The 44,748-nt window shown below is 61.4% G+C and carries 51 protein-coding genes; 40 read left to right on the forward strand and 11 right to left on the reverse strand.

The window, feature by feature from the left end:
- Both ACNA1V_RS15650 and rpsJ read left to right on the forward strand, forming a co-directional pair.
- Positions 1-220: EF-Tu C-terminal domain-related protein (locus ACNA1V_RS15650; RefSeq protein WP_462937409.1), on the forward strand; the 220-nt coding region annotated here is incomplete at its 5' end.
- Positions 221-285: 65 nt separating this feature from the next.
- Positions 286-594 (forward strand): 30S ribosomal protein S10, encoded by a 309-nt coding sequence (gene rpsJ, locus ACNA1V_RS15655; protein ID WP_068375295.1) that lies wholly within the window; start codon positions 286-288, stop codon positions 592-594.
- Positions 595-712: 118 nt separating this feature from the next.
- Here the strand turns inward: rpsJ and ACNA1V_RS15660 are convergent, their stop codons facing one another.
- On the reverse strand, positions 713-1,621 hold the full coding sequence (locus ACNA1V_RS15660) for a glutamate racemase (protein WP_415834535.1): 909 nt from the start codon (positions 1,619-1,621) through the stop codon (positions 713-715).
- A gap of 92 nt (positions 1,622-1,713) precedes the next feature.
- On the reverse strand, positions 1,714-2,331 hold the full coding sequence (locus ACNA1V_RS15665) for a trimeric intracellular cation channel family protein (RefSeq protein ID WP_415834536.1): 618 nt from the start codon (positions 2,329-2,331) through the stop codon (positions 1,714-1,716).
- A gap of 185 nt (positions 2,332-2,516) precedes the next feature.
- Between ACNA1V_RS15665 and ACNA1V_RS15670 the strand changes: the two genes are divergently transcribed.
- The 29 genes from ACNA1V_RS15670 (at position 2,517) to ACNA1V_RS15810 (ending at position 18,835) form a co-directional block, all read left to right on the forward strand.
- Positions 2,517-3,425: a LysR family transcriptional regulator gene (locus ACNA1V_RS15670; RefSeq protein ID WP_415834537.1), complete on the forward strand. Its 909-nt coding sequence runs from the start codon at positions 2,517-2,519 to the stop codon at positions 3,423-3,425.
- Between the two features lie 264 nt (positions 3,426-3,689).
- Positions 3,690-4,379: a 50S ribosomal protein L3 gene (rplC, locus tag ACNA1V_RS15675; protein ID WP_068375308.1), complete on the forward strand. Its 690-nt coding sequence runs from the start codon at positions 3,690-3,692 to the stop codon at positions 4,377-4,379.
- 3 nt (positions 4,380-4,382) lie between these two features.
- On the forward strand, positions 4,383-5,003 hold the full coding sequence (gene rplD, locus ACNA1V_RS15680) for a 50S ribosomal protein L4 (protein ID WP_415834538.1): 621 nt from the start codon (positions 4,383-4,385) through the stop codon (positions 5,001-5,003).
- Entirely contained in the window at positions 5,000-5,296 is a 297-nt protein-coding gene (gene rplW / locus ACNA1V_RS15685) for a 50S ribosomal protein L23 (protein ID WP_068375313.1), read from the forward strand. The genes rplD and rplW overlap by 4 nt, the downstream gene beginning before the upstream one ends.
- The gene (rplB, locus tag ACNA1V_RS15690; protein ID WP_415834539.1) at positions 5,297-6,124 is read left to right on the forward strand and encodes a 50S ribosomal protein L2; all 828 of its coding nucleotides are present in this window, start codon (positions 5,297-5,299) and stop codon (positions 6,122-6,124) included.
- Between the two features lie 12 nt (positions 6,125-6,136).
- Positions 6,137-6,412, forward strand: coding sequence for a 30S ribosomal protein S19 (gene rpsS / locus ACNA1V_RS15695; protein WP_068375319.1), 276 nt, complete (start codon positions 6,137-6,139; stop codon positions 6,410-6,412).
- A 3-nt stretch (positions 6,413-6,415) separates the two neighbouring features.
- Positions 6,416-6,745, forward strand: coding sequence for a 50S ribosomal protein L22 (gene rplV, locus ACNA1V_RS15700; RefSeq protein ID WP_415834540.1), 330 nt, complete (start codon positions 6,416-6,418; stop codon positions 6,743-6,745).
- Positions 6,746-6,754: 9 nt separating this feature from the next.
- Positions 6,755-7,543: a 30S ribosomal protein S3 gene (rpsC, locus tag ACNA1V_RS15705; protein ID WP_068375323.1), complete on the forward strand. Its 789-nt coding sequence runs from the start codon at positions 6,755-6,757 to the stop codon at positions 7,541-7,543.
- Positions 7,544-7,545: 2 nt separating this feature from the next.
- Positions 7,546-7,962 carry a 50S ribosomal protein L16 gene (rplP, locus tag ACNA1V_RS15710; RefSeq protein ID WP_068375326.1) on the forward strand — a complete coding sequence of 139 codons (417 nt, stop codon included), beginning with the start codon at positions 7,546-7,548 and terminating at the stop codon, positions 7,960-7,962.
- A gap of 10 nt (positions 7,963-7,972) precedes the next feature.
- Positions 7,973-8,164, forward strand: a complete 192-nt coding sequence (rpmC, locus tag ACNA1V_RS15715) for a 50S ribosomal protein L29 (protein WP_068375329.1) — start codon at positions 7,973-7,975, stop codon at positions 8,162-8,164.
- A gap of 1 nt (position 8,165) precedes the next feature.
- The gene (rpsQ, locus tag ACNA1V_RS15720) at positions 8,166-8,447 is read left to right on the forward strand and encodes a 30S ribosomal protein S17 (RefSeq protein WP_068375338.1); all 282 of its coding nucleotides are present in this window, start codon (positions 8,166-8,168) and stop codon (positions 8,445-8,447) included.
- A gap of 368 nt (positions 8,448-8,815) precedes the next feature.
- Positions 8,816-9,184, forward strand: coding sequence for a 50S ribosomal protein L14 (gene rplN / locus ACNA1V_RS15725; RefSeq protein ID WP_068375341.1), 369 nt, complete (start codon positions 8,816-8,818; stop codon positions 9,182-9,184).
- 10 nt (positions 9,185-9,194) lie between these two features.
- Complete coding sequence (rplX, locus tag ACNA1V_RS15730) at positions 9,195-9,515, forward strand: 50S ribosomal protein L24 (protein ID WP_415834541.1); 321 nt, start codon at positions 9,195-9,197, stop codon at positions 9,513-9,515.
- A gap of 9 nt (positions 9,516-9,524) precedes the next feature.
- A complete protein-coding gene (gene rplE / locus ACNA1V_RS15735) occupies positions 9,525-10,064 on the forward strand; it encodes a 50S ribosomal protein L5 (protein WP_068375347.1) in 540 nt (179 codons plus the stop codon).
- 10 nt (positions 10,065-10,074) lie between these two features.
- Positions 10,075-10,380 carry a 30S ribosomal protein S14 gene (rpsN, locus tag ACNA1V_RS15740; RefSeq protein ID WP_068375350.1) on the forward strand — a complete coding sequence of 102 codons (306 nt, stop codon included), beginning with the start codon at positions 10,075-10,077 and terminating at the stop codon, positions 10,378-10,380.
- An 11-nt stretch (positions 10,381-10,391) separates the two neighbouring features.
- Entirely contained in the window at positions 10,392-10,787 is a 396-nt protein-coding gene (gene rpsH / locus ACNA1V_RS15745; RefSeq protein ID WP_068375353.1) for a 30S ribosomal protein S8, read from the forward strand.
- 12 nt (positions 10,788-10,799) lie between these two features.
- Complete coding sequence (rplF, locus tag ACNA1V_RS15750) at positions 10,800-11,333, forward strand: 50S ribosomal protein L6 (protein ID WP_415834542.1); 534 nt, start codon at positions 10,800-10,802, stop codon at positions 11,331-11,333.
- Positions 11,334-11,354: 21 nt separating this feature from the next.
- Positions 11,355-11,711, forward strand: coding sequence for a 50S ribosomal protein L18 (gene rplR, locus ACNA1V_RS15755; RefSeq protein ID WP_068375359.1), 357 nt, complete (start codon positions 11,355-11,357; stop codon positions 11,709-11,711).
- 15 nt (positions 11,712-11,726) lie between these two features.
- Positions 11,727-12,248: a 30S ribosomal protein S5 gene (gene rpsE / locus ACNA1V_RS15760; protein ID WP_068375360.1), complete on the forward strand. Its 522-nt coding sequence runs from the start codon at positions 11,727-11,729 to the stop codon at positions 12,246-12,248.
- A gap of 3 nt (positions 12,249-12,251) precedes the next feature.
- A complete protein-coding gene (rpmD, locus tag ACNA1V_RS15765) occupies positions 12,252-12,437 on the forward strand; it encodes a 50S ribosomal protein L30 (RefSeq protein ID WP_415834543.1) in 186 nt (61 codons plus the stop codon).
- 9 nt (positions 12,438-12,446) lie between these two features.
- Positions 12,447-12,887, forward strand: coding sequence for a 50S ribosomal protein L15 (gene rplO / locus ACNA1V_RS15770; protein ID WP_415834544.1), 441 nt, complete (start codon positions 12,447-12,449; stop codon positions 12,885-12,887).
- A gap of 14 nt (positions 12,888-12,901) precedes the next feature.
- The gene (secY, locus tag ACNA1V_RS15775; protein ID WP_068375370.1) at positions 12,902-14,233 is read left to right on the forward strand and encodes a preprotein translocase subunit SecY; all 1,332 of its coding nucleotides are present in this window, start codon (positions 12,902-12,904) and stop codon (positions 14,231-14,233) included.
- Between the two features lie 17 nt (positions 14,234-14,250).
- A complete protein-coding gene (infA, locus tag ACNA1V_RS15780; protein WP_068375372.1) occupies positions 14,251-14,469 on the forward strand; it encodes a translation initiation factor IF-1 in 219 nt (72 codons plus the stop codon).
- Positions 14,470-14,548: 79 nt separating this feature from the next.
- Positions 14,549-14,914 (forward strand): 30S ribosomal protein S13, encoded by a 366-nt coding sequence (gene rpsM / locus ACNA1V_RS15785; RefSeq protein WP_415834545.1) that lies wholly within the window; start codon positions 14,549-14,551, stop codon positions 14,912-14,914.
- Between the two features lie 15 nt (positions 14,915-14,929).
- Complete coding sequence (rpsK, locus tag ACNA1V_RS15790; protein ID WP_415834546.1) at positions 14,930-15,331, forward strand: 30S ribosomal protein S11; 402 nt, start codon at positions 14,930-14,932, stop codon at positions 15,329-15,331.
- Between the two features lie 11 nt (positions 15,332-15,342).
- Positions 15,343-15,966, forward strand: a complete 624-nt coding sequence (gene rpsD, locus ACNA1V_RS15795; protein WP_415834547.1) for a 30S ribosomal protein S4 — start codon at positions 15,343-15,345, stop codon at positions 15,964-15,966.
- A gap of 314 nt (positions 15,967-16,280) precedes the next feature.
- Positions 16,281-17,273, forward strand: a complete 993-nt coding sequence (locus ACNA1V_RS15800) for a DNA-directed RNA polymerase subunit alpha (RefSeq protein ID WP_415834548.1) — start codon at positions 16,281-16,283, stop codon at positions 17,271-17,273.
- A 274-nt stretch (positions 17,274-17,547) separates the two neighbouring features.
- Positions 17,548-17,943, forward strand: coding sequence for a 50S ribosomal protein L17 (gene rplQ, locus ACNA1V_RS15805; protein ID WP_415834549.1), 396 nt, complete (start codon positions 17,548-17,550; stop codon positions 17,941-17,943).
- 265 nt (positions 17,944-18,208) lie between these two features.
- Entirely contained in the window at positions 18,209-18,835 is a 627-nt protein-coding gene (locus ACNA1V_RS15810; protein ID WP_415834550.1) for a LysE family translocator, read from the forward strand.
- Positions 18,836-18,951: 116 nt separating this feature from the next.
- Here the strand turns inward: ACNA1V_RS15810 and dsbD are convergent, their stop codons facing one another.
- Positions 18,952-20,976 (reverse strand): protein-disulfide reductase DsbD, encoded by a 2,025-nt coding sequence (gene dsbD, locus ACNA1V_RS15815; RefSeq protein ID WP_415834551.1) that lies wholly within the window; start codon positions 20,974-20,976, stop codon positions 18,952-18,954.
- Complete coding sequence (gene cutA / locus ACNA1V_RS15820; protein ID WP_415834552.1) at positions 20,973-21,338, reverse strand: divalent-cation tolerance protein CutA; 366 nt, start codon at positions 21,336-21,338, stop codon at positions 20,973-20,975. The genes dsbD and cutA overlap by 4 nt, the downstream gene beginning before the upstream one ends.
- Positions 21,339-21,470: 132 nt before the next feature.
- Between cutA and ACNA1V_RS15825 the strand changes: the two genes are divergently transcribed.
- Positions 21,471-22,418, forward strand: a complete 948-nt coding sequence (locus ACNA1V_RS15825) for an AraC family transcriptional regulator (protein WP_415834553.1) — start codon at positions 21,471-21,473, stop codon at positions 22,416-22,418.
- 157 nt (positions 22,419-22,575) lie between these two features.
- Positions 22,576-23,457 carry an alpha/beta hydrolase gene (locus ACNA1V_RS15830; protein WP_415834554.1) on the forward strand — a complete coding sequence of 294 codons (882 nt, stop codon included), beginning with the start codon at positions 22,576-22,578 and terminating at the stop codon, positions 23,455-23,457.
- 264 nt (positions 23,458-23,721) lie between these two features.
- On the opposite strand, the gene pdxR is transcribed toward ACNA1V_RS15830, so the two are convergent.
- Positions 23,722-25,287: a MocR-like pyridoxine biosynthesis transcription factor PdxR gene (gene pdxR / locus ACNA1V_RS15835; protein ID WP_415834555.1), complete on the reverse strand. Its 1,566-nt coding sequence runs from the start codon at positions 25,285-25,287 to the stop codon at positions 23,722-23,724.
- A gap of 259 nt (positions 25,288-25,546) precedes the next feature.
- Between pdxR and ACNA1V_RS15840 the strand changes: the two genes are divergently transcribed.
- From ACNA1V_RS15840 to ACNA1V_RS15870, 7 genes are all read left to right on the forward strand, one after another.
- The gene (locus ACNA1V_RS15840; RefSeq protein ID WP_415834556.1) at positions 25,547-27,133 is read left to right on the forward strand and encodes an ABC transporter substrate-binding protein; all 1,587 of its coding nucleotides are present in this window, start codon (positions 25,547-25,549) and stop codon (positions 27,131-27,133) included.
- Positions 27,134-27,230: 97 nt separating this feature from the next.
- Complete coding sequence (locus ACNA1V_RS15845; RefSeq protein WP_415834557.1) at positions 27,231-28,226, forward strand: ABC transporter permease; 996 nt, start codon at positions 27,231-27,233, stop codon at positions 28,224-28,226.
- Positions 28,223-29,062: an ABC transporter permease gene (locus tag ACNA1V_RS15850; RefSeq protein ID WP_415834558.1), complete on the forward strand. Its 840-nt coding sequence runs from the start codon at positions 28,223-28,225 to the stop codon at positions 29,060-29,062. Before ACNA1V_RS15845 ends, ACNA1V_RS15850 begins: the two co-directional genes overlap by 4 nt.
- Positions 29,063-29,089: 27 nt before the next feature.
- The gene (locus tag ACNA1V_RS15855) at positions 29,090-30,892 is read left to right on the forward strand and encodes an ABC transporter ATP-binding protein (protein ID WP_415834559.1); all 1,803 of its coding nucleotides are present in this window, start codon (positions 29,090-29,092) and stop codon (positions 30,890-30,892) included.
- A gap of 74 nt (positions 30,893-30,966) precedes the next feature.
- Entirely contained in the window at positions 30,967-31,941 is a 975-nt protein-coding gene (locus ACNA1V_RS15860; protein ID WP_415834560.1) for a 2-hydroxyacid dehydrogenase, read from the forward strand.
- A 179-nt stretch (positions 31,942-32,120) separates the two neighbouring features.
- Positions 32,121-33,110 (forward strand): alpha/beta hydrolase fold domain-containing protein, encoded by a 990-nt coding sequence (locus tag ACNA1V_RS15865; RefSeq protein ID WP_415834561.1) that lies wholly within the window; start codon positions 32,121-32,123, stop codon positions 33,108-33,110.
- Positions 33,111-33,222: 112 nt separating this feature from the next.
- Complete coding sequence (locus ACNA1V_RS15870) at positions 33,223-33,906, forward strand: FMN-binding negative transcriptional regulator (RefSeq protein ID WP_415834562.1); 684 nt, start codon at positions 33,223-33,225, stop codon at positions 33,904-33,906.
- Positions 33,907-34,149: 243 nt separating this feature from the next.
- On the opposite strand, the gene ACNA1V_RS15875 is transcribed toward ACNA1V_RS15870, so the two are convergent.
- The 6 genes from ACNA1V_RS15875 to ACNA1V_RS15900 all read right to left on the reverse strand — a co-directional run bounded on the left by ACNA1V_RS15875 (position 34,150) and on the right by ACNA1V_RS15900 (position 44,630).
- Positions 34,150-36,015 carry a hypothetical protein gene (locus ACNA1V_RS15875; RefSeq protein ID WP_415834563.1) on the reverse strand — a complete coding sequence of 622 codons (1,866 nt, stop codon included), beginning with the start codon at positions 36,013-36,015 and terminating at the stop codon, positions 34,150-34,152.
- A gap of 285 nt (positions 36,016-36,300) precedes the next feature.
- On the reverse strand, positions 36,301-38,199 hold the full coding sequence (locus ACNA1V_RS15880; protein ID WP_415834564.1) for a hypothetical protein: 1,899 nt from the start codon (positions 38,197-38,199) through the stop codon (positions 36,301-36,303).
- 81 nt (positions 38,200-38,280) lie between these two features.
- On the reverse strand, positions 38,281-40,299 hold the full coding sequence (locus ACNA1V_RS15885) for a hypothetical protein (protein WP_415834565.1): 2,019 nt from the start codon (positions 40,297-40,299) through the stop codon (positions 38,281-38,283).
- A gap of 18 nt (positions 40,300-40,317) precedes the next feature.
- The gene (locus tag ACNA1V_RS15890) at positions 40,318-42,906 is read right to left on the reverse strand and encodes a TonB-dependent siderophore receptor (protein WP_415834566.1); all 2,589 of its coding nucleotides are present in this window, start codon (positions 42,904-42,906) and stop codon (positions 40,318-40,320) included.
- Positions 42,907-43,068: 162 nt separating this feature from the next.
- The gene (locus tag ACNA1V_RS15895; protein ID WP_415834567.1) at positions 43,069-43,992 is read right to left on the reverse strand and encodes a FecR family protein; all 924 of its coding nucleotides are present in this window, start codon (positions 43,990-43,992) and stop codon (positions 43,069-43,071) included.
- Positions 43,992-44,630: an RNA polymerase sigma factor gene (locus ACNA1V_RS15900; RefSeq protein ID WP_415834568.1), complete on the reverse strand. Its 639-nt coding sequence runs from the start codon at positions 44,628-44,630 to the stop codon at positions 43,992-43,994. The genes ACNA1V_RS15895 and ACNA1V_RS15900 overlap by 1 nt, the downstream gene beginning before the upstream one ends.
- Positions 44,631-44,748 lie beyond the last annotated feature (118 nt).

A 44,748-nucleotide genomic window follows, 5' to 3' on the forward strand; every position in this document is an offset into this window, starting at 1 on the left:
GTTCTTCAACGGCTATCGTCCCCAGTTCTACTTCCGTACCACGGACGTGACGGGCACGATCGACCTGCCGGCTGACAAGGAAATGGTTCTGCCGGGCGACAACGTCTCCATCGTTGTGAAGCTGCTGGCCCCCATCGCCATGGAAGAAGGCCTGCGTTTCGCCATCCGTGAAGGCGGTCGTACCGTCGGCGCCGGCGTCGTTGCCAGCATCATCAAGTAAGCATTGCTGCTTGTTGCGGGAACCCTCGGGTTCCCGCGTCCAAATTGCGTTCTTTAGGAATTCCAATGAAAAACCAGAAAATCCGCATCCGTCTGAAAGCGTTCGACTATAAACTCATCGACCAATCGGCCGCTGAAATCGTCGAAACCGCCAAGCGCACTGGTGCTGTGGTCCGTGGTCCGGTTCCCCTGCCCACCCGTATCCGTCGCTATGATGTGCTGCGTTCGCCGCACGTCAACAAGACGTCGCGTGATCAGTTCGAAATCCGTACGCACCAACGCCTGATGGATATCGTGGATCCCACCGACAAGACGGTTGATGCGCTGATGCGCCTGGACTTGCCGGCTGGTGTGGACGTCGATATCGCTGTCTAAGCGTTATCGCACTCTTGCGGGGCGCGGCGGTTCTTCGGAGCGCCTGGCTGCCCTGACGCAAGAACAAAGACACTCTACGGAGTGTCTTTTTTTTCGCCCCTGGATTTTGTGCAGGGGTTTAAGGAAGCTGTATCGGAATGGGGTCGAGATTGACGCCGAGCCGGGTCAGCATTTCCTTCAATCCGGCGATGGGGTAGGTCTCGGATTCGCTCGCCAGGCATAGGGTGCGGCCCTGGCCTGGCGATAGATGGGGCTGTAGTTGGGGCAGCAGGGTTTCTGCCGGATCCACGAAGGCCAGTCGGGGCGCTGCGGCTTCGAAGTAGTGGCGTAGCCAGGGCAGGTGGGTGGAGGACAGTGTGCAGGTATCTACCTGGGGCAGTTCGCGCTGCAATCGGTCCATGAAGGCCTGGACGGCTTGCCGGGTGGCCTCGGGCCGGGAAAGAAAGCTGCCGTCTTCGACATACGCCACCAGTGATGAGGCATTGACCAGGGCCACCGGGCCTATGCTGTTGGCCGCCGATGTGCCTGGGGCCGCGGAGGCGGCAGCCACGGGAGCTGCGATGGCGGACGTCGCGACGGCGGATGCAGTGTTGCGGGCAGACTGAACCTGCGTGGCGATATACGCACGGATTTCGGGGCTGCTGACCAGGGATTGCACACCCAGTACCGCTGCATGACCGGAGCGTGAGCGCGCGAGGGCGGCGGCAACAGGCGGATAGATGCCGAGCACGGGGACGGGCATGGCGGGGCGCAGGGCATCGAGCACCATGACGGAAGGTGCGTTCGAGGCCAGGACGACTGCCTGCGCACCCTGGCCGGCCAGGTATTTGATGGCGGCGCCGACGGAGGCCCGTAGTTCGGCCGGTGTGCGCATGCCATAAGGAAAGCTGGCGCGATCCGCGAAATAGATAATGTCCTGCTCGGGAAAGTGTTGGCGCACCAGTTCAACAATGGCGTAGCTGCCAATGCCGGCATCGAAAATGCCAATGGGACGGTGCAGTGGCGTTGCGTGAGTACCGATAGGCATGCTGGCTCCGGTCAATGGCTGATGGAATCAGCCTGTGCCAGCCGGGCGGGAGTGGAAGGCGTACGCCGGCGTGGCGCACGCCTGGGCGGCGGCTACTGATCGCCCCGGCTGTAGATGAATTTTGGCATGCTCCAGTCGAAACGCAGCGCCAGCAGGCGCAGCGTCAGGCCGGCGACCATGGCTGTGCCCATGACCATGTTGTGGGGCAGGTCCAGCGCCAGGCCGCCGATATAGAGGCAACCGGTAAAAATGGACACGGTGGCATAGAGTTCGCTGCGGAACAACAGCGGAATATCGTTGCAGAGGATATCCCGCAGCACGCCGCCCACGCAGCCGGTGATCATGCCGGAAGCGATGATGATGATGACCGGCAGCTGCATTTCCATGGCGATGTTGCAGCCGATCACGGTAAAGACGACGAGGCCGATGGCATCCAGGAACAGGAACAGCTTGTGCAGGCGGTGCATGAAGCGCGCCACGGCGATGGTCAGCAGCGCGGCGCCGCCGGTAATCAGCAGATAGTGAGGGTGTTGAACCCAGGTCAGCGGGTAGTGTCCCAGTACGATATCGCGCGCAGAGCCGCCGCCCAGTGCGGTGATGCACCCCAATAGAAATACGCCGACCCAGTCCATGTTGCGGCGGCCGGCGGCCAGGGCGGCGGTAATGCCTTCGGCGACGATGGCGATCAGGTACAGGATGTGCAGCAGCATGACGGGAAAGGGAAGAGGATAGGGCGCCGGTATTTTAGAGGGTGCGAGAGTTGTCTTGGCGGCCGGAATGATTCCGCTATCATAGTCGCTGGGGGCGCGCCATGGCAGCGCGCGGTGCGGGAAGATGGGTGTGGAAGGTTGCAGCCGGCCTCGGCGTATGTCCGGGCTGGCCTGGAGCGTACGGGATGCGGCGTGATCTGAACGACCTTTATTACTATGTGCAGGTGGTCGAGCATGGCGGGTTCGCGCCTGCAGGCCGGGTGCTGGGTGTGCCCAAATCAAAGTTGAGCCGGCATGTGGCCATGCTGGAAGAGCGCCTGGGCGTACGCTTGATCCAGCGCTCCACGCGCCGCTTTTCCGTGACGGATGTCGGGCAGGTGTATTACACGCATTGCAAGGCCATGCTGGTCGAGGCCGATGCTGCCGACGAGGCCGTCGCCCTGGCGCATTCCGAACCCCGCGGGATGGTACGCATGACCTGTCCCGTTGCGCTGCTGGATGCCAGTGTGGGAGAGATGGTCGCGAATTTCATGGCGCGCCATGCGCTGGTGGATATTCACCTGGAAGAGACCAATCGCCGTGTCGATGTCGTGGGCGAAGGCGTGGACATTGCCATCCGGGTGCGGCCGCCGCCCCTGGAGGACAGTGAACTGGTGATGCGTGTGCTGGGGCGCCGGCGGCAATGCCTGGTCGCCAGCCCGGCCCTGCTGGCGCGGGAGGGCAAGCCGCGGGAGCTGGAAGATTTGCGTCGCCTGCCCAGCATGGGGCATGGCTTGCAGCGCGGGGATTTCACCTGGCATCTGCTGGGGCCGGACAAAAGCGAAGTCGTACTGCGTCACCAGCCGCGCCTGGTGACGCGCGGCCTGAACGTGCTGCGCGATGCGGCCGTGCGGGGCGTTGGCGTGGTGCAGCTGCCTTATATGACGATCAGCCAGGAGCTGGCCCGGGGGGAACTGGTAATGCTCCTGCCGGGTTGGGAGCCGCCGTGCGGCATCATCCATGCCGTGTTCGCCTCGCGCCGCGGGCAGTTGCCGGCGGTTCGCGCTTTGCTGGACTTCCTGGCCGAGAGTTTTGCGGCACAGGGCGAAGAGTAGGCGCAGGGGCTGGGCGCACTGCACTTGACAAAAGTGTTGTGAGCACGCCATGGATTGCGCATTTTCTGCGCATCATGCTAGAATCGGAGACTTGCCCTAACTGGGGCATTATTCATGTGCGTGCAAACAGTCCGCATGCCGCGTTTTTTTTCGCGTCAGGCGGGGTGCCATGGAAGCCGAGGTTTCCTGGTGCAGCTGTTGTGTGCATTAACGCAGCCCCGACCAATCGTAGTCGGGATTAGGGTTACAACCCCGGAGAAAACAATGTCGAATCCGACACCCACGCCTGCCGCGTTCCGGCTTGGGCTGGTGGGGCGCAAAGTCGGCATGACCCGCATTTTCACGGATGATGGCGTGTCCATCCCCGTGACCGTGCTGGACGTGTCGAACAACCGCGTCGCCCAGGTCAAGTCCGTCGAAACCGACGGCTATGCAGCTGTGCAACTGGCCTATGGCGAACGCCGCGCTTCCCGCGTGACCAAGCCTGAAACCGGCCACTTTGCCAAGGCAGGCATCGAAGCCGGCAGCTCCCTCAAGGAGTTCCGTCTTGACCCCGCCCGCGCCGCCGAGTTCGCTCCTGGCGCCGTCGTTGCCGTTGAAAGCGTGTTTGAAGCCGGCCAGAAGGTCGATGTCACCGGCACGAGCATCGGTAAGGGCTTTGCAGGTACCATCAAGCGCCACAACTTCGGCTCTCAGCGTGCTTCGCACGGTAACTCCCGCTCGCACCGCGTGCCCGGCTCCATCGGCCAGGCGCAGGATCCGGGCCGGATTTTCCCGGGCAAGAAGATGTCTGGCCACATGGGCGACGTGACCCGCACCGTTCAGAACCTGGACATCGTGCGCGTTGACGCCGAACGCGGTCTGTTGCTCGTCAAGGGCGCCGTTCCCGGTCACGCTGGCGCTAACATCATTGTGCGTCCTGCCGTCAAGACGCCGCTGAAGAAGGGTGCCTAAGCCATGGAAATCAAGCTCCTGAACGAACAAGGCCAGTCCGAATCGACCGTCAGCGTCCCGGACGCGGTGTTTGGTCGTGACTTCAACGAAGCCCTGGTGCACCAGATCGTCGTTGCCTTCCAGGCCAATGCCCGCAGCGGCAACCGTGCCCAGAAGGGTCGTGACGAAGTCAAGCACTCCACCAAGAAGCCGTGGCGCCAGAAAGGTACGGGCCGTGCCCGCGCCGGTATGACGTCCTCGCCGCTGTGGCGTGGGGGTGGTCGCGCATTCCCGAACTCGCCCGACGAAAACTTCAGCCAGAAGATCAACAAGAAGATGTATCGCGCAGGTATGCGTTCGATCCTCTCTCAGCTGGCTCGCGAAGGCCGTGTGGCCGTCGTGGAAGACTTCGCGCTGGAAACGCCCAAGACCAAGCAGGCCGTTGAACGCCTGAAGACGCTGGGCCTCGAGTCGGTGCTGATCGTCACGGATTCCGTTGATGAGAACACCTATCTGGCAACGCGCAACCTGCCGCACGTTGCTGTGATCGAGCCGCGCTACATCGACCCGCTGTCGCTGATTCACTACAAGAATCTGCTGATCACCAAGGCTGCGGTCGCGCAATTCGAGGAGATGCTGGGATGAGCACGGAACGTTTGCTGCAAGTCATTCTGGCGCCCATCGTGACCGAAAAGGCCACGTTCATCGCCGAAAAGAACGAACAAATCGCCTTCCGTGTGGTTGCTGACGCGACCAAGCCGGAAATCAAGGCTGCCGTCGAACTGCTCTTCAAGGTGCAGGTCGAGTCCGTGCAGGTCCTCAATCGCAAGGGCAAAGTCAAACGCTTCGGTCGTTTCAATGGCCGTCGCCGCAATGAGCGCAAGGCCTATGTCTCGCTCAAGCCGGGTCAGCAGATCGACTTTGCGGAGGTGAACTAAATGGCCCTCGTTAAAGTCAAGCCGACTTCCGCCGGCCGTCGTGGCCTGATCAAGGTCGTCAACGACAAGCTGCACAAGGGTGCGCCCTACGCACCGCTGCTCGAAAAGAAGAGCCGTGGTTCGGGCCGCAACAACAATGGTCACATCACGGTGCGTCACCGTGGCGGTGGTCACAAGCAGCACTATCGTGTTATCGACTTCCGTCGTAACAAAGATGGTATCCCGGCACGCGTCGAGCGTCTGGAATATGACCCCAACCGTACCGCGCACATCGCTCTGCTGGTGTACGCAGACGGCGAGCGCCGCTACATCATCGCTCCCCGTGGCCTGGAAGTTGGCGCAACGGTGTTCTCCGGTGTGGATGCGCCGATCCGCGTAGGCAATACGCTGCCGATCCGCAACATTCCGGTGGGTTCGACCATTCACGGTATCGAGCTGCTGCCGGGCAAGGGTGCCCAGATGGCACGTTCGGCTGGTGCTTCCGCTGTGCTGCTGGCTCGCGAAGGCGTTTACGCCCAAGTGCGTCTGCGCTCCGGCGAAGTGCGCCGCGTGCACATCGAGTGCCGCGCCACCATCGGTGAAGTCGGTAACGAAGAACACAGCCTGCGCCAGATCGGCAAGGCCGGTGCCGTGCGTTGGCGCGGTATCCGTCCGACGGTCCGCGGTGTTGCCATGAACCCGATCGACCACCCGCACGGTGGTGGTGAAGGTCGTACTGGCGAAGCACGCGAGCCTGTCAGCCCCTGGGGTACTCCGGCGAAGGGTTTCAAGACCCGTCGCAACAAGCGGACGAACAACATGATCGTCCAACGGCGCAAGCGCAAGTAAGAGGCGAACATCATGTCCCGTTCCGTCAAGAAAGGCCCGTTTGTCGATTCGCACCTGGTTTCCAAGGTCGAAAAGGCAATCGCGGGCAACGACAAGAGGCCGATCAAAACCTGGTCGCGCCGTTCCACCGTCCTGCCGGAGTTCATCGGCTTGACGATTGCTGTGCACAACGGTCGTCAGCACGTTCCCGTTTATATCAACGAGAACATGGTTGGCCACAAGTTGGGCGAGTTCGCACTGACCCGTACGTTCAAGGGCCACGCTGCGGACAAGAAGGCCAAGAGGTAAGCGATGGAAACTACCGCCAATGTCCGTGGGGTTCGTATCTCCGCTCAGAAAGTCCGTCTGGTCGCTGACCAGATCCGTGGCAAGTCTGTGGCGCAGGCACTGACCATCCTCACGTTCTCGCCCAAGAAGGCCGCCGTCATCCTGAAGAAGGCTGTCGATTCGGCTATCGCCAACGCTGAACACAACGACGGCGCTGATATCGACGAACTGAAGGTCACCACGATCTACGTCGATAAGGCCCAGTCGCTGAAGCGTTTTTCCGCACGCGCTAAAGGCCGCGGTAACCGTATCGAGAAGCAGACCTGCCACATTGTGGTTAAGGTCGGCGCCTAAGGAGTCAAGATGGGTCAGAAAATTCACCCTACTGGGTTCCGCCTGGCAGTCTCGCGTGACTGGACTTCCCGCTGGTTCGCTGGCGATTCGTCGTATCGCACGATGCTGGCTGAAGATATCCGCGTCCGCGAGTATCTGAAGAAGAAGCTCAAGAGCGCATCCGTTGGCCGCGTGGTCATCGAGCGTCCTGCCAAGAATGCCCGTATCACTGTTTACTCGGCTCGTCCGGGCGTGGTGATCGGCAAGCGCGGCGAGGACATCGAAAGCCTGAAGAGCGATCTGCAGCGTCTGATGGGCGTGCCCGTGCACGTCAACATCGAAGAAATCCGCAAGCCGGAAACCGACGCTCAGCTGATCGCCGATTCGATCGCCCAGCAGCTCGAAAAGCGCATCATGTTCCGTCGCGCCATGAAGCGTGCGATGCAAAATGCCATGCGCCTGGGTGCGCAAGGCATCAAGATCATGAGCTCGGGCCGTCTGAACGGTATCGAAATCGCCCGTACCGAATGGTATCGCGAAGGCCGTGTGCCCCTGCACACGCTGCGCGCCAACATCGACTACGGCACGTCCGAAGCCCAAACCACCTACGGTATCATCGGTATCAAGGTCTGGGTTTACAAGGGCGATCGTCTGCCTAACGGCGAACTGCCGCCCGAAGTGGCTGTTGCGCCGCGTGATGAAGAGCGCCGCCCGCGTCGTCCCCGTGGCGACCGTCCGGACAACCGTCGCCCCGGTGGCGCCGGTCGTGGCCGTGGTCCGCGCAAGTCTGATGCTGCCTCGGCGGCTGAAGGAGAATAAGCATGCTGCAACCGGCACGCAGGAAATACCGCAAAGAGCAGAAGGGCCGTAACACCGGCCTGGCGACGCGCGGCACCGCCGTCTCGTTCGGCGAATTCGGTCTGAAGGCCACGGGCCGCGGTCGTCTGACCGCTCGTCAGATCGAAGCTGCACGTCGTGCTATCAACCGTCACATCAAGCGTGGTGGCCGGATCTGGATCCGTATTTTCCCGGACAAACCGATCTCGCAAAAACCTGCTGAAGTGCGTATGGGTAATGGTAAGGGTAACCCGGAGTACTGGGTTGCTGAAATTCAGCCCGGCAAGGTGCTGTACGAGATGGAAGGGGTCAGCGAAGAGCTGGCGCGCGAGGCGTTCCGCCTGGCTGCTGCCAAGCTGCCGATCTCGACCGTGTTCGTGTCGCGTCATATCGGTGCTTGAGGAGATCGACATGAAAGCTAGCGAACTTCGAGCCAAAGACGCTGCCGAGCTCGGCAAGGAACTCGAAAGCCTGCTGAAGGCACAATTCAATCTGCGTCTGCAGAAGGCCACTCAGCAGCTTGCCAATCACAGCCAGATCCGCAAGGTTCGTCGCGACATCGCTCGCGTGCGTACTCTGCTGACGGAAAAGGCGGGAAACTGATATGAGCGAAACCCAAAACACCACTCCGGCCAAGCGTCAGCGTACGCTGATCGGCAAGGTCGTCAGCAACAAGATGGACAAGACCGTCGTGGTGCTGGTTGAGCGCCGTACCAAGCACCCGCTGTACGGCAAGATCGTTGTGCGTTCCAATAAGTACAAGGCGCATGACGAAGCCAACCAATACAACGAAGGCGACATCGTCGAAATCGCGGAAGGTCGTCCGCTGTCCCGTTCCAAGTCCTGGAGCGTGACGCGCCTGATCGAAGCGGTTCGCGTGATCTAAGCCATCGGTGCTATGTTCACTTCCGCTTCGAAAGGGGCGGAAGTGCATGAAGCAAGCCTTGCCAGCCAGGGCTTGCTTTTTTCATGGACGTCCGCCAGTGTTGCGTTTTCGGAAATATTGTGGACTTTAACTAGCCTCTGTGCTAAATTCGTGAGCTTACCTGGACGTTTTGCTGAAGTATGGCTGTGGCCAGGTAGTTTTATCCGCAGGATTTTCATCCCAGGGTGACGGCGCAAGCGTCTCGGACGCACCTGCCGTGATCTAACGGGGCCAAAACTGGCGGGGGCATGTTGTTTCTGGATTGGGTGCCGTAGCGGCATCCGGGCAGGGACGACATGGATTCCGGTTAAGTTGGAACAAGGACAATCATGATTCAAATGCAGACCACGCTGGACGTGGCCGACAACACCGGTGCACGGTCAGTGATGTGCATCAAGGTGCTCGGCGGTTCCAAGCGCCGTTATGCCGCCATTGGCGACATCATCAAGGTGAGCGTCAAAGATGCGGCTCCCCGCGGCCGCGTCAAGAAGGGCGAGATCTACAACGCCGTCGTCGTGCGCACCGCCAAGGGCGTGCGCCGTAAAGACGGTTCGCTGATCCGTTTTGGCGGCAATGCCGCTGTTTTGCTCAATGCCAAGCTGGAGCCTATCGGCACCCGCATCTTCGGACCGGTGACGCGCGAGCTGCGTTCCGACCGCTTCATGAAGATCGTGTCGCTGGCACCGGAAGTGCTGTAAGGAGCATACGATGAACAAGATTCGCAAAGGCGACGAAGTCGTCGTGCTGGCTGGCCGCAGCCGCAAGCAGCGCGGTGTCGTGCTGGCCCGTCTTGATGCCGACCACGTTCTGGTCGAAGGCGTCAATGTGGTGAAGAAGCACGTGCGCCCCAATCCCATGCAAGGCACCACGGGCGGTATCGTCGAAAAGACCCTGCCCATCCACATCTCGAATATCGCAATCTTCAACCCTGCCACCGGCAAGGCTGATCGCGTCGGGATCAAGGAAGTCGATGGCCGCAAGGTGCGCGTGTACCGCTCCAACGGCGAAATCGTCGGCGCCAAGGCTTAAGGAACTGACATGGCTCGTTTTCAAGAACTGTATCGCGACAAGATCGCACCCGAACTGAAGGAAAAGTTCGGCTACAAGAGCGTCATGGAAGTGCCGCGCATCACCAAGATCACCCTGAACATGGGTGTGTCCGAAGCGGTTGCCGACAAGAAGATCATTGAAAATGCCGCAGGCGATCTGACCAAGATCGCTGGCCAGAAGGTCGTCATCACGAAGACCCGCAAGGCTATCGCCGGCTTCAAGATCCGTGAAGACTACCCGATCGGCTGCATGGTGACCCTGCGTGGTCAACGCATGTACGAATTCCTGGACCGTCTGGTCACCGTGGCCCTGCCGCGCGTGCGTGACTTCCGTGGTATTTCCGGTCGTGCGTTCGATGGTCGTGGCAACTACAACGTCGGGGTCAAGGAACAGATCATTTTCCCCGAAATCGAGTACGACAAGATCGACGCGCTGCGTGGCCTGAACATCAGTATCACGACCACTGCCAAGACCGACGAGGAAGCAAAGGCGCTGTTGACGGCGTTCCGTTTCCCGTTCCGCAACTAAGGGGCGATACGTGGCTAAACTTTCCCTGATCAATCGCGATATCAAGCGTGCCAAGCTGGCCGCCAAGTTCGCCGCCAAGCGCGCTGCGCTGAAGGCGATCATCGACGATACCTCCAAGACCGACGAAGAGCGTTACGAAGCGCGCCTGAAGCTGCAAGAGCTGCCGCGCAACGCGAACCCGACTCGCCAGCGCAACCGTTGCGCCGTGACCGGTCGTCCCCGCGGCGTGTTCCGCAAATTTGGCCTGGCTCGTCACAAAGTGCGTGAATACGCAATGCGTGGTGAGATTCCTGGCGTCACCAAGGCCAGCTGGTAGGAGATTCAATTATGAGCATGAGCGATCCCATCGCCGATATGCTGACTCGCATCCGTAATGCGCAGCAAGTTGACAAGGCTTCGGTGAGCATGCCCTCCTCGAAGCTGAAAGTGGCAATTGCTGCTGTGCTGAAGGACGAAGGCTATATCGAGAGTTTCGAAGTCAAGGGTGGCTCGGCCAAGCCCGAGCTGGAAATTTCCCTGAAGTATTACGCTGGCCGTCCCGTGATCGAGCGCATCGAGCGCGTGTCGCGCCCCGGTCTGCGTATTTACAAGGGTCGCACCAGCATTCCTCAGGTCATGAACGGCCTGGGCGTCGCCATCGTGTCCACCTCGCGTGGCGTGATGACCGACCGCAAGGCTCGCGCCAATGGCGTGGGCGGCGAAGTGCTGTGCTACGTGGCCTAAGGAGAGATTCGAATGTCACGTATTGCAAAATACCCCGTTGAACTGCCGAAGGGTGTGGAAGTTACCCTGAGCCAGGACCAGATCGTCGTCAAGGGCCCCCTGGGCAGCCTGACGCAAGCGCTGGACGGTAACGTCGTGATCAAGCAGGAAGACGGCAATCTGTCGTTCGTCGCTGCTAACGACAGCCGCCACGCCAACGCCATGTCCGGTACCGTGCGCGCGCTGGTCGCCAACATGGTTGCTGGTGTGAGCAAGGGCTTCGAGCGCAAACTGACGCTGATCGGCGTGGGCTTCCGTGCCCAGGCCCAAGCTGACGCGGTCAAGCTTCAACTCGGTTTCTCGCACGACATCGTGCACCCGCTGCCCGCCGGTATCAAGGCGGAAACCCCCACGCCGACCGAAATCGTGCTGAAGGGTTCCGACAAGCAGGTGCTGGGCCAGACCGCCGCGAAGATTCGCGCCTATCGCAAGCCGGAACCCTATAAGGGCAAGGGCGTGCGCTACGCTGACGAATTCGTGGCGATCAAGGAAACCAAGAAGAAGTAATCGCGCAAGCAAGGAAACATTATGAACAAGAATCTTTCCCGTTTGCGTCGTGCGGTGCCTACTCGCCGGAAAATTGCCGAACTGGGCGCTCATCGCCTGACGGTTTTCCGCTCGAACCTGCACATCTACGCAAACATCATTTCGCCGGAAGGCAACCGCGTGCTGGTCAGCGCTTCCACCCAGGAAGCCGAAGTCCGCAAGCTGCTGGAAGGCAATGGCGGCAACGTCGCTGCTGCTACCCTGGTGGGCAAGCGCGTGGCCGAGAAGGCCAAGGCCGCCGGCATCGAAAGCGTGGCTTTCGATCGCTCGGGTTTCCGTTATCACGGTCGTGTGAAGGCTTTGGCCGAAGCCGCGCGTGAAGCCGGTCTCAAGTTCTAAGCGAGGGATTGTCAAATGGCTAAAGTACAAGGCAAGAACGCCGCTGAGAAAGAAATCGACGACGGCTTCCGCGAAAAGATGATCGCGGTCAACCGCGTCAGCAAAGTCGTCAAGGGTGGTCGCACCATGAGCTTTGCTGCGCTGACCGTGGTTGGCGATGGCGACGGCCGTATCGGCATGGGTAAGGGCAAGGCCCGCGAAGTGCCGGTGTCCGTTCAGAAGGCAATGGAACAAGCCCGTCGCGGCCTGTTCAAGGTGCCTCTGAAGAATGGCACGCTGCATCACACGGTGGTTGGCAAGCACGGCGCCTCGACGGTGCTGATCTCGCCGGCAGCCGAAGGTACCGGCGTCATCGCCGGCGGCCCGATGCGCGCCATCTTCGAAGTGATGGGCGTCCGTAACGTGGTTGCCAAGAGCCTGGGCTCGAGCAACCCCTACAACATGGTCCGCGCCACGCTGAATGGTCTGCGTGCGGCCCAGACGCCGGCGGAAGTTGCTGCAAAGCGCGGCAAGTCCGTCGAAGAAATCCTGGGGTAAGTCATGGCTCAGAAGCAAATCAAGGTTACGCTGGTGCGTTCGGTCATCGGCACCCACAAGTCGCACCGTGAAACGGTTCGCGGCCTGGGGCTGCGCGGTATGAACAGCAGCAAGGTGCTGGTCGATACGCCGGAAGTGCGTGGGATGATCCGCAAGGTCGATTATCTCGTTACCGTCTCGGACGTCTAAGGAAATACGATGTCGGAAATTCAACTCAACAGCCTGGCCCCGGCAGAAGGTAGCAAGCGCGCCCGTCGCCGCGTCGGCCGTGGTATCGGTTCCGGTCTGGGCAAAACCGCCGGCCGTGGCCACAAGGGTCAGAAATCCCGTACCGGTGGTTTCCACAAGGTCGGCTTTGAAGGCGGTCAAATGCCGCTGCAACGCCGCCTGCCCAAGCGTGGCTTCAAATCCTTGAATCGTCACCTGTATGCTGAGGTTCGCCTGTCCGAGCTGCAAGGCCTGCCCGTCGATGAAGTCGATGTGCAAGTGCTGAAGCAAGCCGGTGTGGTGGGTCAGGCCGTGCGTTTCGCGAAAGTCGTCAAGTCCGGCGAACTGACGCGCAAGCTGGTCCTGAAGGGCATCACGGCGACGGCCGGCGCCCGCGCCGCCATTGAGGCGGCCGGCGGCTCGCTGGCTTGATCACGAGGTGATGTGTGGCTAAAGCGCAGGCACTGGGCAAGACCGGACCCCGATACGGCGATCTGAAGCGTCGGTTGGTGTTCCTGTTGCTCGCGCTGGTTGTTTACCGGCTCGGCACGCATATTCCCGTTCCTGGTATCAACCCCGATGCGCTGTCGGACTTGTTCCGTCAGCACTCGGGTGGGATCCTGGGCCTGTTCAACATGTTTTCTGGCGGGGCGCTTGAGCGTTTCTCCGTCTTCGCGCTGGGCATCATGCCCTATATCTCCGCGTCCATCATCATGCAGTTGATGTCCGTGGTGGTTCCTTCGCTGGAAGCGCTGAAGAAGGAAGGCGAAGCAGGGCGCCGCAAGATCACCCAGTACACGCGGTATTTCACCGTTGTGCTGGCGCTGGCCCAGGCTATCGGTATTTCGGTGGCTCTGGAATCCCAGCAGGGGCTTATCCTTGCAGGTACCAGTGCGATGCTGTTCCGGTTTACGACCGTCGTGACGCTGGTCACCGGCACCATGTTCATCATGTGGCTGGGCGAACAGATCACCGAGCGTGGCCTGGGTAACGGTATCTCGATCCTGATCTTCGCCGGTATCGTGGCCGGGCTGCCTTCGGCAGTCGGGGGCCTGTTGGACCTGGTGCGTACCAGTGCTATGTCGGTGCCTGCCGCGTTGTTCATCGTCGCACTCTCCATCGCCGTGACGGCGTTGGTAGTGTTCGTCGAGCGTGCGCAGCGCAGGATCACCGTCAACTATGCGAAACGCCAGGTGGGTAACAAGCTTTATGGTGGCCAGAGCTCGCATCTGCCCCTGAAGCTGAATATGGCAGGTGTGATCCCTCCGATCTTCGCCTCGTCCATCATTCTGTTGCCCGCCACGGTGGCCAGCTGGTTTGCCACTGGCGAGAGCATGCGTTGGCTGAGTGACCTGGCTGCGGCTTTGCAACCGCGTCAGCCGCTGTATGTCACCCTGTACGCCACTGCCATCATCTTTTTCTGCTTCTTCTACACGGCCCTGGTGTTCAACAGCCGTGAAACTGCGGACAATCTCAAGAAGAGCGGCGCTTTTGTGCCGGGGATTCGTCCTGGTGAGCAAACCGCGCGATATATCGACAAGATCCTCATGCGCCTGACTCTGGCGGGCGCGTTGTATATCACGCTGGTGTGCTTGATTCCCGAGTTTTTGGTGATGCGTTGGAATGTTCCGTTCCTGTTTGGCGGCACTTCCCTGCTCATCATGGTGGTGGTAACCATGGACTTCATGGCCCAGGTTCAAGCCTACATGATGTCTCATCAATATGACTCTCTGCTCAAGAAGGCAAACTTCAAGGGCGGGAACCGACCCTTGCGCTAGTAGAGTGGTAGCAGAAAATGGCAAAGGACGATGTCATTCAGATGCAGGGCGAGGTTATTGAAAACCTCCCCAACGCAACTTTCCGCGTCAAGCTGGAAAACGGCCATGTTGTACTTGGCCACATTTCCGGCAAGATGCGCATGCATTACATCCGGATCCTGCCGGGTGACAAGGTCACAGTGGAGCTCACGCCCTATGACCTGTCGCGTGCCAGGATCGTATTCCGGTCCAAGTGATCCGGTCGGGGTACAGGGACTAACAGGATTCAGATCGGTTTAGCCGGTCATTAGCAACGGATTTATTCAAGGAACAGTCATGGCCCGTATTGCTGGCATCAATATTCCGCCGCAACAACACGCCGAGATCGGCCTGACCGCCATCTACGGCATTGGTCGTACCCGTGCTCGCAAGATTTGCGAAGCCGCAGGCGTACCTGTGGACAAGAAGGTCAAGGATCTCACCGACGCTGAGCTGGAGCGTATCCGCGAACACGTCGGTGTCTTCACCGTCGAAGGTGATCTGCGTCGTGAAGTGCAGCTTTCCATCAAGCGCCTCATCGACCTGGGTACCTATCGTGGCATGCGTCACAAGCGTGGCCTGCCGGTTCGCGGTCAGCGCACTCGCACGAACGCTCGTACCCGTAAGGGTCCGCGTCGCGCCGCAGCGTCTCTGAAGAAATAATCAAGGATAGACATCATGGCCAAAGCTTCGTCGAGCGGCGCCTCGCGCGTCCGTAAAAAGGTCAAGAAGAACGTATCGGACGGTATCGCCCACGTTCACGCTTCTTTCAACAACACGATCATCACGATCACCGACCGTCAGGGCAATGCCCTGGCCTGGGCTACCTCCGGTGGCGCAGGTTTCAAGGGTTCGCGTAAATCGACCCCGTTCGCAGCGCAGGTTGCTGCCGAGAGCGCCGGTCGCGTGGCGATCGAGTATGGCATCAAGACGCTGGAAGTCCGCATCAAGGGACCTGGTCCCGGCCGCGAATCTTCGGTGCGCGCGCTGAATGCGCTGGGCATCAAGATCTCCAGCATTGCTGACATCACGCCGGTGCCGCACAACGGCTGCCGTCCGCCCAAGCGCCGTCGTATTTAAGGGAAAACCACATGGCACGTTACATTGGCCCCAAGTGCAAGCTCTCGCGTCGCGAGGGTACCGATCTGTTCCTGAAGAGCGCCCGCCGTTCGCTGGATTCCAAGTGCAAGCTGGATTCCAAGCCCGGTCAGCACGGCCGCACCTCCGGTGCCCGTACGTCCGACTACGGTCTGCAGCTGCGTGAGAAGCAAAAGCTCAAGCGCATGTACGGCGTTCTGGAAAAACAGTTCCGCAAGTACTTTGAAGAAGCCGAGCGCCGTCGTGGCAACACCGGCGAAATCCTGATCCAGTTGCTGGAATCGCGTCTGGACAACGTCGTTTACCGCATGGGCTTCGGTTCCACGCGCGCTGAAGCCCGCCAGCTGGTGGCTCACCGCGCTATCGAACTGAACGGCCATACGGCTGACATCCCGTCCATGCTGATCAAGGCAGGTGACGTGATCGGCGTGCGCGAGAAGGCCAAGGGCCAGGCTCGTATCAAGGAAGCCCTGGATCTGGCCGCCAGCCAAGGCATGCCGCAGTGGGTGGAAGTTGACGCCACCAAGCTGGTCGGTACCTTCAAGTCCGCCCCGGATCGTTCCGACGTCGCTCGCGACATCAACGAATCCATGGTCGTGGAACTTTACTCGCGTTAATCGACGCGATTATCGGGTCTGGCGCCGCCATTCCGGTGGCGGTGCGCTATACTCCGATTCTTGTTCGGCAGCCGCGTGCATTTGCACCCGGCTGCCTGTTGCATGTGTGTCGCGGGCGGGTGCCCCGATGTTAACTTCATCGCCGCGCCCAGCCAGACGGCATCCATGCAACAGGCAGTCTGCCCCGCCATCCCGACGGATGGCCGCCTTGTTTGGCGGTATAGGCGGTGGTGCCTGGTTCACCGTTCATTTCTTTCTCTTTTCCGTCAGCCTTATCGGTGTAACGAGCCGAGGGTATTGATCAAGGAACATTCATGTCTGTCCAAGGTTTTCTGAAGCCGCGTGCGATTGAAGTCGAAACGCTGAGCGCTACCCATGCCAAGATCATCATGGAGCCCTTCGAGCGCGGCTACGGCCACACGCTGGGCAATGCGCTGCGCCGCATCCTGCTGTCCTCCATGACTGGCTACGCGCCGACCGAAGTGCAGATCACCGGTGTGGTGCACGAGTACTCCACGTTGCCGGGCGTCCAGGAAGACGTGGTTGACCTGATCCTGAACCTGAAGGGCGTGGTGTTCAAGCTGCACAGCCGCGAAGAAGTCACGCTGATCCTGCGCAAGCAAGGCCCCGGCGATGTGTTCGCGCGTGACATCGAACTGCCGCATGATGTTGAAATCATCAACCCGGATCATGTGCTGGCCCACCTGAGCGAAAACGCCAAGCTGGAAATGCAGATCAAGGTCGAGCAAGGCCGTGGCTATGTGCCCGGCAACGTGCGCGCCCTGGCTGACGACCGTTCGCAATCCATCGGCCGTATTGTGCTGGACGCTTCGTTCAGCCCCGTGCGCCGCGTGAGCTACGCGGTCGAGAATGCCCGCGTCGAGCAACGTACCGACCTGGACAAGCTGGTGCTGGACATCGAAACCAACGGCGTGATCACGCCCGAGGAAGCGGTGCGCCAATCGGCCCGCATCCTGATGGACCAGATCTCCGTGTTCGCCGCGCTGGAAGGCCCGGGCGAATCCGCCTACGAGCAGCCCAGCCGCGCTGGCGCGCCGCAGATCGACCCGGTCCTGCTGCGCCCGGTGGACGACCTGGAACTGACGGTGCGTTCGGCCAACTGCCTGAAGGCCGAAAACATCTACTACATCGGCGACCTGATCCAGCGTACCGAGAACGAGCTGCTCAAGACCCCGAACCTGGGCCGCAAGTCGCTCAACGAGATCAAGGAAGTGCTGGCCGCACGTGGCCTGACCCTGGGCATGAAGCTGGAAAACTGGCCGCCCCTGGGCCTCGAGCGTCCCTAAAGTATCAAACAAGGCCCTGGCGCATGCCTGGGCCTTGTCTGCTTGAGTTGCCATGCATTTGCATGGCAACGCGGCAAGCCGGGCAGCCGTTTCGCCCGGATTGCCGTTCCAGGGCAGCTTTTTCGTCCCTGGCCGGAAGCATGTCTTCCGGATGTTGTGGCAGTACCGGCATTTGATGCCATTTTTCCATCGGACCGCGCCTCGCAAGAGGTGATAGAAGAGCCGATTATCCAGGTGCTCAGGCACTGTTCATTCAAGATTCAAAGGAAATACCATGCGTCACCGTAACGGCCTGCGTAAGCTGAACCGCACCAGCAGCCACCGCCTTGCCATGTTCCGCAACATGTCCGTCTCGTTGATCACGCACGAAGCGATCAAGACCACCTTGCCGAAAGCCAAGGAACTGCGTCGCGTCATCGAGCCGCTGATCACGCTGGGCAAGAACCCCACCCTGGCCAACAAGCGCCTGGCTTTCGCCCGTCTGCGTGATCGCGACGCCGTGGTCAAGCTGTTTGAAGTCATCGGCCCGCGCTACGCTGCTCGTAACGGCGGCTACACCCGTGTGCTGAAGATGGGCTTCCGTCAGGGCGACAACGCCCCGATGGCGTTCATGGAGCTGGTGGATCGTCCGGAAGTGGACGCTGCCGAGCAAGCTGCAGATCAGGAATAAGACGTACATCAGCCTGTGCTGATGCCGGGCGGCGGCCGTTTCTGACGGCCGCCGCCTTTCTTTTTGCCTGAGGCCTGGCCAGCCTGGCGGACTGTGTCGAGAACAACACATGCCGGTCTCGCCAAAAGCCGCAGCAGGGTTCATACTTATGCCGTACTCCCCGTCCGGGAACGCGCCGCTGCCTTGAAAGCCGGCGTCTTATCGGGCGGGGATTTCGCCGTTCTGGCCGCCCGTTGCGGTACCGGCCTGGCCGATAGGATAGGAAATGACACTCACCAGCCTGCTACTTTTTGTGCCCACCTGTTTTGCACTGAATCTGGTGCCTGGGCCGAACAATCTGCTCAGCGTACACAATGGCGCATGCCATGGCTTTCGCAAGGCCGTGGGGGCAGGTTTGGGGCGGGAGGCGGCCTTTGCCATTCTGATCGTCCTGTCGGCGCTGGGGCTGGCCGCCTTGCTGGCTGCGTCAGCCTCGTTCTTCCTGGCGGTCAAATTCGTGGGCGCTGCCTATTTGCTGTATATCGCCATCAAGTTGTGGCGAGCCAAGGTCGGCGGGTTCGACCCGGCTATCGGTGCCCATGTGGCGCATGAATCATTGGTGCAACTGATGCGCACCGAGTTCATGGTCGCCATCAGCAATCCCAAGGCCATTCTGATTTTTGGCGCTTTGCTGCCGCAGTTCGTTGATCACACGCAGCCAGTGGCGGAGCAGTTGCTGATGCTGGGAGGCGTGTTCCTGATCTTGGAATGGGGCTCCATCGCCTTGTATGCGTTCATGGGGGTCTATCTGGGCGGCTGGCTCAAGACACCGCGCAATATGGGGCGTTTCAACAAGTGCTGCGGGCTGTTCCTGGGTACGGCAGGGCTGGGCTTGCTGTTCTCGCGTTCCTGAAGGCATACGCAGGCGGCCCGGTATCAGGCTTTGGCTGGCGCCTGCCTGCAGGTTGGCGAGGGGCCGGCTTGCCGGGCGCAGTAGGGGGGTGTGCGAGATAGGATCCCTCTTGCGGCTCAGCGCAGCTGATCAAGCACTTTCAGGAAGTCCTGCGGGCCCATATAACCGATGACCCGGGCATCCTCCCTGGCTTGCCCGTCGGCGTCATAGAACAGCATGGCAGGCGGGCCGAAAATGCGTAGTTGCTTCATCAGCGCGCGGTCAGCGGCACTGGCGCGGGTGACATCCAGGCGCAATAGCGTGAACTGGTGCAGCCGGGCCTGTACCGCCGCGTCCGAGAGCGTGTTGCGCTCCATTTCGTGACAGATGGCGCACCAGTCGGCATAGACATCCAGCATGACAGGCCGGGTGCTGGCTGCCAGGGCAGCATCCAGCGCCGCAGTGTCTCGGACGGTTTGAAACACCAGCGGTGCATCTTGCCGGGCGGCAGGGCCTTGCCAGGCCGCCAGAGGAGCCAGCGGATCGCGGCCGCCGCTGGCGGCGCCGAATAGCCATACCAGCGCCACGCCCGTTAGCAGCAAGCCTGCACTTTTGAGTGCCGCCGGGCCGGGACGGATCGGGCGCTCCAGGGGTTCGAACGCACCCAGCAGCACGGCCGCAAAGCAGGCCAGGGCAGCCCAGCCTGCGAGTGCCAGTGCGCCCGGCAGCAGATTACCCGCCAGCCACCATGCGGTTCCCAGCAGCAGCAGGCCGGTGAGTTGCCGTATGCCTTCCATCCAAGGGCCGGGCCGTGGCCGCCAGCGGCCGGCCAGCAAGCCGAGCAGCAGCAGAGGCAGGCCCATGCCCCAGGCCATGATGAACAGCGACAGGCCGGCGCCGGCGACATCACCGCTTTGGGAAAGATACAGCAGCGCGCCAGCCAATGGCGCCGCCACGCAAGGCCCGATGACCAGCGCTGAAACGCCACCCAGCAAGCCCGCACGCGGCAGACTGTTGGCAATACCGCCGTGTCCGATACGGCCCAGCCGGCTTTGCAGCGCACCGGGCATCTGGAAGGTAAAGACGTCGAATTGTGCCAACGCCAGCAGGGCCAGCGCGACGGCGAACAGGCCGATCAGCCAGGGCATTTGCAGCCAGCTGGAGAGCGCAGCGCCTGTAGCGCCTGCCAAGATTCCCATGGCGGTGTAGATGATGGACATGCCGCCGACATAGGCGGCGGCCAAGGCCAGGCCGCGCCTGCGCGTGAGGCTGCCCGCAGGTGATGAGAGCAGCATGGCCGAAACGATGGGCAACATGGGCAGCACGCATGGCGTCAGCGACAGCAGCAGGCCCAGGCCGAAGAAACTCAGTAGTTGCAGGCCGAACTGGCCTTGCGTGGTGCTCAGCCTTTGAGCCATCTCCAGGTCGCCGCCAGCAAGCGGGCCGGAGGCGGCGGGCGCAGCGGCAGCGTCGGCAGTCGCTGCCTCGGGTTCGGTGGCAGAGGCGGCTGGTGCGAGGCCGGAGAAGGCGGATCCGGAAGAGGGCGGTATGGCGGCAGAAACGGCGCTTGAGGCGGCCGTGGCAGTGTCCAGCGGCGCCAGGGCATCATCGTCGATGTCGATGCTGACTAGGCGGTAGCCATCCTGGCCTTGGCTTTCCAGTTGCAGGCGCTGGCGCAGCGGCGGGTAGCACAGGCGGTCTTCGGCACACCCCTGGCTATCGACAATCAGCGTCAGGGGAGGATGGCCGGGCAAGGCAGGAATTGTCAGGCTGAAATCAAGCTGCTCGCGATAGACCTCCATATCGCGCTGAAAGGTGGTGTCGAATACGCGGCTGCCCTCAGGCAGATTGGCGTCGGCAGTTTGCGCCGTCCCTTGCACGAGCCAGTGCCAGGCCAGTTTTTCGCGGTACAGGTAGTAGCCGGGGGCAATGGTATAGCGCAGCTGGAGTTGCTGGCCGCCGTCAGTGTCTGCCTGCAGGGCAAAGGCTTCGGCTTCGGGCAGCAAGGCGGGTTTGCTGGGAAAGAAGCCGGGCAGCGTATTGCCGGGCAGAGCGGATACCGGCTGCGCGTGCAGCGCGCTGCGCGGTGACAGGCAAAGCAGCAGGACGATCGCCAGCAGCAGAATCAGGAGGGACCGGCTGCGCGGGTAATGGCGGCTCATGGTTGCGGACGGGTGGGTGCAGCTGCCGCAGCGGGCGTGACTGACGCGTTGATCCAGGCCAGGTAGGCCGGCAGGCCTGCGGTAATGGGCAGGCAAATGATTTCGGGCACGGTGTAGGGGTGGCGTGCCTGAATGAGGGCCATGGCGCCTGCGCGTTGCGCCTGGGCAATCTTGGCCTGCAAGGGGTACTCCGTGGCATGCTCCAGTTTGCCGTCCCACAGATAAGTGGATTGCACCGGTGCACCGAGCTGGACGCAGGCCGCCATGCCCAGGCGCACGAGTTCGTCGGCGACGGCCTGAGTCAGAGCGGCATCAGGGAAGGTGCTGAGCAGAATTTCGCAATCAGAGGAGGCAGTCGTCATGGCAAGTACGTATTGGCGAGTTCAGGCGCACGGCAAGGGGAAAGCGGAATAGGCACCGGTGGTGCCGGGGGCTTGCATCGGCAGAGGCTTTGTGTGAGTTTAGCTGCTGGTGGCAGGGCCGAGGGAGCGGACATGCAGAGGAACGTCGTGCAGGGCGCTATGGCGCCGGCGGCAGCCGTGGCGCAGGATGCCGATGCGCAGATAGCGCAACGTGTCTTGAATCACGTACGCGGACTGGAGAGCCATGCCAGCCAATTGGTTGGCATGGAAGCGGTCTTTTCCCATGCGGCGCAAGGCATGCCGCACAGCCATGCCCGGATACAGTTTCTGCACGTGCTGGAAGGCGCGCTTTCGGTGCGCGTCGGCAAGGAGCAGTGGCTGGTGCCACAGCATCATGCCATATTGATGCCGGCCGGGCTGACACATGACAACCGGTATTTCGGCCCGGCGCGGGTACGCAGCCTGTATATCGCACCGGAGTTGTGGCGGCCAGAGGATCTGCCTGCCTGCAGACTGGTGGCGGTGTCGCCTTTGTTGCGCGAGCTGACGGCAGCGGTGCTGGAGATGGCGCATGCCACGGCCGAAGCCGGGCGCGCGGCATTGCTGACTGCGCTGACTGTGCAAGAAATCCAGCGCCAGCCGGCCTTGGCGCTGCGTTTGCCCATGCCGGTGGACAGGCGTTTGCGCCGGGTCTGCGAGACCTTGTTGCGGGATCCGGGCAATCGTTTGCCTATCACGCATTGGACCGGCATGGCCGGTATCAGCCAGCGGACGCTGACGCGTCTTTTCCCGCGTGAAACCGGGCTGAGCTACAGAGCCTGGCGTCAGCAATTGCTATTGTTGGCTGCCCTGGAGCGTTTGGCAGCAGGTAGAACGGTGGGCTCCGTGGCCTTGGATTTGGGCTATGCCTCTGCCAGTGCATTTGGTGCGATGTTTTTGCGGCAAGTCGGTGTGAGCCCATCGGTCTATGCCGGTTATCGGACGCATGGCGTTTTGCCAGGGATGGACGGGCCGCAGGCGTCAGGCCATGCACCCGAGAGGCATCAGGCAGTGAGGGGCCGCGGCAGACGGAATGGCTGAAATCAGAGAATGAATGGCGTCTTTGCGATAGATGCCAGCGCGTGGCACGCGCAAGATAGCAGCCAGGGCGAAAGGCAGACAGGCCACCGCCCGCAGGCCGCATGCCGTCCGGCGCAGCCGGAGGCCGGCGTTATTCACGGTTTTCAGGAGAAATGTCTTGGAACGAGCTAACGACCCCGTTTACGGAACTTATGACCAGGCCGAGCTGGACATCCAGTACAACATTCTGGGGATGATCCCTGATTACAAGGATATCTTCACGCGTTGGGATGCCGACAGTGAAGCGGCACGCCGACAGGCGCATGCCGCAGGGCGTTTGCAGGTGCTGCGCTATGGCGCGTTCGCGTTGCAGGAAATCGACTTTTTCTCTTGCGGGGCGGCGCTGGCGCCAGTGGTGTTGTTTATCCATGGCGGCTATTGGCGCTCCCAGGACAAGGCGGCCTTCGGTTATACCGCTGCGGCCTACCAGGCGCTGGGTTGCCATGTCGCACTGGTGAATTACCGGCTGGCACCGGCCGTGAATATGGATCAGATCGTCGATGATCTGCGTGCCAGCGTGGCCTGGCTGGATGGGCAGGCGCAGGCCCTGGGCATTGCGCGTGATCGGATCTATATCGCCGGCAGCTCGGCAGGTGGTCATCTGGTGGCGACATTGATGGCCAGCGATTGGGCGGCGCTGGGCGTCCGGGCGGATATCGTGCGTGGCGGATGTGCGCTCAGCGGGGTGTATGAGCTGGAGCCGATCCGGCGCTGCTTTCTGAATGCGGTGGTGGGGTTGGATGCGGCGCAGGCGCGCCGCAATAGCCCGCTCTATCGCCTGCCGCCGCCCGATCTGCCTTTGATCCTGTCAGTCGGCGGCGACGAATCGCCCGAGTTTCAGCGTCAGCAGAATACCTATGCCCAGGCTTGCCAGGCACGCGGCTTGGCAGTGACGGTCGTGCCGCAGCCGGATGGCCATCATTTCGACATGATAGATCGCTGGTGCGACCCGACGCAGCCGTTGTTTCGGGCGTTCGCCGCCATGATTCATGCCGCCTGAGGGCGACATGGAGGCCTGCCCTGGGCCTGTGCCGAGGCTGTGCTGAGGGCTGCACTGAGGCGGTACGGAAGCCTGCACCGAGGCCTGTATCGAGGCCTTTGCAGAGGCCTGTACAGAGGCTTGTACTGAGGCCTGAACTAGAGGCCTGCACCGGGGCCAGCGCTGTCATCGGCGCAGTTCGCGCCCGCATGAGGCGGGCCGCTATGGGGTGCGGTCTGGCCCGGCTGTGGTGCCGCTGGTGCCGCTCGTGGCCGGGATGGCGGCTCAGGCCGGCGCCGTTTCCCGGCGCACGGACAGCGTCTGTTCGATGATCCGCGCCAGCCGTTCAAAGGCCGGCACGATCTGGCTTTCCTGCACACCGGCATAACCCAGCAAGAGGCCCTGGCTGGGTATGGAGCTACCGGCATAGTGCGAGGACAGGGCGCGTGCCACCAGCCCCTGGCGCCGTGCCTGCAGGACAATGTCCTGGTCGGTGCCGGGCCGGCAGTCCGCCGGCAGATGCAGCACCAGATGCAGGCCGGCCTCATGGGCGGAGACCGGCCAGCCCTGGCCCAGCCGCTTGGCGATAGCGGCGCGCAGCAAGGTCTGTTTGCGCGCGTAGAGCTGCCGCATGCGACGGATATGGGCGGCATACATGCCCTGGGAAATAAATTCCGCCAGTGCCGCCTGCTGCACCAATTGTCCGTCGCGGAACAGTTCGGCATAGCCGTCGGCGCATTGCGCGGCAATGGCTTCGGGCAGCACGACATAGCCGGTACGGATGCCGGGAAACAGGGTCTTGGAGAGTGATCCCATGTAGATCACCCGGCCATGTTCGTCCAGGCCCTGTAGCGAGGCCAGCACCCGGCCCTCGAAGCGGAATTCGCTGTCATAGTCATCTTCCAGCACCCAGGCATCATGCTGCCTGACGTATTCAAGCAGCCGGCGGCGGCGTGCCAGGCTCATCACCATGCCCAGCGGAAACTGGTGCGAGGGCGTGACGTAGATCAGGTGCGGCGGATGCAGCATCAGTTCACCCTGCAGGGTCAGGCCTTCGGCATCCACCGGTACGGGGACCAGTTCCAGGCCCTGGGCTTGCAGCAGGCTGCGCGCAGGGCGGTAGCCCGGTTCTTCAACCCACACGCGATCCCCGGTATCCGCCAGCATCTGGCTGACCAGGGCAATGGACTGCTGGATGCTGGTGGTAATGATGACCTGTTCCGGCGTGCAGTTGACCGAGCGTGACAGCCTGAGATGCTCGGCGACGGCCTGCCGCAAGGGGTAATAGCCGCCATGGTGGGCGTAGTTCAGCTTGTCGCAGCGGCAATAGCGCCAATGGCGGCCGATCATCCGGGCCCAGGCGGCATGCGGGAAGTGATCGGTATCCGACACGCCCAGCGCGAAGGCGCCGGAAGGGCTCTCCACGATGGCGGCATCCTTCAGCACCAGCAGGCCGCGCCGGGACAGGCCGGGGTCGGGCGCCGGCCGGGTTTCGCCCGCCACCAGCAGGCGGTCGGGGACATGGCCGGGCAGCGTGTCGGACAGGTAGGTGCCGCTACCTGCCCGGCTGATCAGGTAGCCCTCGGCCAGCAATTGTTCGAAAGCGTGCAGCACGGTATTGCGCGACAGCTTGAGCTCGTCGGCCAGGGCGCGTGTGGAAGGCATGCGCATATTGGGCGGCCACATGCCCTTCAGGATGGCTTGGCGCAGCAGGTCGTAGATCTGCCGATTGAGCGGACCGCGTGGCGACAATTTGTCGTAATCCAGGTACTGCAGCAGGTAGTCGGAAAGCAGCACGATAAGCGACGTCAAAAATGGCAGGGTGACAGGGAAAACCCTAGCAAGAATCATGCCAAGTGGTACCACGAAGAAAGCCTCAAGTGGCGCTTTTTGGCGGTCCACATGGCGCGTACTGTTTCATAACAGCGCGCGACGGACAGTTGCCGCAGACGGCCCGGCCGGCGCGCTGCCCTCCCTGCGGGGCGGAGCCAGGCGAGGCCTTCATTCGGGTAGCCCCCGGGTTTTCCTGAATGGCGGCGCGGAGTAGCCGGTCATGACGACGGACATGCCCCGCATTTCAACAGTGTTGTCATTTATGGACAATGAGACCATGATGAAAAACCTTAATTTCTTTCCTCGGAAATTTGTGTGCGGCGTGGCGCTGGCCCTGTTGCCCATGGTGATGGCGGCTACGGCAGCCCAGGCGCAGACGCGTGGCGGCACGCTGGGGCTGGTCGCCAATCCGGAGCCGCCATCCATCGTGACGGCCATGAATTCCATGGTGGCGGCGCAATACATGGGCAGCAAGGTTTTCCAGGGCTTGCTGACTTATGACGGCAATATGCAGCCGCGCCCGGAACTGGCCAAGTCGTGGACGATTTCCGATGACGGCCTGACCTATGTGTTTGAGTTGCAGGAAGGAGTGAAGTGGCATGACGGCCAGCCGTTTACTGCCGATGATGCGGTTTTCACCATCGGTACCCTGCTGCCTGCGGTGCATGTTCGCACCGGTTTGGTGCTGAAGAACTATCTTGAATCAGTGACGGCCAAGGATCCCCACACTGTCGAGATCAAGCTGAAGAAACCTTTCCCGCCATTCATTTCCATGTTCGAGTCGGGCACCATGCCGATGATGCCCAAGCATCTGTATGAAGGCACCGATTTCGCCCGCAATCCGGCCAACCAGAAGCCGGTCGGCACCGGGCCGTTCCGCTTCAAGGAATGGAAGCGTGGTTCCTACCTGCGCCTGGAGCGCAACCCGGATTACTGGAAGCCCGGGCTGCCCTATCTGGATGGGGTGGTGTTCTACATGATGCCGGATGCGGCGTCGCGGGTGGTGGCATTCGAGAATGGCACGGTGCAGATGCTGCGCAGCGGCGATCTGGAAGTGTCCGATCTGAAGCGGCTGCAAGGCATGGATGGCGTGGATTACACCGCCAAGGGCTGGGAGCTGTTTTCACCGACCTATCACTTGCAGCTCAACCTGCGCAAACCGCCTTTCGATAACGTGAAGGTGCGCCAGGCGATTCAGCACGCGCTGGACCGGCAGTTCATTGTTGATGTGATTTTCGAAGGCCAGAACTGGCCGGCAACCGGGCCGTTCGCCACGACGGAACTGTTCTATGAAAAGGATGTGCCGCAATATCCGTATGACCTCGACAAGGCGCGCGCGCTGATCAAGGAGTCTGGTGTCGATGTTGGCGCACGGCCGGTGAAACTGCTCAACATGGCGCTGGGCGGCAACTATGACCGCCTGCTGGAATATACCAAGCAGATGCTGGAACAGATCGGCTTCCGGGTGGAAATCGAAGCCAGCGATGGCGGTACCTGGGCGAGCAAGGTCAGCAACTGGGATTACGACATTACCTTCAACCTGCCTTACCAGTATGGCGATCCGGCATTGGGGGTAGAGCGGCTCTACGTGACGCGCAATATTTCCAAGGGCAGCCCGTTTGCCAACAACCAGGGCTACAGCAACCCCGAAGCCGATGCCTTGTGGGAGAAGGCAGGCCAGGAACTGGATCCTGCCAAGCGAGCGGCGTACTACAGCGATCTGCAGAAGATTCTGGCGCGGGATGTGGCGAACAACTGGTTGATGGATATCGAGTTCGGCACGGTCTCCAAGGCCAACGTCAAGAACCCGGTAAGTTCGGGCCATAGCCTGACGGAGTCGCTGGATACCGTCTTCATCGAATAGCACGTGCAGCACGGGCCGTGGCAGCCGTCACGGCCTGGATGGACGGCGAGCTGGCGCGGCAGGGGGCCGCGCCAGGCAACTGGACGCGAGGTATCCGATGTTTATTTCCTTCCTTACGACGCGGTTGTTCAAGGCGCTGATGGTGATGCTGGGCGTGGTCGTCATCAATTTTTTCCTGATACGCATGGCGCCGGGCGATCCTGCGGCTGTGCTGGCCGGCGAGTCGGGGGCCAGCGACCCGGCATTCGTTGAGGCGCTGCGGGTGCAGTTCGGGCTGGACCAGCCCTTGCTGACGCAGCTGTGGGTGTACCTGAAGGGGGCGGTGCAGCTCGACCTGGGCTATTCCTATCGCAACCATATCCCCGTGTTCGATCTGATCATGGAACGCTTGCCGGCCACCTTGCTGCTGATGGCGGCCGCCTTCGTGATTTCCATTGTGGCTGGCGTGGCGCTGGGCGCACTGGCAGCGCGTTCGCGGTTCCGCAACCGGCACCGCTGGGTCGATAGCCTGGTGATGTCCTCGGCCATGCTGCTGTATGCCACGCCGCTGTTCTGGCTGGCCTTGCTCAGCGTGATTGTGTTTTCGGTCATGCTGGGGTGGTTTCCGGCCTTTGGCATGGAAACGGTGGCTGCCGGGTTTACCGGTTGGGAACGAGTGCTGGATATTGGCCGCCATCTGGTGCTGCCGGCCTGTTCCCTGGCCGCATTTTTCATGGCGGTCTATGCCCGCCTGATCCGGGCCTCCATGCTGGAGGTGATGGGCATGGATTACGTCAAGACGGCGCGCGCCAAAGGAGTGCCTGCCGGCCGTGTCCTGCGGGTGCATGTCATGCGCAATGCCTTGATGCCGGTCGTCACATTTGCCGGGGTGCAACTGGGCCAGCTGGCTGGCGGCGCGGTGCTGACAGAAACCGTATTCGGCTGGCCCGGCGTGGGCAGGCTGATGTTCGACGCCTTGCTGCAGCGTGACTATCAGTTGCTGCTGGGCGGATTCTTGGTGACCTCGGCCATGGTGGTGTTCTTCAACTTCATGGCGGATCTGGTGTACCGGGTGCTGGATCCGCGTATCGGCGCCAATGGAGCGAAATCATGAAATCGCTGAGCAAACATTACTTGCGCAACTATGGCGCAGTGGCAGGGCTGGCATTCTTCGCCTTGGTGGCATTGGTAGCCTTGCTCGGGCCGATGCTGTACCCGCAATCGCCATGGATGATCGTGGCGCGTCCCATGCAGCTGCCGTTTTCCAATATGGCGTACCCGCTGGGTACGGACATGCTGGGGCGCGATGTGCTGGCCGGGCTGATTTATGGTGCTCGCGTATCACTCACGGTCGGTCTGGTGGCGACTGCCGTGGCGCTCAGCGTGGGGGTGTTGGTGGGGGCGGTTGCCGGATATGCCGGCGGGTTGATCGACGACGCACTGATGGCCGTGACGGAATTCTTCCAGACCATTCCGCAACTGGTGATGGCGGTGCTGGTCGTGGCCATTCTCAATCCTTCGCTGTATTCCGTCGTGGGGGCGATTGCGCTGGTTTCGTGGCCGCCGGTCGCGCGGCTGGTGCGAGGGGAATTCATGTCCCTGCGGGAGCGGGAGTTCGTGCAGGCGGCGGTCGTGATTGGGCAGCGTCCCAGCCGCATCGTGCTGACACAGATACTGCCCAATGCCATGTCTTCCATCATTGTCATGGGGTCTTTCATGGTGGCCACGGCCATTCTGACGGAGGCTGCGCTGTCCTTCCTGGGGTTGGGCGATCGCAACCAGATGAGCTGGGGGTTCATGATCGGTGCAGCGCGCAGCGTGATCCGGCAATCCTGGTGGCTGAGCATCGCGCCGGGCGTGGCAATCCTGATGACGGTGCTGGCGATCAACCTGATCGGCGAAGGGTTGAATGATGCGCTCAATCCGCACTTGCGCCGACGTGGCGAGTGAACCGTGCGAGCCAAGGGGAAACACGAAATGAATACGAGCCATACGAGTGCCAACGCAGGCTTGATGCGACAGATGCAGGGTGGGGCGGACAGGCGCGACCTGCAATTTTTCGCCGCACGTAGCCCTGCGCCAACTGCAGCGCCTGGCCCGCAGGAGAGTCCGACGGACGGGAGCCAGTCCGCCGTGTTGTTGCAGGTGCAGGGTTTGAGTATTGCTTTGCCGTCGAGCGGCAGCGATCGGCCCTATGCGGTGCGTGATGTCTCCTATGAGGTGCGCGCCGGGGAAATTCTGTGCCTGGTCGGAGAATCCGGTTCCGGCAAATCCATGAGCGCCAATGCCATCATGGGGCTGCTGCCGGACTATCTGAAGCCGGAGACGGGCCGCATCCTGTTTCGCGGGCGTGACCTGTTGCAGACGGGCGAGGAGGATATGCGCAAACTGCGCGGCCGGGAAATCGCCATGGTGTTCCAGGAGCCGCTATCTGCGCTCAATCCGGTCATGAGCGTGGGCGATCAGATCCTGGAAGTGTTGCGTGTGCATCAGGCCTACCCTGGCGCGTCGGGCGTGCAGCGGGTGCTGGAGCTGCTGGAATTCGTGGGCCTGCCCGAACCGGCCACGCTGTACAAAGCCTATCCGTTCCGTTTGTCCGGCGGCCAGCGCCAGCGGGTGGTGATTGCCATGGCACTGGCGCTGGAGCCGGGGCTGCTGATTGCCGATGAGCCGACCACAGCGCTGGATGTGACGACCCAGGCGCAGATTCTGGCGCTGATCAAGCGCATACAGCGAGAGAAAGGCATGGGGGTGGTATTCGTCACCCACGATTTCGGGGTGGTGGCGGAAATCGCAGACCGGGTCGCCGTCATGGAGCGTGGCTTGCTGGTGGAGCAGGGCCCGGCGGCACAGGTGCTGGAAGCCCCGACCCATCCCTACACCCGCCGCTTGATTGCCGCCGTGCCGGGGCGCCGGGGCACGGCTTTGCCAGAGAAAACCGAGGATTGCGTCATGCGGGTGGAAGGTTTGCGCAAGGTCTATGCCAGTGGCAGCCGCTTGTTGCGCACGCGCCGCGAAGTCATTGCTGTGGACAATGTGAGCCTGGAGGTACGCCGTGGCGAAACCCTGGGCATCGTCGGAGAATCCGGATCGGGCAAGTCCACGATAGGCAAGTGCCTGCTGCGCCTGACCTCGGTGGATGGCGGCGCCATCCATTTTGGCGGTGTCGATATCACGCGCATGAGCGAACGGGAATTCCGCCCCTTGCGCAAGGATGTGCAGATGATTTTCCAGGATCCCTTCGCCTCGCTCAATCCGCGTCATACGGTGGGCCGCATCATCACGGACGGGCCGCGTGCCAATGGCGTATCGCAGGTTGATGCCGAACGTCGTGCGCGAGCCTTGCTGGAGCGTGTCGGCCTGGAAGCGTCGGCCTTCGATCGGCATCCGGGGCAGTTTTCCGGCGGGCAGCGGCAACGCATCGGGATTGCCCGCGCGTTGGCGCTGGAGCCCCGCCTGCTGGTGGCGGATGAGTCGGTATCGGCGCTGGATGTGTCGGTGCAGGAGCAGGTGCTGGCCTTGCTGGCGGATCTGCAGCGCAGCCTGGATATCGCCATGATTTTCATCACTCATGACCTGCGCGTGGCCGCGCAGATCTGCCACCGCGTAGCGGTCATGCACAAAGGCAAGGTAGTGGAGTACGGGCCGGCCGCAAAGATTTTTGATGCGCCGTCGGACCCCTATACCCAGCGCCTGGTACGGGCCATCCCGGGCCAGCAGTGGTATAGCCGCCTGATGGATGAGCGTGTGAAGCACCGCGGCGGGCCAGGGATAGCATGAGTGGATGGCAGGATGAGGGCGCCCAGGCGGAAGCCGGGCGGACATGATTGATGCAGAGAAAGGAAGCCGTACCCATGACTGAACGTATGCAAGCATCATCCGGTGTGGTGCAAGAGACCGGCACGATGACGGCCGCTTTGCTGAGCCGCTCTTTCGACCTGTCGTTTCTCAAGCCGCAGTTGGAAGCAGCCATTCCCGGCCTGGAGGTCGTCGAGTGGCCGGACCCACGCCATGCGCAGGCCGAACTGGCCGTGTGCTGGGATGTGCCGGATGAGGTCTATGCCGGCATGCCCAGGCTGAAGCTGGTGCACAGCATTGCGGCCGGGGTGGATAACGTGGTGGCAGGCCAGGATCTGCGCGGCCTGCCGGTATGCCGCGTGGTGGACCCGGACCTGGCCGAAGGCATGTTGCAGTACGTGCTGTGGAGCGTACTGTATTTCCACCGCAGCCTGGACCGGGCATTGGCCCAGCAGCGCCAGGCTCAGTGGCTCCGGCCGTTGCAGACCCATGCCTCCACGTGTCGCGTGGGCATCATGGGGCTGGGCGAAATGGGCGGGCACGTGGCGCAGGGCTTGGTGCAGCGGGGCTATGCCGTGCGCGGCTGGTCACGCACGCCGCGTCAGCTGGAAGGTGTGCAGGCATACAGCGGCGCGGCGCAGTTCGACGCGTTCCTGGCGGGTTGCGACATCCTGGTCTGCCTGTTGCCGCTGACGGACAGCACACGCGGCATTCTGAACCGGCGCCTGTTTGCCGCCTTGCCGCCGGGGGCTGCGCTGATTCATTGTGGCCGGGGCGCGCACCTGGTGGAGCAGGATCTGGCCGATGCCCTGGCCAGCGGTCATATGCGCGGCGCGGTGCTGGATGTTTTCGCGCGCGAGCCGCTGCCCGAGGATCATCCGTTCTGGCACATGCCAGGTGTGGTGGTCACGCCGCACATGGCCACCATGGCGTCCTGGGAGGCCGTGATCAGCCAGGTGGCCGACAACGTGGCGCGGCTGCGCGCCGGGCGGGATTTGCTCAATACCGTGGATCCGGTGCTGGGCTATTGACCACGCGCCCAAGCGCCAGCCCCGGGCTGAAGTCCGGGGTATCGCGTGGCGGTAACCATACGGTGCGGTCGTTGCTTCCGTATGGCGGCGGAGACGCTTCAGCCTGCAGGCCGAAGGTCTTCAGGATTGGAAATTCGCATGTTCATTCATTCAAGATAGATTGCCGGGAGCCAGAACTCATGAGTCGCAACGAAAAGGATCTCAACGATGTCTATCCCGGGCATTTCGCGCCCGTGGATCCTCAGATAGCCACCTTCCTGAGCCGCTCGGCGGAAGTGGCGGCACAGCACCCCCGGCGCGACCGCGTCAGCCTGGCGGAAGGGCGCCGCATCGGTGAACGTGTCAAGGCGCAATGGGTGGCCGGCGGGCCGGAGATGGCGCGCACAGTGGAACGCGAAGTGCCGACCCGGCATGGCCCCGTGCGCATCCGTGTGCATTACCCGGCGCAGCGCCGGCTGCCGGGCGCCTTGATGTATATCCATGGCGGCGGTTTCGTGGTGTTCAGCCTGGATACCCACGACCGGGTCATGCGCGAGTATGCGCAGCGGGCCGGCATCGTGGTGGTCGGGGTGGATTATTCGCTGGCGCCGGAGGCCCGTTTCCCGCAGCCGCTGGAAGAGTGTACGGATGTCATGCGCTGGCTGCGTGAACATGCGGGCGAACTGGAGGTGGACCCTGAGGGACTGTTCATTGGCGGGGATTCGGCTGGCGGCAACCTGTCGCTGGGCACCTGCGTGGCCCTGCGTGATGCCGGCGAGCCCTTGCCGCTGGGCATGCTGCTCAATTACGGCGGCTTCAGCACGCGCATGTACCGCAATTCCATGGTGCGCTATGGCGGGGGCGAATATGGCCTGTCACTGCACATGATGGCCTGGTTCTACCGGGCTTATCTCGGGCGTCCGGAAGATTTCGAGGACCCGCGCATGTGCCTGGTGAAGGCGCGCCTGGATGGCTTGCCGCCGGCGTTGCTGGTCATTGCGGAATGCGACCCGCTTTACGACGACAGCATCGAGATGGCGGAATGCCTGAAACAGGCGGGGGTCGAGGTGGAGGCGCGGGTCTATCCGGGCACTGTGCACAGCTTCCTGGAAGCGGTGGAGATTGCGGATGTAGCTGGCCGGGCCTTGGACGAAAGCTGCGACTGGATGCGCAGGCACGCCGAAGCATGAGATGAGCAAAGCGGCCGCGAGGCCGTAGCCGTGCGCTGTCTTTCCCCTGCCCGCCGGGTTGGGGCCGGGCACACGCACGCCTGCGGATCAGCGGCGGCAGGAGACGACGGATATGTACACCCCGAAAGCGTATGTCGAAAATGATCTTGGTGTCCTGCATGAACACATGCGGCTCTGGAGTTTTGCCACCCTGGTGACCGCCGGCGCCAATGGCGTGCAGGCCACTCACCTGCCGTTCCTGCTGGAAGAAGGCGGGCCGGAAGGCCTGGGCATCCTGACCACCCACCTGGCGCGGGCCAATCCGCAGAGCCAGGATCTGCTGGCCGGTGCGCCAGCGCTGGTCATCTTCCAGGGGCCGCATGCCTTCGTGACGCCGAGCTGGTATGTGAACCAGATGACTTTCCCGACCTGGAACTACACCGCCATCCATGCGCGCGGCCAGCCGGAACTGATCGAAGACCCCGAGGACATACACGAGCTGCTGCGCGAAACCGTGGCGATTTATGACACGCCGCTGGGCGGCAACTGGTGCTTCGACGTCATGCCTGCCGACATGATCGTGCCGCGTCTGCGCGCCATCATGGGCGTGCGTATTCCCGTGACCAAACTGGAAGGCAAGTTCAAGATCAACCAGGACAAATCACGCGAGGATCAGTTGGGCGTGGTTGCGGCGCTGGAGGCCCAGCCGGATTCCCAGGCGCGTGATATGGCGGCGCTGATGCGGCGTTGTTTGAGGCTGGAGGCGGCTGTGGCGGATAAACCGCAAGACGCTGTGCCAGCCAAGGCGCGGGCATGAAAACAAGCCGCCGTTCTTCCGCTAGGAAAACCGGCGGCTGTGCCTTCAAGCGGGGCCGCGTGGTGGGGTGCCTGCCGGGCGTTGGGGCCGGGCGGAACACCTTGCCGGGCATCAGTACGGTTTGCTGCGGGCGCGGTGTTTTGCGGCCAACAGCAGCAAGGCCAGTGCCGGCCAGAGCGGCAGGGCACCGCCGCCGCCAGCTGGCGCCGCTTTCGTCCTCTCGTCTTTACGCGGAAGAGATGATCAGGCAGAAGGATCTATCGTGTAGGAGAACGCTTTTTGGCCTGTGGCATCCTTGACGGCGCGGGTTCCTTCAGGCGTGCCGTCCGTCAGCCAATATTGTGTCGTCTGAACTGTGCCGCTGGTGGAACGGATAGCGATCAGCGCCTGGTCGTTGACGGTATCGAGGCGCAACAGCGTGCACGAGTCGGCCTTGCATTGGCCTGCCGCGTGCGCCGGGGTGCCGGCAGCCGCAGCCGGGAACAGGCGCTGGGTACCTTTTTCGGTGCCATTGCTGCCCCAGATATGTCCGTCTTCTCCTTGGAATACGACATTCTTGCCGGCCTTGTGCAGCGGCGATGCGATTTTCGCCAGAATGCTTGCCGGCGGGACAATCCTGGGGGTTACCTTGCTGGCAGGTGCCGCTTGTTGCGTGCTTTCCGGCGTGCCACGGGTGAACCAGACGGCTATGCCATTGCCATCATCGGCCAGGAAAAAGACGCCTTGTTCAGTTGCGGTCGGGAACTGGATGTTGCCATCCAGGGCGCCGGGGCCGACGTCGGAGAGGCGGGTATGGGTTTCTCCGTCGGTTTTCCAGAGCTCCTGGCCGTAATCGCTGGTGTTGCGTATGAAATAAAGCGCGTTGTCATAGACCGCAAAAGTCTTGGAGAGATCCTTGCTGTCGCGCTGCTTTTCATCGAGCATGACCAGTTCTTCTTTGGGGATGATTTCCTTGGTGCCGGCTTCCGTCCCATCGGTTACGCCCAGGCTATGGTTCGCCAATTGGGGGGAAGAACTTTGCCGGATAGTGAAAATGATCTTGTCGCCGATAGCCTGGAAAAGTTGATCCGAACCGCCAAGCCCGATGGTGGTGGTCTTATCCCGGAAGGCGTTGGGGGCATTGGATATTTTTCTGGATCGGCCGGTGTCCAGATCCCTGGTCCAGAGTTCACTGAGTTCGATGGCAGCTTGCCCTGACTGAACGAAGTAAAGCGTGTTGCCGATAACGGTATATTGATTGGGAAGAATATAGAAGTTCTGGCCATCCTCGTTTGCAAGGGGGCGAGTGTTTTCCGGGGTGCCATCACTTTCCAGCACGACCGTGCGTGACCACATCAGGAGGGTTTGCTTGCTGGTCGTCAGGAAGCGGCCGAAATAGGTACTGCTGACCCTCTCCGTATCCGGTGTGATATTGACCGCCAGCCCGGTGCCCGCTGCGGTGCCGTCCGAAGACCAGAGTTCGATACCGTGTGTTGCGTCAGTGGCCTGGAAGAAGCTTTTGCCGTTGATGTAGTTGTTCACGGTCTTGGCTGCCGCCGCGAGGCCGTTGCCATTGATGACCGGTTGGCCGTCCTTGTCCTGCGCCCAGGTTGCACGGCCACGATTCAGATCCAGCCAGAGATAGGCGAACTGGTTGCTGCTTTCACCTGCCACCCGGTATTCGTCTGAGATCAACACCGATTGCACGCAACTGATGCCCAACGGGTTGTCAGCGGCAAGTGCCTGGTCGAGTTTGAAGGTTCCGTTACTTTGCACACTGCCCAGGTCCGAGTCATCAAAGTGGCATTGCAGCAGTGCCGTTTGAGGCTGGGGCGGCGTGACCAGTAGTTGCAGCGTGTCGTTCTGCGCGACGGTCGGCAATTTTTTCGTTCCGTCTGCCTGGAAAACCAGCGCTTCTTTTTTCTCTTCGCCGCGATTCTGCACCAGTTCGACTTTTGCCCCGGCCGGCAGTTGGTGAACGGTTACGGCAAGGTTGGCGGTCTTGTCCGAAGTGGGTTCTTTGTCGGTATTGGTGCCATCGCTACTCCCGCTGCCACCGCCGCCGCAAGCGGCCAGCAGAAGAAGAGCGCTGGTGTAAACCAGGGTTTTGCCATGAAAAATAGGCTTCATAGGGATCACTCCGAAAGAGAAAGGGGCCGCTAGGGCAGTCGGGCGACCCTGCCGCCGAACGGCGGCAGGGTGCCGTGGGATGATTGGGAAGACTGGGTCTGGCCACGCAGTACCATGCGGTCGCCCTGGCGGTAAGCTTTCCGCCAGGGCGCAGCGCAGCTGACATGCGCTTGTTGGGTGGCTGGGGCTGGAGTCAGCTGTTGGGAAGCAGCGGAACATGCCTTCCTTGGTGCTGTCCTTGCCCCCGAGATGCTTGGTGAACTGGCGGTAATTCTGGCCGTCGTATTAGCCCATTACGATTTCATGGGCAAAGGCTTGGCCATCGGCATCCTGGACGGCGCGGGTGCCGGCAGGGCTGCCATCCGTGAGCCAGTATTCCGTCTTTCGGGTCGTGCCGCTGATGGACACGATCTCGATCAAGACCTGGTTGCCCACCCGTTGCAATTGGGCCAGTTTGCACGAGTCCGCCTTGCATTCGCCTGTGGCGTGAACAGGCGTACCGTCAGCGGCCTTGGGAAAGAGACGCTGTGTGCCGCTTGCGGTGCCGTTGCTGCTCCAGATATGTCCGTCCGTGCCGACGAAAACGGCGTGGGTAGCCGTGGCATGGAACGGTGTCGGAATCTGGGCGGCCCGGTTGGAGGGCTCGGGGACGAACGGTGTGACGGTGCTGCCCGGAACCACTTTCCTGGTGGAGTCCAGCGTGCCTTCGGTGAACCACAGGGCCGGGCCCTGGCCATCGTTGGCCTGGAACAGAACGCCGGTCTTCAGCGTGGTCAGGAAATTGATCTCGCCATGCAGTGCGCCTGCGCCGATATCACTCAGGCGGGTATGCGTGGTGCCGTCAGTTTTCCAGAGTTCGCGGCCGTAATCGCTGGTCTTGCGCAGGAAGAACAGCTCATCCTTGAATTGGGTAAAGAGAGTGGCGGTGGGGTCACCTACCGAACTGGGCCTGGCCTCCTCCATTTCTGCAGTGGAGAACAATTCGCGGGTGCCCGCAGCAGTGCCGTCGCTGACGGCAAGGATATAGGGGGGGTAGGCGCCGTAATTGTTCTCGTTGATCGAGAAGAAAAGCTGATTGCCGACAGGCATCAAGAGCTCGTTGTTGTTCCCTACGCTATAGCTGGTATCCGCCACAACCTTGCCGGGTGAGGCAACAAGGGTGGTCGTTTGGGCAACGGGGTCACGTACCCAGAGTTCACCCGTCGGACTTTCACCGCCGTTGGTCATGAAATAGAGTTTGCCGCCCATGGCTGCCAGTTGTCCGGTCTGGACGGGCAGCAGCGTGTTGTCGCTGTTTTGGTTGATGAAGGTCGTTGTGGCCGGTGTGCCCTGAGTTTCGACAAGGTCAGTGGCCAGCCCCAGGCGTCTGCCTTCTTTGCTGACGCGCGCATACAGATATTGGCCGCCGACGGTGACGAAGTTACTGGGCCGGGAGTGCAGGACGCTGTTGCCGGTTTCTTCGACAATATTGACGGCGACTTTGGCGCCGCTGGCCGGTCCGGCCGAGACCCAGAGTTCATTGCCCTGTGTGGGGTGTACGGCAGCGAAGTAGCCTTGGTTGTTCAGATAGGCGGCCATTTTATCTGCAGACGGGCCGGGCCACAGACCATTGCGTACCGGTTCACCATCGGGATCCTTGATCCAGGTGATACGGGCCTGATCCAGATTCAGCCAGAACGCGGCAGCCTCGATCTGGTTACTGCTCAAGGCGTTGAAACCGCCCATGGCCAGCACGGACTCCGAGCAGGTGACGGACAGACTGGCCTTGTCTTGAGGTACTTGGGTCAGGTTGAAGCTGCCGTCGCTTTGGATGTTGCCAAGCTCGCTGTTGGCAAACTCGCATTGCAGCAAGGCCGTTTGCGGCTGCGCAGGCGTGACGCGTATTTGTAGCGCGTCACCTTTGTCGGCATTGGATAACGACTGCTTGTCGTCTTTCTGAAAAGTCAGGGTCTGCTGGGTGGCACCTGCGCGTGTCTGGACCAGCGCCAGGCTGGCGCCTGGCGGCAAGTGGCTGACCGATAGGGCCAGGTCTGCTGGTTTGCCCGGCGTCACAGGAGGGGTGCCACCATCGGTATTGCCGCCGGTGGTGTTGTCACTGCCACCGCTGCCACCGCCGCCGCAAGCGGCCAGCAAGAGAAGAGCGCTGGTATAAACCAGGGTTCTGCCATGAAAAATAGGCTTCATAGGGATCACTCCGAAAAGAAAAGGGGCCGCTCGGGCAGTCGGGAGACCCTGCCGCCGAGTGTCGGCAGGGCGTCATGGAATTTATTGGGCAGACTGATGCTGGAAACGCTCGCCAGTCGCTTCGTCCAGCAGTCGTACGGTGCCTTCCAGCGTGCCATCCGTCACCCAGTAACTGACGAAGTCTTCGTCGCCACCGTCTACCGGAAGCTTGGTTTGTCCACGCAGGACCACGCGGTCACCCAGGCGGTAGCTTTGCGTCAGGGAGCAACGCAGCTGGCATTCGCTTTTCGGGTGGATGGGGCTGGATTCGGCCGTGGGGAATAAGCGGAACGTGCCTTCCTTGGTGCCGTCCGTGCTCCAGAGGTGGTTGGTGAGCTGGCGGTAATTCTGGCCGTCGTCATAGAAGACGACACGATTGGCAAGCACGAACATGCCGGATGGGTAGAGGCCCCTGGCGCCACCGACGGCAAGGCCGTCCGGCAGTTCGACGATGTGGGTGCCTGCTGCCGTGCCATCGCTTTTCAGCAATGCCATGCCGATACTGGAATCCGCTTCGCGCGTACGCACCTGCAGGTACAGGGCGTCATTCGAGGCCGCCATGTTGACGATATCCGTGATCCGGTCATTGGTGACCTTGACGACTTTCTTCGTACCCGTGGGCGTGCCATCGGTTTCCCAGAGTTCAGTGTCATCCCCGATGAAATACAGTTTTTCCTTCCATGGGGTGTAAAGCGTGGGTGCTGTGCTGGTGCTGGGTTCGTAGATCTTTCGTGTTCCCGCCTTGCTGCCATCGCTGCTCCACACGCCGGTGTAGCCAACGACCGATTCGGCGCCGTTGTCATGGGTGACCAGGCGGTAGTCCGTGCCGCCCATCAGGATGAACTGACCATTGACCGCTTCCGTCGTGGAAGGCATGGCAGCGAAGAGCCCTCCGGTACTGACGTCGCCTGTCGCAGGGTTGGTGGCAGATTCGAAGTCGTCGGAGGTGGCAAGCGTTTCTTGTGCGCCGGTATTGATGTCAATGGCAATCGTGGAAATATGCCGGGTGGGCTTGTCCGGATTCAGCACCACGGTGGCATACCGTTTGCCATTAAACGTCACGGCATGACGTACGACGGCGTCTGCGGGGTACGTTGTCGTGTCCCACTTTTCCGCAACGGTACCGGCGGTGGTTCCGTCAGTCCGATACCACAGGGGAGAGGCCTTGGTCGTGGCGCTCAGTGAGAGGACTTCGGGGTTGCCACTGGTGAATGCATCGCCTGATTGCAACTCAGGCAGGGGTTGCTTGTGTTTGTCGCGATAGCCGCCGTAAAAGTGGATGTCCTGGTCTGTCGTGCCCAGCGAGGCCAGTTTCTGTGCGCCAGTGATCGTACCGTCCGTGCTCCACAACCCGACAGTGCCGTCGCTCTGCTTGCCGGCCAGGATGGCCTTGCCGCCGGCAAAACTGTTGATGACATCCCGGCCCGATACTCGGCTGGTTTCGTAGATGGGCTGGCCACTGCTGTCGTTCAGCCAGCTGGCGCGCGCAGTATCTATGTTGATGAGCAGGAAGCCCGAAGGGCCCGGCTGATAGGAATAGGGGCCGGTTTTGGTTTGCTCGCGCGGCTGGCCCAGCAGATAGGCGCGTCCGCATCGCACCGTCTCGGTTTCGCCCTGGGCTTGTGCCTGCAGGATCAGGCTGCCGTCGGGCTGGCGCTGTGCAATGCCGGAACTGTTCTGAAAGCGGCAGGTGACGAGATAGCCTTGCTGTGGCGCGACCTCTATTTTTCCGATTTTCAAGCTATCGCCAATGGCCGTGGATGGCAGGTTCAGGCTGCTGGTACGGGTCTGGTTGCCATTCAGGGGGTGGCTGCTGGTGTTCTCTGCACTGGTGTGCAGAATAGTTAATGTCGTGTCGGCAGGCAGGTCGCAGACTTTCAAGGTCAGTCCGGTATTGCTGTGCTGCAAAAGGCAATCGGATCTTTCCTGATTCTGTTCGCCGCCATTGCCGTTATCTGGCTCATAGGTGCGGTATTCGCTGTCATCACCGTCGCTGACGCAGCCCCCCAGCAGAAGGATGCAGGAGAGGGTCAGCGAGTGGGGGAGGAACGGGGTTTTCATGTCTGGTACCTGCAAAAATCAGAATTGCATATTCAAAGATGCAGTCACGCTGCGAGGAGAGCCGAAATAGCTGGCGCGCTCGTTTGCCATATAGGTTTTGTCGAAGAGATTGCCCACGTTCAAGCCCAGGGTGGTGTGTTGGTTGAAGCGGTAGCGCGCCATCAGGTCCACCACGGCATAACTGGGTTGTTCGTAGTTGTCGATGCTCTTCATGACCGCGATGGTCGGGCTCTTCCAGCGTATGCCGCCGCCTAGCGTCAGCTTGTCGGTCAGGTCGTAGGTGCTGAACAGCACGAAGGTATGCTTGGGGCGATTGAAGTCATTACCTTGGGCGACATCATCCCCGGGCTGGTGGTTATTGGGGGCTGATACTGCACCGACATGCAGATAGGTGTAGCCGGCATTGATGCGCCAGCGTGGCGTGATTTCACCGGCGATGGTGAGTTCCATTCCAGACATGGTCGGGCCGCTCATCGGCGCCATGGGGTCGCACTGTTGCTGATACTTGTAGGGACTGCGACAAGTCAGCGCGACCATCTTCTGGGTGTTGTCGTCATAGTAGTAATAGTAGTTGTACGGGACATTCTTCTCATGCATGCGGAATAGCGCGCCATGCAGGTTGAGCCGGTCGTCATTGAGTGCCGTTTTGAAGCCGATTTCATAGGTATTGCCGGTCTTGGGCGGCATCATGACGAACATCAGGCCTTTGTCGAGATCGTCTGACGTGACACCTTGCACATCGGATTGCGGCTGATAAATATTGGTGTAGCTGGCGTATAGCGCCGTGCTTTCCGTCAGGTCCTGTATCACGCCGAAGTAAGGGATAAAACGGCGTGGGTGCTTGATCTGCGCGTCAGGAATACTGCTGGGGACACCACTTTTGGTCGCGGTCTGGATCAAGAGGTTGTAGTCGTGGTAACGCGTTCCCAGAATCAGCGTTGTGTCTTCGAAAGGCTTGAGTTTCAGGCTGAGGAAAGCCCCGCGCTGGGTTTCCGTATTGATTTGCCGATTGGCCCATTGGTCGATGGCATAGGTGCCATCGTGAAAGGTGCCACGCGGGAGATAGGGGATGGGAATGGCGCCGTTGTTCCAGCTGTCCTTGGTGATGGGATCAATGCTGCTGCCGACGACATTGCTGTTCCAGTATTGCGGGGAGTCAATTTCCCCCTTGTGGCCGTTGAATCCGACGGCGACCTGGGCATCCCGCTGCCACAACTGGAATTTACCCAGCAGTGTTATGTCCAGGTTGTGCAGTTTGTTGCGCGAGTGAATACGTCCGTAGTCGAGACTGGCAAGCTGGTACTTGGGGTCATAGTAGGTAAAGCCCACCATGCCATAGACCCGATTGGGCTCGGCGTCGGTGTATTGATAGCTTCCGCTAAGGCTCCAGTCATCGTTGAAGTGGTGCTTCAATTCGGCCATGTATTGCTTGACGTCCTGTTTGGCCCAGGACCACTGTGTGGCGGCATTGAAGTGGCGTCCGCCTTCCGACAGCATGGTGTAGGTGCTATCCGTGTTGCCGCGCAGGTCCGTGCCGTGCGGGGCGGCGTCATCGACACGTTTGCCGAAACGGGTGTGGCTCAGGGCAAGCGTCGTGTCTTCGCCCAGATCGGCTTCGACGATGCCGTAGAACATCCGGGTTTTCTCCTCGACCCGGTCAATCCAGTGCTTGCCCTCCTGGGCGGTTGCAACCAGGCGTCCGCGCAGACTGCCACTGGCATTGAACGGTTGGCTCAGGTCCAGCTCGGCACGGCGCCTGGCCCAGGTGCCATAGCTCAGAGTGGCTTTGTAGGACGGTTCAAAGTGCGGGCGTTTACGTACGAAGTTGATGCTGGCAGAAGGGTCGCCAGCGCCTGTGGTCAGCCCCGTGGAGCCCCGGATGATTTCGATGCGCTCGTAGATCGAGGTGTCCATGCTCATCATCATGTCCGCGCCGCCAAACATGCTGGCGCTGGTTGGCATGCCGTCGATCTGATAGTTATTGATGGCATAGCCACGCGAGTACACGCTGGCTCGGCCCGCGCCGGGAACACCATATTCCTGGATGGACAGCCCAGGGGTATTGCGCAACACATCCACGACTTGCTGCAGGTTCTGTTCCTCGATCTGCTTTTCCGTGATGATGGTCAGGCTTTGCGGGGTTTCCTTGATGCTCAGATCCAGTTTGGTTGCGTTGCTGGAACGGCTGACGGTGTAGTTGCTGGCGGCTTCCTCGGCCGTGGTGGGTCTCCAGGTGCCGGCAACGGTAATGGTCGAGAGCGTGGCGGTGGGGTCGTCGTCGGAGCGCTCGGTGCTGCGCTGGCGGATAAAGATGTCGCGATCTTCCATGCTGGCTGTCAGGCCGCTGCCGGATAGCAGTTGATCTAGCGCCTGCTGGACGGTCATGCTGCCGTTGACGGCAGGACTGTTCCGGCCTTCGGTCAGGGCGCTTGAAAAGATGATGCGCGTATCGGTTTGCAAGGCCAGCGCATTGAGCGCTTGCCCCAGCGGCTGGGCCGCCAGGTGGACTGTCACGGCGACATCCTGCGCCTGGACGCTGGCAGTCAGAAAGACAGCATGAGCCAAGGCGATGACACTGGCTTGGCTCAAATAGGATCGGATGGACACGACAGCCTGGCTCCGTATGCATAAGGAAATTGAGGATGACCATCACAACCAGAGGCTGGCGGCGTGGCTTGATCTATTTCCTAGGCGGTTGAGCCCGGTGTCAGGTGAAGTTGATTTTCAAATTGTTACAAAATGGGCGTGAGTTTGCGGCAGGCCTGGCAGTCAGCGCTGGGGCTGGATGAGCAGATTGCCGTTGGGTTGCGGCACGATGGCGATGGGCAAGGCGCGCGGCAAGGATGCCAGCAACTGTTCAATGTTGCGGACATCATAGACGCCGGACAGGCGCAGGCCGCTGGCACGCGGGTGCACGAGGATGGGCGGTCCATCCCGGTAGCGCTGGATTTCACGGATGGCGTCGTACAAAGGGGTGCCATCGAAGATGATCTTGCCGGTGGTCCAGGCGCTGGCCAGCGCCGGGTTCACGGTTTCAATCGGCAGGGGCGCACCGTTGGTGGTGCGCAGGCCGATAACGGCATCATAGGTCTGAATCTGTTGCCCGGCGTGCAGCGGCATGCTGGGAAGCATTGCAGGTTCGGTCGTACGCGTATCGCTGACCTCTACTGCGCCTTCCAGGACAGTGATGCGGCTGCCGTCACGCAGGCGGCGTACCGCGAATGCCGTGCTGAGATCGCGTACGCGTATCGGTCCGCTATCGACGATGAATGGGCGCCAGTGCGCCGCCACTGTGAAGGCGGCTTCGCCCTGTGCCAGCAGCAAGGTTCGGCTGAACAGGCGACGCTGCTCAATCAGGATGGTGTTGGTATTGAGCGCGACCTGGCTGCCATCCGACAGTGTGACCTCGCTGATTTGGCCGATGCCGGTACGCAGGGTACGCGTCTGCCAGACTGGGTCCAGCCAGAGCGTGACAAAGATCAGCAGCGTGGGCAGCACGATGCCTGCTGAGCGCAGGGTGCGACGCTTGCGCTGAGCCTGTTGTTCCGTCATGGCGCGGGCTTCGTGGATCAACGCTTCGCGAGACGGAAAATGCTGGGCGAGCGTCTGGGCGAAGGTGTCGCAGGGCCGGGAGGTGTCGGCGGCGGAATCGGCGTTTGATGTTGCCGCATCGTGATTGGGCGGTAAAGGCATCAGCGTTGTAGCGTCCCGATAGGTTCAGCAGCGTCCGGTGCCTGGGCAGGCAGGTTCAGCGTACAGCCTGGGGCAGATTCCTGGCTGATGGGCATGTGTCCTGAGCGCTGTTTCTGTTGCAGCCAGCGGGAATGGTAATGTGCGGGTTCCCAAAGATCAGAGATACGTTGTATGGCAGCCCGGACATGGTGGCTGACTGCACTGCGGCTGATGCCAATGGCGTCGGCAATGTCTGCGTGCTCCATGCCATGGACGCGGTTCAGCAGGAAGCATTGGCGTTGCCGCGGCGGCAGCGCATTGATGATGCCGATCAGCGCATCCAGCTGTTGCTTGAGGAGCAGGCTTGCCGCGCCGTCTTCGTGGTGACAGCCTTCAGGCGTATGCGCGTCGAGCGGCAGCTGATGGGCCTGGCGCGTACCATGCGCCCTGCACCAGTCCAAGGCACGGTGCAGGGACATGCGCCGCAGATAGGCCAGCGGAGTGCGTATGGTTTCTTGTGGGGGATCGGACAGCAACTGCAGGCATACCTCGTGAACCACATCTTGCGCAAAGTCGTGCCGGGCAAAGCGGTTTTGAACGTAGGTGACCAGTTCGTCGTAATGTTGCACCAATACGGGGGTAAGCGCGTTTGCCGCCATTTCTGATAATTATGTTAAGAATTCTTATTATTATTCTATATCCAAGTGGAACTTTTGCATAAATTAAGGAAATTCTTATTGGTTTCGGCCTTGAAGGGGCCGGGGGGGCAGGCAAAAG

Origin of the sequence: Kerstersia similis, from assembly GCF_965139615.1 — a bacterium.
In the GTDB taxonomy this organism is placed as follows: domain Bacteria; phylum Pseudomonadota; class Gammaproteobacteria; order Burkholderiales; family Burkholderiaceae_B; genus Kerstersia; species Kerstersia similis.

Excerpts from the sequence above, each read along its gene's own strand:
- rpsJ (WP_068375295.1), top strand. The coding sequence starts at position 286 with ATGAAAAACCAGAAAATCCGCATCCGTCTGAAAGCGTTCGACTATAAA.
- ACNA1V_RS15660 (WP_415834535.1), bottom strand. The coding sequence starts at position 1,621 with ATGCCTATCGGTACTCACGCAACGCCACTGCACCGTCCCATTGGCATT.
- ACNA1V_RS15665 (WP_415834536.1), bottom strand. The coding sequence starts at position 2,331 with ATGCTGCTGCACATCCTGTACCTGATCGCCATCGTCGCCGAAGGCATT.
- ACNA1V_RS15670 (WP_415834537.1), top strand. The coding sequence starts at position 2,517 with ATGCGGCGTGATCTGAACGACCTTTATTACTATGTGCAGGTGGTCGAG.
- rplC (WP_068375308.1), top strand. The coding sequence starts at position 3,690 with ATGTCGAATCCGACACCCACGCCTGCCGCGTTCCGGCTTGGGCTGGTG.
- rplD (WP_415834538.1), top strand. The coding sequence starts at position 4,383 with ATGGAAATCAAGCTCCTGAACGAACAAGGCCAGTCCGAATCGACCGTC.
- rplW (WP_068375313.1), top strand. The coding sequence starts at position 5,000 with ATGAGCACGGAACGTTTGCTGCAAGTCATTCTGGCGCCCATCGTGACC.
- rplB (WP_415834539.1), top strand. The coding sequence starts at position 5,297 with ATGGCCCTCGTTAAAGTCAAGCCGACTTCCGCCGGCCGTCGTGGCCTG.
- rpsS (WP_068375319.1), top strand. The coding sequence starts at position 6,137 with ATGTCCCGTTCCGTCAAGAAAGGCCCGTTTGTCGATTCGCACCTGGTT.
- rplV (WP_415834540.1), top strand. The coding sequence starts at position 6,416 with ATGGAAACTACCGCCAATGTCCGTGGGGTTCGTATCTCCGCTCAGAAA.
- rpsC (WP_068375323.1), top strand. The coding sequence starts at position 6,755 with ATGGGTCAGAAAATTCACCCTACTGGGTTCCGCCTGGCAGTCTCGCGT.
- rplP (WP_068375326.1), top strand. The coding sequence starts at position 7,546 with ATGCTGCAACCGGCACGCAGGAAATACCGCAAAGAGCAGAAGGGCCGT.
- rpmC (WP_068375329.1), top strand. The coding sequence starts at position 7,973 with ATGAAAGCTAGCGAACTTCGAGCCAAAGACGCTGCCGAGCTCGGCAAG.
- rpsQ (WP_068375338.1), top strand. The coding sequence starts at position 8,166 with ATGAGCGAAACCCAAAACACCACTCCGGCCAAGCGTCAGCGTACGCTG.
- rplN (WP_068375341.1), top strand. The coding sequence starts at position 8,816 with ATGATTCAAATGCAGACCACGCTGGACGTGGCCGACAACACCGGTGCA.
- rplX (WP_415834541.1), top strand. The coding sequence starts at position 9,195 with ATGAACAAGATTCGCAAAGGCGACGAAGTCGTCGTGCTGGCTGGCCGC.
- rplE (WP_068375347.1), top strand. The coding sequence starts at position 9,525 with ATGGCTCGTTTTCAAGAACTGTATCGCGACAAGATCGCACCCGAACTG.
- rpsH (WP_068375353.1), top strand. The coding sequence starts at position 10,392 with ATGAGCATGAGCGATCCCATCGCCGATATGCTGACTCGCATCCGTAAT.
- rplF (WP_415834542.1), top strand. The coding sequence starts at position 10,800 with ATGTCACGTATTGCAAAATACCCCGTTGAACTGCCGAAGGGTGTGGAA.
- rplR (WP_068375359.1), top strand. The coding sequence starts at position 11,355 with ATGAACAAGAATCTTTCCCGTTTGCGTCGTGCGGTGCCTACTCGCCGG.
- rpsE (WP_068375360.1), top strand. The coding sequence starts at position 11,727 with ATGGCTAAAGTACAAGGCAAGAACGCCGCTGAGAAAGAAATCGACGAC.
- rpmD (WP_415834543.1), top strand. The coding sequence starts at position 12,252 with ATGGCTCAGAAGCAAATCAAGGTTACGCTGGTGCGTTCGGTCATCGGC.
- rplO (WP_415834544.1), top strand. The coding sequence starts at position 12,447 with ATGTCGGAAATTCAACTCAACAGCCTGGCCCCGGCAGAAGGTAGCAAG.
- infA (WP_068375372.1), top strand. The coding sequence starts at position 14,251 with ATGGCAAAGGACGATGTCATTCAGATGCAGGGCGAGGTTATTGAAAAC.
- rpsM (WP_415834545.1), top strand. The coding sequence starts at position 14,549 with ATGGCCCGTATTGCTGGCATCAATATTCCGCCGCAACAACACGCCGAG.
- rpsK (WP_415834546.1), top strand. The coding sequence starts at position 14,930 with ATGGCCAAAGCTTCGTCGAGCGGCGCCTCGCGCGTCCGTAAAAAGGTC.
- rpsD (WP_415834547.1), top strand. The coding sequence starts at position 15,343 with ATGGCACGTTACATTGGCCCCAAGTGCAAGCTCTCGCGTCGCGAGGGT.
- ACNA1V_RS15800 (WP_415834548.1), top strand. The coding sequence starts at position 16,281 with ATGTCTGTCCAAGGTTTTCTGAAGCCGCGTGCGATTGAAGTCGAAACG.
- rplQ (WP_415834549.1), top strand. The coding sequence starts at position 17,548 with ATGCGTCACCGTAACGGCCTGCGTAAGCTGAACCGCACCAGCAGCCAC.
- ACNA1V_RS15810 (WP_415834550.1), top strand. The coding sequence starts at position 18,209 with ATGACACTCACCAGCCTGCTACTTTTTGTGCCCACCTGTTTTGCACTG.
- dsbD (WP_415834551.1), bottom strand. The coding sequence starts at position 20,976 with ATGAGCCGCCATTACCCGCGCAGCCGGTCCCTCCTGATTCTGCTGCTG.
- cutA (WP_415834552.1), bottom strand. The coding sequence starts at position 21,338 with ATGACGACTGCCTCCTCTGATTGCGAAATTCTGCTCAGCACCTTCCCT.
- ACNA1V_RS15825 (WP_415834553.1), top strand. The coding sequence starts at position 21,471 with ATGCAGAGGAACGTCGTGCAGGGCGCTATGGCGCCGGCGGCAGCCGTG.
- pdxR (WP_415834555.1), bottom strand. The coding sequence starts at position 25,287 with ATGATTCTTGCTAGGGTTTTCCCTGTCACCCTGCCATTTTTGACGTCG.
- ACNA1V_RS15840 (WP_415834556.1), top strand. The coding sequence starts at position 25,547 with ATGATGAAAAACCTTAATTTCTTTCCTCGGAAATTTGTGTGCGGCGTG.
- ACNA1V_RS15845 (WP_415834557.1), top strand. The coding sequence starts at position 27,231 with ATGTTTATTTCCTTCCTTACGACGCGGTTGTTCAAGGCGCTGATGGTG.
- ACNA1V_RS15850 (WP_415834558.1), top strand. The coding sequence starts at position 28,223 with ATGAAATCGCTGAGCAAACATTACTTGCGCAACTATGGCGCAGTGGCA.
- ACNA1V_RS15855 (WP_415834559.1), top strand. The coding sequence starts at position 29,090 with ATGAATACGAGCCATACGAGTGCCAACGCAGGCTTGATGCGACAGATG.
- ACNA1V_RS15860 (WP_415834560.1), top strand. The coding sequence starts at position 30,967 with ATGACTGAACGTATGCAAGCATCATCCGGTGTGGTGCAAGAGACCGGC.
- ACNA1V_RS15865 (WP_415834561.1), top strand. The coding sequence starts at position 32,121 with ATGAGTCGCAACGAAAAGGATCTCAACGATGTCTATCCCGGGCATTTC.
- ACNA1V_RS15870 (WP_415834562.1), top strand. The coding sequence starts at position 33,223 with ATGTACACCCCGAAAGCGTATGTCGAAAATGATCTTGGTGTCCTGCAT.
- ACNA1V_RS15875 (WP_415834563.1), bottom strand. The coding sequence starts at position 36,015 with ATGAAGCCTATTTTTCATGGCAAAACCCTGGTTTACACCAGCGCTCTT.
- ACNA1V_RS15880 (WP_415834564.1), bottom strand. The coding sequence starts at position 38,199 with ATGAAGCCTATTTTTCATGGCAGAACCCTGGTTTATACCAGCGCTCTT.
- ACNA1V_RS15885 (WP_415834565.1), bottom strand. The coding sequence starts at position 40,299 with ATGAAAACCCCGTTCCTCCCCCACTCGCTGACCCTCTCCTGCATCCTT.
- ACNA1V_RS15895 (WP_415834567.1), bottom strand. The coding sequence starts at position 43,992 with ATGCCTTTACCGCCCAATCACGATGCGGCAACATCAAACGCCGATTCC.
- ACNA1V_RS15900 (WP_415834568.1), bottom strand. The coding sequence starts at position 44,630 with ATGGCGGCAAACGCGCTTACCCCCGTATTGGTGCAACATTACGACGAA.